The sequence below is a fragment of the Nitrosomonas nitrosa genome, from assembly GCF_003051105.1.
GTDB lineage: Bacteria > Pseudomonadota > Gammaproteobacteria > Burkholderiales > Nitrosomonadaceae > Nitrosomonas > Nitrosomonas nitrosa.
The window spans coordinates 173,015-217,833 of the sequence record NZ_QAOO01000001.1 but is presented as its reverse complement, the minus strand read 5'-3'; the positions used below and the strand labels follow the sequence as shown (position 1 = coordinate 217,833).

The window sequence follows — 44,819 nt, the reverse complement described above, 5'->3', positions numbered from 1 at the left end:
GTCTGTAAAGTGGCTTTAAATATGGGCTTTTGGTACGTAGGTAGATGTAGGTAGACAAGGGTAGAAAGTGGGTTAGGCGGACGCCTTCTCCGCCACACAAGCGTTTCTATCAGTCCGTAATAGTCCGCAAACCCTCATAAAATAAGGCTTTAAGCCCTTCTAGTTATCCGCAGCAGTCCACAGAAATAGTTATAAATCCTGTAAAAAAAATGGGGGAACATTTGGGGGTACATCCAATAGGCATACAATGGCATTTCTAGTAACCATGCAGGTTTAATGTACATCATGTGGCGAATACCAGTGCCAAGTATGCGTTTTTATCAGCCCGTAATAGGTCATCGGCCCGCATAAAATAAGGCTTATAGCTATTTTTACTGCCCGCAGCAGTCCATAGAAATATTTATAAATCTGTTGCCTTATTTTCACCCCCTAAATTTTAGGTATAGAAAGTTGGAAAAAAGAGATTTAGCATATAAATATATGATGATAATATTAATTGTTGTTCAAGACTCACCCTATTTTGCTCAAAAACAAATCAAAAGTTTCTGACTTTTATGGGGCACAAGAGTTTAGGTGGCAAAAAACTTGGATTTTTATGAAATTTTCGGATTAACTTACCATTCGCTCAACGAATTTCCCACATTTTTCATTTCTTGGTATACTGTAAATTAGTACATTATGTAAGCATAAATTAAAACCATGTCGTTTAAGAACATTGTCATTTTATGTATTTACGGATGTTTAGTCGCAGGTTGCGGGTCGGTTGTAAAGAAAGAAGAGCAATTTAAACAACAACCTAGCAAGCAGAGCAGAGTAAATCCCAATATTGCAAAAGAGACACTTTATGAGAAGTACAGAAAATGGCAAGGTGTCCGCTACCAATTGGGAGGCTCCAGCAGGAATGGTATAGATTGTTCAGCATTTGTTCAAATCGTTTACAAATCGGGATTTGGTATCAGCCTGCCTCGAACCAGCTACCAACAAGCCAAAATAGGTAAAACGATACACAAAAATGATCTAAAACCAGGTGATTTAGTATTCTTTAGAACGGGCAGGTCATCCAGGCATGTTGGTATTTATCTAGAGAATCGAAAATTCCTCCATGCTTCAACCACTAAAGGCGTTACGATATCCCGTTTAGATAACAATTATTGGAGAACTCGATACTGGAAATCCGTGAGGATTTAGGTTTGATTGAGCGAAGAATTCGATTTGAATATCCAAATAGTTAAAATTTTTCGCAGATTGTTATCCGCTTATTGTTGTAGTAAGAAGCACGTTTTAAATCGCGCTTCTTACTCGTTGCCTGTAAATTGACATAATGGCCTAATTTTTATGATCTTCATCCTGGCTTTCCAATTTTTGTAATACACGCTGCGAGATGTTATTTGCAAGCTCTTGATCTGCCAAAAACACCGTACCAGCATTTTCTCTCTGCAATCGAACAGCATCTTCAACATCATAAGTGCTTGCCAGCACTTCCACTTGTGGATTCAGTATTTGAGTCGTCTCCGCCATTTGCCGTATCCGCAGTGCATCACAAGCAGTGACGATTAATATACTTGCCCGGGAAATATGTGCTTGAATCAATACAGCAGGATCACTGGCATCGCCTGCAACTGCATGTATTCCTTGCTTGCGTAATTGCTCGACCACCTCGCGATTATGATCAGCCACAACAAAATGGATATCTTTCTGAGCCAGTATCTCTCCAATACGCTTACCTACGGAGCCATAGCCGACAATAACCACATGGTTGGTCACATAATCGGAAGCAACTGCGGTCGGTAGCTCAGCAAGCGGATCGATTGAACGCTCAAGTTTACGAGCAAGTCTGGAACGAGCACGAATCCAATTCTGGATGGGCTCGGATGATCTAAATACTAGGGGATTGAGCGTAATTGAAATAAATGCTCCGGCTAATACTAAGCTGTATCCTTCAAGGGGAAGTAGCCCTAATGACAAACCCAAAGAAGCTAAAATAAAGGAAAGTTCGCCAATCTGCGAAAGACTGACCGAAACTGTAAGCGCCGTATTGAGTGGGTAACGAAAAGCCAGTACCAAAATAAACGCTACCAGCGATTTTCCAAAAATAATGATTGCTACCACGATGAGTACATGCAGTGGCTCTTCAATTAAGATATTTGGATCGAAGAGCATGCCAACAGAAACAAAGAACAATACCGAGAAAGCATCTCTGAGCGGTAAGGACTCTTGCGCAGCGCGGTGGCTCAAGCTTGATTCCCGCATTACCATACCCGAGAAAAACGCACCTAATGCGAAAGAGACATCAAATAAAACCGCAGCACCATACGCAATCCCAACCGCAACGGCAATAACGCAAAGCGTAAAAAGCTCTTTCGATTTAGCACTTGCAACATGCCACAATAGCCAAGGAAAAAGTCTTTTTCCTACAATCAGCATGAATGCAATAAATACCGACACCTTCGCTAAAGTAATCACGAGGCTGATCAATAACTGCATGCTGGAAACTTCCTCAGTCCCGCCAGCAAAACCAGCAGAAAAGGGTGGTAATAATACCAGCACCAATACGACCACCAAATCTTCAACGATCAACCAACCAACTGCAATCCTACCGTTGATAGATTTAAGTAACCCCCGCTGCTCCAAGGCTCGCAAAAGTACAACTGTACTTGCAACCGAAAGCGCCAAGCCAAATACGATCCCGGCTCCTATGCTCCAGCCCCAAGTAACTGCAACCGCCGTCCCCATTGCAGTTGCCACTACAATCTGCGCTATCGCCCCCGGCAAGGCAATACGTCTCACTGCCAGCAGATCATTCAATGAAAAGTGTAAACCTACACCAAACATCAGCAGAATGACCCCAATTTCCGCAAGCTGATTTGACAACTCGATATCTGCAACAAACCCAGGCGTAAACGGCCCTATGATCATACCTGCTATCAAATAGCCTACTAATACTGGTAGCTTTAATCGTTGGGCTATCAACCCAAAAATAAGCGCAAGACCGAGACTAACAGCGATCGTTGCAATCAAAATCGTGCTATGCGGCATTTTCTTGTAAACCTAACTGATATTTATGGATATCATTTCGTAGTGGATTGCCGCATTAAAGCACCTCGTAACTTGGCTAACTTCTCCAACGCACACCAGATGCCGTCAGTCTTTGACAATCGCTGACGAACAATATGGAGTTAAGGCTAAATAAATCACGCTACTTCCAGAGGTTTCTGCCACTTCACCCTCATTAATTTCTCTAGAAAATGAGGACAAGGAGGCATCAGCCAAAAATTAGAAATAGCTGGAGTTCAATATTTATTGATGTTACCCAAATACCAGGGGTAAAAAACGGGCAATCAGCCCTTATAAATATAATTTATATAGGTCGAAACCATTAATATAATAAAAAGGATAATCGACAACGCGATCCGCACCGTTAATGATTTGACCATGCGGGTACTGTTCCCCTGATCTTTCAGCATGTAATAAAGCGCGGAGCCAAGACTGTATAGTATTATTAACAATAGTAAGATGGCGAAAATCTTCAATTTTTCTTCCTATTAAATGTTGGAAACCTGCCTACAGCGATTTTCGAGCCGCCTGCAATGCCGACTATCTTTACTCTCATAGTTTAGCTTTTGCTTAGGCTCTGCTCATGTATTGTAACTGATAACCAATCACTTATCTGTATAGTGAATAAGCACATTCAAGAAAAATACCCGCCTGCCATACTCCTGATGGGGCCAACAGCAAGTGGGAAATCCAATATTGCCATTGAAATAGCACGGCATTTTCCTGTTGAAATCATCAGCGTCGATTCGGCCCAAGTCTATCGAGAAATGGATATAGGCAGCGCTAAGCCTGACAAAGAAACACAAGCCGCTATACCTCACCATCTTATCGACTTAATCGATCCAGACCAGCATTATTCAGCAGCACGATTTCGCGAAGATGCGCTCATAAAAATGAATGACATCACAACCAGAGGGAAAATTCCGTTATTAGTTGGCGGTACTATGCTTTATTTCAAAGCTTTGAAAGAAGGGCTCTCCGAACTTCCCTCTGCAAATGAGCATGTACGTAAAAACATCGAGATGGAGGCTGATGAAAAGGGTTGGCCAAGCCTGCATGAAACTTTGCAAAAAGTTGATCCCCTCAGCGCGGCTCGTATTGAGCCGAATGATAGCCAGCGCATCCAGCGCGCATTGGAAGTCTATTATTTGACAGGTAAACCACTGTCCGCGATCATTTTAGAACCCAAAGCATTACATCTGCCCTATCGGTTGACCAGCATGGCGCTATTACCCAGTGACCGTAAAGTGCTACATGAACGCATTCACCTTCGTTTTGAAAAAATGATCGCAATGGGATTAATCGAGGAAGTACGCTCGCTACGAAATCGATATGACATCCATGCCAATACGCCTTCCATGCGTTGCGTCGGTTACCGGCAGGTTTATAGCTATCTGGATAACCAAATCAGTTTCACACAAATGCAGGACATGGGTATCGCAGCAACACGGCAACTAGCCAAACGGCAGCTAACCTGGTTACGCAGCATGACAGACTATCGAGTCTTCGATTGCCTCGATCAAAACTTATCTCACCAAATCATCGCTTATTTAAGAACCACGAATTGAGCGACATATCGTCTCATTGACATTTAAGCGACGCCTCCCCACTATAATATTGAAACAACTTGTAAGGAGAAATCATATGAAGTTTCAAAACAAGGTACGAACGGCAATCTGTCTTTGTGTAAGTATTTTCAGTCTAATTGCCATAACCGGTTGCGGTGACTCGGAACGCGTCCATGAGTCCTGGGTTACACCTGCCGAAGGACCGCATTACGACGACAATTCGATTCTTAACAATCTCAAATCAAGATTATCTGCAGACCCCAATCTGAAAGATCTGGTACTCAACATCGATGTAAAGAATGGTGAGATCACGATCATTGGTATGGTCGACAACCCCACTCTAGTCGATCAAGTTGTTATGCAAGCTTGGCTCGTTGACGGTGTCAAGAAAGTGGACAATCAAATTCGCACCAAGGGTGATCTATAAGCCGATAATCTGTAGGCAAAACACCAGCACTCTTCAATAATGAGTTTTATAGCTTAATAGCAACTCAACAGTTTCATTCTAATATCATGCCAATAGCATCGCTCAATCTGTCCAAGGTTGAGCGATGTCTAATTTCCAGCTACACAACCCTCCATATTTTTGTTTGAAAAGACTGCTCAACTACTCTCAGACCGGATACTCTGGATATATCGGTACCTGCATATCCTAATACTATTGGCAAGCTTGCCAAAATTGCTTCCATCGACTAGTTCAATTAACTTAGCAAACCACAAATAACACACTAAATAAGCCTTTTTAAACCATATATTCACTCAATGAAAGGCAAAATCTAATTATTAAAATAAAAGATACTTTTTTGTAACAAAAATAATCAAGAACAAAACACATGAACTTACTCGATGCCACAACCCGTGTTGCACTAAGCGCTTATTTACACGATTTAGGCAAACTTGCCGAACGTGCCAATATCGATCATGAAGGACGGCTTGATGCACATAAAACTCTCTACTGTCCTTGGCAGGATAATGGTGGCTATCATAGTCATATCCATGCGGCCTACACCGGTATCGCCTGGGATGCAATCGAAGCGACTGGTCACTTCCCCGAACTCAGGGGAAACTGCCCGCCATTTGTATCGATTGAAACTGACGCCAATTTGCCTGATTCGGTAGTTAATGCTGCAGCGGCACACCACAAACCAGACACCTTTCTGCAATGGGTTGTGGCGACTGCTGACCGAGTCGCTTCCGGTTTCGAACGCGATGAATTCGATAAGCAATATAACAGCGTTCGGGAACGTGATAATCATTACCGCGCACGCCTGCTGACCCTGTTCGAACAGATCGACAAAGGTGAAATTGAAGAGGGAATGCTCGCATGGCGTTATCCGCTGGAACTGCTCTCACCCCAATCTCTGTTTCCTCAATCCGATTGCACGCCGGACGACGATGCCACCGCCCGCGCGCAATACCATCGGCTATGGGATGCATTGCTGAATGGCTTGAAACAAATTCCACCTTCACACTGCGCCAATTTGCCCCTTTGGCTCGATCACTTCGATGCGTTGTGGCTGACCGTTTGCCATGCCATACCCGCTGCTACTGCCTTTGGTGTCAAACCAGAAGTCTCACTGTACGATCATTCCAAAGCAACTGCGGCGCTCGCTGCTGCGCTCTGGCGTTGGCATCACGAGCAAGGAAAGGAAACCGTTGCCGATCTAAAAAATGGCTGGGATGAAGAAAAATTCTTGCTCATTCAAGGCGATTTCTTTGGCATTCAGAACTTCATCTTCGCTGAAGGTGGCGAAACCAACAAACATGCGCACAAGCTATTGCGCGGCCGCTCGTTTCAAGTGAGCCTGCTGACCGAATGCGCCGCACTTACGCTGCTGGATAAATTGTCACTGCCGCCTACCAGCCAAATCATCAACGCCGCTGGTAAATTTTTGATTGTTGCGCCTAATACTGCTCAAGCACATGAAGCTGTTGAAAATGCCCGACGCACATTCAATGACTGGTGTCTTCGACATACCTATGGTGAAATCGGCATCGGGTTAGCGGTCACACCCGCCAGTTGCAACGATTTCGCACAGAAGCGCTTCAAAGAACTCACCACACGTCTGTTCGAAGCGCTGGATATAACCAAACTCCGGCGCTTCGATCTTTGCAATGCCAAAAGCCCAGTCATATTCAGCGATTTTCTGCACCGATTCAATAGCGAACTTGGAGTTTGTAAAATCAATGGGCGTTATCCTGCTGAAGGTCGTTATCCTGCTGAATCAGGTTCCCCTGGTTATGCTGTTAGCCATCTCGCCCGGGATCAAATTGAAATCGGTAAAGCGCTCACCCAGCGCGCCAGAGTATTGATCAGCCGTGATGCTGATTCACTAAAACACAAATCGCTGGGATTGGATTACTTTGACTGGCGCATTACCTTTGTGGATGATGCGGATGCATCCGGCCATTACGGTCAATTGGCGAAAGCGCACAAACTGATCCGCTGCTGGGATTTCAGCCCATCCGATGAAGACGGCAAAGTATTTGATGGCTTCGCCAAACGATTCGTCAACACCTATGTGCCATATTTCGATCAAGCTGACAAAGCCACTTCAGACAAATACGGACGTTGGCAGGATGAGGTGGATTTCGATCAGAAATATCCAATCAAAACCTTGCATCACCTAGCCTGCGAGGACCGTCAACTTAAAGAAAATGGGCAGTGGCGTGGAGAAATCGCGCTGGTAACGCTCAAGGGCGATATTGACAATCTCGGCATGCTTTTCCAAAAGGGATTGGAAAGACCTACTTTCGCGAAATGGGCGTCACTTTCACGTCAAGTCAACCTGTTTTTTGCCATGTGGTTACCCTGGTTCTGTGAGCACGGTAAGGACAGCAAAGATGTCGACCGCTACTGCAACACCTATACTGTATTTGCCGGTGGGGATGACTTCTTCTTGATCGGCCCGTGGCATTCGACCATCACACTGGCTGGAGAAATGCAAAAGCACTTCGAGCACTACGTCGTCAATCCAGGCATCACCTTTTCTGCAGGTTTAAGCATGACCCAGCCTAAAGTTCCTGCACGGCATCTGGCACGATCGGCAGAAGCAGCTCTGGAACAATCCAAGGCATATCAGAACAAAGCAGGCAAATCCAAGAATGCCGTCACTCTTTGGAGCCAAACCGTAAGCTGGCAGGACTGGCATGCGCTGCTGACCGAGTGCACCAATCAACTCCAGGATTTGCTTGCGCAAGCCGAAGAGCATGGAGCCAAACTCTCTACCGGCTATCTCTACGACCTGCTGCAACTTGCAGACAAAGCCGAACGCGCTAGACTTGGAAGAAAGCCTGAAGACAGTTTGTGGCGCTCACAGCTTGTTTATCGGACTGCCCGATTCATCGGTGATCGGATCAAATCAAACGGCGACGCAAATACCAACAATCGGCGCAAACAGTTGCAGGAAGCAATCAATCAGGAATTTGCCAATGCGCTCGACGACCATCAAGGTGCTTATCGATTGCCGTTATCCATTCTGCTTTATAGCAATCGGGAGTAATGGCAAGCTTGCCAGTCAAGACAGTTCCAAAGAAATCGATAAAATAACATCAAAATAAAGCTAAGGAGATCGAATATGTCCTATTCAAATCGGGGAAAAGCTTCCGTTGAAAAAAATAACACTCAGAAATTGAGCGACTCAAGAATCAATGATATTTCCTCAAAATTTGTAACTGCTTTTCAAACTGTACCGGGCGAGCTTTTCGATACCTGGGCAGAAGAAGTGGCAACCGAATTAGCAGAAGAAGGCAAAGTGGGTAGCTGCAACAAATCCACTCAAATCCGCCACTTTTATGATGAATTGGTCAGTTGGCAACAACGTATCAAAGATAAGGAAGCATTCAAAAAGTTTGAACCTTTTCTTCGCATGATGAATGCAAAAGTTGCTTATGCAAAAGGACGCAAACCCAAACTTGTAGGGGATAAGTTTGAACACTGGTTCAAGGAGGGCATCAAGGCCTCCACCGACGCTCAGGCGCTCAATCATTTCAAACTGCATTTCGAAGCAATGCTCGGTTTTCTTAAAGGCCTGCGCGGCTAAACATCATTTAAAAAGGACAGAAAAAGTGCAATTGACCCGTATCCTGCAAATCAAAGGCATAATCGAACTCAAATCCGGCCTCCATATCGGTGGCGGCGATAGCGAAATGCGCATCGGCGGCATCGATAATACCGTGATCAAAGACCCGGTCTCCGGCTTGCCTTATATTCCTGGTTCATCGCTTAAAGGCAAGATGCGCAGCTTACTTGAATGGCGGTTTGGTCTGGTTGATCCAATCATAACTGGTGGCAAGCCGTTCTCATTCCAACATTTAAAAGATATTGACACGCCACAAGCACGCGACCTGCTTAAGCTGTTCGGCGGCGCACCGGGGAGTAATACAGACGCAATTGCAAACAAAATTGGCCCAACCCGCCTAGCATTCTGGGATTGCCTATTAAATGAAAAATGGAAAAAAGAGGATTTGGGTGAGCATACTTCTGCAACCGAGGCCAAAACAGAAAATAGCATCGACCGTATCAAAGGCGTTGCGGCAAATGGTGCAATCCGCCAGACCGAGCGCGTAGTGGCAGGCGCACAATTCGACTTCCGGCTGAGCCTCAAAGTACATGATGATGAAGACCTGTTGAATATCGTGCTGGATGGTCTCAAACTGCTGGAACACGACAGCCTTGGCGGTTCCGGTTCGCGCGGTTATGGCAAGATCAGATTCCTTGATTTAAAAATGGATGACGAGCCGCTGCAAGCACGCCTTGACCAGATTCAGCCCTTTGCCAGCATGGTCGGGGTTGCCTGATATGGCTCACACCCTCTATCGCACCCGGTTGTGCTTGCATACCGCTTTGGGTACACCATTAGCAGGCGACACCCTGTTTGGTCAATGCTGTTGGGCAGTGCGTGAGCAATTGGGTGAAGCTGAATTACAACGACTGCTCACCGGTTACACCACTGGCAATCCATGGCTGGTTGTCTCAGATGGCTTTCCGCAAGGTTTCCTGCCAAAACCTACTTTGCCCCAATTGTTCGACGGCGCTCCAAATGCAGGAGACCGCAAAGCGCTCAAGCATAAACGCTGGATTCCTCTCGATGCTGTTGGCAAACCACTCAAATCTATGCTAGCGGAAGCCAAATCAGACGAGGAAGCTTACGCAAAAAAACCTGTGGAAAGCGTCCAAGCCCATAACACGCTCAATCGAATCACAGGCACCACTGGTACTGGTGAATTTGCACCTTATACTCAGCGGCAAATATTTTTTGCACAAAATCAATTGATTGATCTTTATTTGGTGTTGGATGAATCCCGCCTACCAATCGAAATGCTAAGAAGCTTGCTACAGATGATTGGCATACATGGTTATGGCCGTGACGCCAGTATCGGGTTGGGTAAATTCAGTATCGACGCGATCGAGCCTTACCGTTTTGCTAGTACAGTGTCACCCGGCAAAGCTAACGCTTTCTGGACGCTCGCACCGTGTGCGCCACAAGGACTGGGATTCGACGCCGATAATAGCTTCTGGCGCGTGATTACCCGTTTTGGTCGGCATGGCAGCCATCACGCGCTCGCATCCAATCCTTTCAAGAACCCTGTCCTACTAGCGGCTACCGGGGCCATTTTTACAGCAGCTAAACCTACGGATACGCTATTTATCGGCCAAGGTCTGGGTGGTAACGGCGAACTTTCCCTTAGCGAGCCCGCTACCGTGCAACAAGGTTATGCGCCCGTAGTCAATTTAAAATGGAATCTGTATGATTAACGACAACGATAATAAAGTCGACCACCGGCACATTACCCTAACACCCTTATCGCCGATCCATATCGGCTGCGATGAGGATTATATTCCGACCAATTTCGTGATCAAGGATAACTTGTTGCACTATCTCGATATGGCTGTTTTGGCCGATGTGCTGGATGACAAGCGTCGTGACGAACTCGGAAAATGTTATACACTCGACACTATCCAGCGGTTTTTCAAATCGAACCGGCAAGACTTCGCTTCACTCGCCAGCCATATTGTTGGCGTGGCAAATGAAATTGCACAAACCTATGAACAAATGGCCGGCCAGAGCGACAATAAAAATCAATTTCAAATCGCGCGCACCGCCTACCGGCCTATCGATTTTTCTCCTTACTTACCCGGTAGTTCGCTCAAGGGCAGCATCCGGACTGCCTGGCTCGATAGAATCAATTGCAGAAAACCATTGCAACGACTTGAGAAAATCGATGAACGTTATCCCCCCCGTAAACTCGAACAAAAATTACTGGAATTTGAATCATTTCAAGAAGACCCATTCCGCTATTTGCATATCGCGGATGCTCACCCTAGCGATGAGCATGCACCGACTCATATCCTCTATGCGATCAGTAAGAAAAAAAAGCTAAGTCAATTAAAAGAAGCCGAACTTGGCGTTTTTCTCGAAACTATTCCCGGCTTGCTAGCCGATGCCTTCATTAGCGAGATCCGTATCCATAGAGATGATAAAAGTCAGCTAAATTGGCAAACGCTTTGCGATGCCTGCAATGCCTTCTACTGGCCACAACTCGAGGCCGAGCTTGTACATACGCACCTTGCCAGCATGCTCGATACGGAGTGGCAACACACAGTGAGTGACTTGCTTGTTAATGAATTTGGTGAGCTGCGCGCAAACTGCCAGGGTTTTCTATTGCGCGTTGGTAAGCATTCCGGTGCGGAATCAGTAACATTGAATAATATACGCCATATCAAAATCCAAGGCAAAAAAGGCGCACCGCCCTCTTACCGCAGCGAAACCACCGAGAAACGCTTTGCTAGCGAACGCAAACAAGCGATAAGCGGACTACTGCCTTTCGGCTGGTTATGGGTCGAATCCTGCCAGGATGAATACCAGTATCTTTCCATCGCCGCACGCAACAAAGTCCGGCCTTACACAGACACATTGCGCGAGAAGCAGATGGAGCGGCTTGAGCAAGTAGAACAAGCACGCCAACAGCAGCAAGCTATTAAAATGTTGTCAGAGCAAAAACGTCAGCAAGCCGCAGAGGCTGCCCGCATCAAAGAAGAAGCAGCGCAAGCCAAAGAGGCTGAACTGGCCAGCATGACTGAAAACATGCGACAAATTGCACAACTGCGTGACGAAATCGACAAACGTCTGTTAACAGGTCGTAAAATAGATAAGGGCAATCATTTTTATAATAGCCGAATTAAGAAACTTGCCCTGCATGCGTTGGAAAACCCCGATTGGAGCGAAGAAGAAAAAAAAGCATTGGCCGCCATGCTCGAAGACCGGGCTGCTCAGCTCATGAATATAGATAGCAAAGACCTGCGTAAACAGCTCAAATTGGCTGCCTTGCGCGGACAAGTATAGGAATTTTTCACAATATGATCACTTCCTACCCCCTCGCCCGTTATCGCTTCGATTTCGAAATCACACGCCTATTACGTTTACCAGACTATGCTGGCTCCACCTTACGCGGTGTTTTTGGGCGCGCATTGCGGCAGCTGGCCTGCGTTACCCACGCAAAAAACTGCCAGGGTTGCCCGCTTCGACGCACGTGCCCCTACCCTGCCATCTTTGAGCCTCTCAAACCAGAAACAACTTCATTGAGAAATATCTCTACCGTTCCCGTTCCCTATGTGATTGAACCGCCTACCTGGGGAACACGTGATTATGCACCAGGCGAAATGCTTTCTTTTGGTTTCACGTTGATTGGGTACGTACAGCAACATTTACCACTCTGTATCATGGCTTGGCAGCGGGCCTTTGCGCGCGGTGTCGGTACGGGTGATGGCACGGCAGAGCTGCTGGGCGTGAACAGCGTAGAGGAAGAGAACGACGGACAGGAAATCTTGCGCTCGATTTATCTGCCAGGCCAGCATCTGCTTGATCATCCACAGCATACACAGCTACCCACTGGCACGCCCTCAGAGCGGATCACACTACAATTCGATACCCCACTCAGACTACAACAGGATGGACACGCCTTGCCGCCTTCCAAGCTCACTGCGCGCACCCTGCTGATGGCGTTGGTTCGGCGAGCCAGCTTGCTCGCTGAAATTCATGGCGGCAAACGACTCTATAGTACAGAAGAATTTTCTGAATTGGCTGAGCATGCCCAACAAATTACAAGCCATCATCATCTTACTTGGCGCGACTGGACACGACATTCATCTCGCCAGCGACGTACCATGCAATTGGGCGGATGTATCGGCAAATGGCAGTTGAGTGGCAATCTAACTCCATTCCAGTCATTGCTACGGCTAGGATCATGGCTGCATGTCGGCAAAGAAGCCAGTTTCGGTCTTGGTAAATATCGCATTATCGAGGAATAAAAACCCTATGTTTGTACATACCCTCAAAACTCGCGAACTCACTCGGCAACCAATTGAATGTGATATAAAAAATGGGAATGGTGAGTAGACATACAGCCCTGATTTAAAAGGGATTGAGACCGAGACAATCCTTCTTGACGTACCGTATCGCAGGTGTAGACATACAGCCCTGATTTAAAAGGGATTGAGACCTGACTTTGGTAATGGTGTTTACTAGATTTTTCATGGTAGACATACAGCCCTGATTTAAAAGGGATTGAGACAAGTTCTTCAAGTTTTTCTATCCGTTCAATAATGGTAGACATACAGCCCTGATTTAAAAGGGATTGAGACACATATCGTTATCGCTTCGCTGCTAACGAAGGGTAGACATACAGCCCTGATTTAAAAGGGATTGAGACCTGCTGCTAGTGTGTCATCTTCAAAATGCGTTGTAGACATACAGCCCTGATTTAAAAGGGATTGAGACGATATAAAGTTGTTTAATTGTCCAAGCTGGTAATGTAGACATACAGCCCTGATTTAAAAGGGATTGAGACATTGTCGACTTCCTCAATATAAGCATCGTCGTCGGGTAGACATACAGCCCTGATTTAAAAGGGATTGAGACTTTACTAGTTAGTTCTTTTGGTTTCTAGGACAAGTAGACATACAGCCCTGATTTAAAAGGGATTGAGACACTACAACCACGTCACCAACTACATACTTTGTCTGTAGACATACAGCCCTGATTTAAAAGGGATTGAGACTTTCCAATACTACTAAGTTCTTGCCTTGCCAACGTAGACATACAGCCCTGATTTAAAAGGGATTGAGACCTCTATATGAGTTTATTGTTACTGATCCGTTTTGTAGACATACAGCCCTGATTTAAAAGGGATTGAGACTTTTTTTCGATAGAGTGATTGCTTCAAAAATGTTGTAGACATACAGCCCTGATTTAAAAGGGATTGAGACCTTGGTTGATTGACGGGCTTGTGACTTTGGTAATGGTAGACATACAGCCCTGATTTAAAAGGGATTGAGACACTTACTCTGAGAGTTCGTTATCCGAATCCTTCCTGCTGTAGACATACAGCCCTGATTTAAAAGGGATTGAGACAGTCCGGTGAGCGCGTAATTAAACTCAAGTCTTCGTAGACATACAGCCCTGATTTAAAAGGGATTGAGACTCAGATGCGGGTGTTGATTTTTTGATCACCGGTGGTAGACATACAGCCCTGATTTAAAAGGGATTGAGACAGCTAATATTCTCGCCTTTACTATCATTTTTTCGTAGACATACAGCCCTGATTTAAAAGGGATTGAGACAGAGTACGGAGTTATCTCTTTTGCAGATATTAAGGTAGACATACAGCCCTGATTTAAAAGGGATTGAGACTTACGGCCATGCTGTTGTTTTTCAGCTGATCGAGTAGACATACAGCCCTGATTTAAAAGGGATTGAGACGAAATATTTCTGCGCAATGGCTTCACTATCAAGGGTAGACATACAGCCCTGATTTAAAAGGGATTGAGACCAAGATAAATAACCCTATCAAAACAAGCGATGTGGTAGACATACAGCCCTGATTTAAAAGGGATTGAGACGTAATAAATTCCTTCGCATTCTTGTCCAGCCACTGTAGACATACAGCCCTGATTTAAAAGGGATTGAGTAATTTATCAGAGTTAGCACTACTGATATTTGGCAAGCTTGCCAGCCAAGTTGGCTCTCTTGCTTTCACTTATACTCTTGATCATTCCAAAACAGAAGGTAGTCAAACGCTTCTTGTAAAACCGATTCGATATCAGGTTGAATGAACAGAGAACAATGCCCATGAATTCACGTTCAATTTATTTAATTTGCTATGACGTATGTTGCCCACGGCGGCTAAGACAAGTTCATCAGTTTTTGTTGGGCTATAAAACGGGGGGGCAAAAGTCTTTTTTTGAATGTTGGTTAACCCCACGGGAGCTGCGTGACGTCAGAATGCGTCTGATTGAACTGATCGATCCTGTCGAAGATCGTGTGCATATCTTCCAGCTCGATCCGCGCATGACACCGGTTTGCTATGGTGTTGCCGTTACCCGAGCAATCAATACACCATTTATCGTTACTTAGGAGGTAATTTTGACGAGTCTTTACGTTGATAGACGAGGTGTCGAATTGGAAGTGGACGGGGAAGCACTGGTTTTTCGCGAGAATGGCCTCCGAACTGGAACGGTACCGATGGCACCCCTTTCCAGGGTATTTCTACGAGGGGATATCCGCCTGCAAACCAGTGTTCTGGGCAAGTTGGGTGAACGAGGCATCGGTGTGATCGTTCTATCAGGCCGCAAGGCAGAGCCGACCATGTTGCTAGCCAGACCACATAATGATGCAGCCAGACGAGTCGCTCAATATCAATTATCTCGCGATACTGCTTTCTGCTTGGCATTTTCTCGCAACTTGGTATTCGAGAAAATCAGTAGTCAGCGTGATTATGCATTGACGCTTCGGGAGCAGGTACTCGAGCATCGCTATGAACTGACATTGGTCTTGCGTACACTCGATCAAATACTTTTGCGCATCATGCAAATACCTACCATCGCTGCATTACGGGGTGCTGAAGGTGCCGCGTCGGCGGCACATTTCAGAGGTATTGCTGCAATCGCAGTCCCTCGGCTGAATTTTAGTCAGCGTAACCGCAGGCCACCGCGCGATCCGCTCAATGCCGTACTTTCACTTAGCTATACTTTATTGCATACCGAGGCCGTGCTGGCGCTGTATGGCGCTGGACTTGATCCATTCATTGGTTTTTATCATCAACTCGATTTTGGCCGAGAATCATTGGCATGCGACCTAGTTGAACCTCTCAGAGTCGAAGTAGATAGCTTTGCATTGCAGCTTTTTCGCAAGGAAATAATTAGGCCGGAAGCTTTCTCGACATCGGAGAATGGCTGTTTCATGAACAAGAATGCACGTGCTGCCTTTTATGGAGAATGGGAAAAGCTGGCAGAACGTCTACGCAAAATGCTGGCAGATCAAATCACGAAATTGATGGATCAGCTAACGATCAGCCCTTCCACTTTCAAAGACAAACATGAAACTGACTGAAGATGCTGCACTGGGTCATTGGCTATGATATCACCGATGCACGGCGCTTGCAGCGGGTCTATCGGGCAGTGCTTCGATATGCAATCCCATTGGAATTGAGCGTTTTTCTCCTGACTGGGCATGAACGTGACATGCAACGCTGCCTGGAAGAGATCAGTAGCCTGATCGACCCCAAGTCGGATGATTTGCGCTGCTACCCTCTACCTAACCGCGGTCTGCAGGAACGTATCGGCAAGGCTACTCTCCCAGCAGGTATACATTGGAGTGGCTTGCCCATTGAGAAAAACTAGCGCCCACTAATGCAATAGGGTAATGGCATCTCGACTAACAGTGATGGTTTGTAAGGTTTATTCTAACTAAGCATTTTTTATCAATATGGCAAGCTTGCCGATTATCACAATACTTTGCCCTTACAGTTATTATTGTTACTGATTGCTATAAAAATTTTTCTAGAGGAATTGGATGAGATTCGATAGCCACCTTTGCTTAGTATCCGCCCAGGCGACACCTAACCTCGTGCCTGCGATTAACCCGGATTTCCAACCTGCTACGGTGACTTTAGCTATCAGCGAGGATATGCAGGATAAAGCACGCTGGCTCGAAAAGGTTTTGAAAGAGCAAGGCTTAAAAGTGGAGAAATTGATGATCTCCAATCCTTACGACTACAACCAGTGCTGGGAATGTTTTGCCGAGTGGCTTGGTAAACAAACCAATGGTGTTGCGTTGAATGCAACTGGCGGCACAAAAATCATGGCAATGGCGGCATTGGATGTTTTCCGAGAGGAGAGGAAACCGGTGTTTTATATCAATATCGAGAGTGATGAGATCATTCGCCTCGACACACGGCAAGCTTCGCTTATGCTACCTACCAAAATCAAACTTAAACAGTTTCTTGAAGCACATGGCTATTCCGTGCTGAAGAAGCCAAACAAGCCTGATATCAACCGAGATATCCGTGATTTTGTCCAACGCCTCGCTTATGAAAGCGAGCGTCTGGGTAAGGCACTGGGTAAACTTAACTGGTTGGCAAACCAGGCTGTGGAAGCCAAGGGAACAGGTGAACTCGTGTCGCCGACACTAGATAAGCGCGATCTCGACAGCAAAGCATTTGATGATTTGATAACGATGTTCAAGAACGAAAAAATGATGGTTTTCACGGATAACACGCTGGTATTTCCTGACGAAACGGCACGAAAATTCGTCAATGGAGGATGGTTAGAATACCTGGTTCTCCAAGCACTATCCACCTTAGCACCGGAATTAGGCCTCACGGACTGGGCTATGGGTATCGAAGTGCTTGCGCCGGATGGTAAAACTCGGAACGAACTGGATGTTGCCTGTCTATTAAAAAACACCCTGCATATCATCGAGTGCAAATCTGCCAATCTCGCATTGGATGGCAAAATGGGTAAAACCAGCGGTACCGATGCACTCTACAAACTCGATACCTTGCGCAGAATGGGTGGACTACGCACCAAGGCCATGTTGGTCGATTTTCGAGGCAGTTTAAGCGATACCGATAAAAGCCGGGCGGTACAGATGAATTTGAAGGTCGTGTCCGGTGCTCAATTACGTGATCTTCCTGGAGCATTGAAAGCATGGTTGAGATGACCCCGGCGCAATATTCGCGTCGTATCCTTCTGTTAGTTACCGGCCTGACACCGCAAGTAGTGACAGAGACATTGTATGCGCTTGCCGTACAAGCAGAGGAAAAATTTATTCCTACGGAAATTCATGTTATTTCTACTGAGGAAGGAGCAGAACGTGCCAGACTCTCCTTACTAGATCCCTCGAGCGGACAATTTCATGCACTATGTAATGATTATGGGTTGCACGACATTTTTTTCACACCACAATACATCCATATCATCGAAGATTGTTCAGGTAAGCCTCTGACTGATATCCGTACACCGGAAGATAACCTGCGTGCTGCCGATTACATTATGCATTTTGTCCGCAATTTCTGCAGCGATGAGTCTTCCGTTTTGCATGTATCCATTGCAGGTGGACGTAAAAGCATGGGTTTTTTTGCAGGATACGCATTGTCTTTATTCGGCAGAACCCAGGATCGCTTATCGCATGTGCTGGTAAACGATCCTTTTGAATCCTTACAGGATTTTTATTTCCCGCCAGCACAAGGGAGAGTATTGAACACCCGGAATAATCGGCCAGTTCACACTTCCGACGCGCGGATTATGCTTGCCGATATTCCATTCGTCAGGCTGCGCGGGGGCATGCCACAAGACCTGCAAGACAAGCGGGTATCTTTCCATGAAGCTATTGAGGGTGTGCAATCTGGCCTCCATTTTGTCTCACTTGCTTTCGATTTACCAAATAAATCGGTTCGATGTGGAGGAAAATCAGTCAACCTACCTCCTCAATTACTGGCTTTTTATCTTTGGTTAGCGCGCAGACACGTTATGACAGCCGGAAAAGGTGCAATCCGTTGGCAGGAAGCCGATCATCACGATTTTTTGAAAGTGTATGCAGAAATAGCCGGGATGATGTCAGCTAATTTTGAGAAAACTAAACAAGCGCTCAGTAAAGGATTCGAAAGGCAATTCTTCGAAGAGAAAAAGGCCAAGATCAACAGTATATTTGAGAAGCAACTTCCCCTTGAAGCGAGTTTCTATCAAATAGAGACATTTGGCGAGCGACCATACAAAAAATATGGACTGAAACTCGCGCCTGAACAGATAGTGCTCTGAATGCATCTTTGATAGTTAGAAGGAATACTGCCCTTACTATTACCACTAAAATCAATATGGGAATTTTTATTTGGTTCAAACTACAGTGAACGTGCCCGTCGTGACAGCAAAAAGATTTCGACAATTTTCAAAAATACCATTAGTTTCCACAGCTATGGAACCTGCTTTAGTTGCGATGGAACAGGGGAAAGGGAATTTGAATGTTATTCTTGTGATGGGACGGGCACATTCGAAAGTAATTGTCGCCAGTGCCAAGGGACTGGTGTTTATACAGTTGCTGCCAAGCTATGCTTTAAATGCAATGGCACTGGTCTTTTGGGCATACAAATATGCAAAAAATGCCGGGGAACCGGCAAATTCAAACCAGAGATAAAATTGGCATGTAATCGATGTGCAGGAACAGGAACCTACTCAGCAGAATGCCGCAAGTGCGAAGGAGAGGGTACTGTCTCCCTCGAATGTAAAAAATGTGACGGATCAGGTTGGTACCGATATTAACCCAATTTTTTGTGCACCCTGGTACAGTACACAAAAATTTAGATTAAACAGCTGATCTCAAATCAAACACCAGTACCTCGGCATTCTGGCCATGGTTCAGGGAAAGCTGAGATTCATTGAGTATCTTTGCACCATCGCCCGCTTTCAGACGATATCCGTTTACCTCCAGCGCACCCCGCGCCACATGCACATAGGCAGCACGGTTTTCAGGCAATGGCAAGGTGAATTGTTCATCGCCGTCAAATAACCCCGCATATACTCGCGCATCCTGATAGACCGAGAGTGATCCGCTTTCACCGTTGGGCGAAATGATCAAACGCAAGCTTCCGCGTTTTTCAGCCTTATCGATATGCTGTTGCTGGTAGCGCGGCTGTACGCCTAGTTGATTTGGCATGATCCAGATTTGCAAAAAATGCACATCTTCATGTGTGGAAGGATTGAGCTCACTATGCGTAACACCGGTTCCCGCGCTCATCATCTGTACATCTCCTGGACGAATAACCGAGCTATTACCCATTGAGTCCCGGTGTTCGAGTGCGCCTTCCAGTACATAAGAAAATATCTCCATATCGCGGTGAGAATGCGTAGCGAAGCCACGTGCAGGCTGCACGCGGTCTTCGTTGATCACTCGCAAATCCGAGAAACCCATGTGAGCTGGATCGACATAATTGCCAAACGAAAAAGTATGTTGTGAATGCAGCCACTCAAGGTGCGTCACACCGCGTGAATTGGCCAGCCTAAGCGCTAACATGTTTCTCTCCTATTCACTTGGAAATCAGACGCCATCGCGGTAAAGCGTACGATCCACCGATAACCGCCCGGCACCTGTCAATGACAGAATCAATAATCCCCCTGCAATGCTGATATTTTTCAAAAGTAAGATTTTTTGCATGGGATCATCGATAGCGCTGTGGAAAATATAACCTGTTGTCAATGAAAATACAGCCAGCAACACGGCTGTAGCCCGCGTCTGCCAACCGGCCATGAGCGCCAGACCCCCACCGATTTCAAGTGCAATGACGAGTGGCAATAAATACCCAGGCACGCCCATGCTCGCCATATACTGAACGGTGCCATCGTAGCCATCACCCAGTTTGTTAAAACCTGCCATTACAAATACCAATGCGAGCGATATGCGCGCCAATGGAAATAACAGGCTAGCAATCGTAGGTTGCGTCAATAAACGAGTCGTTACGTTATGAATAGCTTGAAACATGATTTTCTCCCGAAATGAATAATCGAGGTTCTACTTTACCCTTGTTCTTCCATAAGGTTAAGTCGGCAAAAATAAGAATGACTGTTGTCGATTATGGAACAATCCTTGCGTGATTAAAAATCGACTGAGTAGCTTTAATATCATTCTGTTCGCTGCGCTATATCGATATCGCTCGGCAAAAGCGGTACGATCAAACAAGCCACTATTTCTCAATGTGGCCAGCTTTTAGTCAGATTGGCCACATTGATCATTTTTGTGACGGTTATTTCAGAGCTTGTTCGATCGCCGCGACGATAGACGGATCCAAAGGCTTGGTTTGAGGGCTAAATTGTTTGATCAGCTTCCCATCACGGCCTATCAGGTATTTATGGAAATTCCAGGTGGGATAGGTACCCGAGACGGCTGCAAGCTGTGCATAAAAGGGATGAGCATCGGTAGGCTTAACCGTTATTTTCTCGAACATTGGGAATTGAACGCCGTAAGTTAAGCGACAGAAATCCTGAATTTCCTCTTCCGTACCGGGCTCTTGACCCATGAAATCATTGGAAGGAAACCCTAAAACGGTAAACCCCTGCTTTTCATATTTTGCATGCAGTTTTTCCAAACTATCGTATTGGGGCGTATACCCACATTTACTTGCTGTATTGACGACAAGCAACACCTTTCCTGAATAGGTATCGCATAGATTAACTGTCTCTGAGCTGGCAAGTTTCCTGAAATTTTGATCCAATAAAGCGCTATCACAGGCCAAAACAGGCGGGGCAAGCAACAGCATGAATATCAGTGCAATGCGCATCTTTTCTCCTCCATTTAAAATCAATCAGTTTGAACAACCAAATTGTTGACTCAAGCATGACTTGTAGCCCTGGTCAGCACCGCTATCTTTCACTGACGCCGAATCGTCTACGTTCCGTCTTTGGATGCTGCGAATGCTGACAAGCCAGACGATAAGCGCGTAAAGCTCTTTGCGCGTAACCCAAAACACTGTCTTGCGGATAATGAATGATTTCATTCAAGCTCGTATCCGTTGTAATTCCGGCAGGATAACCAGTCAACAATTCGATCCCGTCACCCATATGCTCCGCTGTATAGATATGAAACAACCCTTGAGTAACCGCTTCGATCACTTCATGTGACAACATCAAATGTCTTCGGTTGCGGCGAGGCATCAGCACACCGTGTGATCCATTCAAACCAGCGGTTTTGCAGATATTGAAATAACCCTCGATTTTCTCGTTGATTCCCCCTACCGGCAGAACCTCACCATGTTGGTTGATTGCACCCGTCACCGCAATACCCTGCCTCAACGGAATACCAGATAACGCGGAAAGTAAGGCATACAATTCTGCACAGGATGCGGAATCCCCCTCTATACCACTGTATTCTTGCTCAAAAACGATGGAAGCATTCAGGGCAAGGGGCGCGATATGTGCAAACAGCGCTGCCAAATAGCTTTGTAAAATAAACATTCCCTTATCATGAATCGGACCGGACAGCCCCACTTCACGCTCAATATTCAATACCCCATTCTCGCCGGCAAAAGTGTGCGCCGTAATACGTACCGGCGCACCAAAGCAGTGATCACCCAGATCGATTTGCGTCAATCCATTGATCTGGCCGATTTTCTCCCCATCGATCGTAATCATGATGTCACCATCCGCGATCGATTCCTGCAAGCATTCATCGGGGTAATTATGACGCTGAATGCGCGCGCGCAGCGCACTTTCGACATCGCCCACATCCACCAAACAACCAGTATGGGCCTTGCATTGCGCAGCGCTCTCGAGCACCAGCGTTTCAGTACGACTGAAAATAGCACTCTGCCGCGATTGATCATTGCTCTCCCGATGACATTCTTCCAATAAACGCGCAACCGCTGCTGCCGTAAAATGAGGCAAGCGCGATTCCTGGCAAGCATGTGCCACAAACACGGCGGATGCGCGGCGGCTTTGCGGATTGGATAGGAAGCTATCGGCAAAATCGACCTTTACACGAAACCGCCGTGCCAACTCCGGGTTTTCTTCCTGCAATATATAAAATTGCTCGCGCGAACCAATCAAGACAATTTTGACACGAACTCTCACTGCTTCAGGCTCAAGAGACGCTGCCATCATTTGACTCGAAGTGATGCCAGGCTCTTCAAGTTGCAATAAACTGCTCCGGAGAAAGCGGCACAGCTTTTCCCAAACCAAACTATCTACGAGTAAATCATCAAGATGTAGCATCAGAAACCCGCCATGTGCCTTGAGCAAACTACCCGCCCGAATACGCGTAAAATCAGTGACAAGCACCCCTTCCACCGACTGATATTCGATACTCCCAAATAGCGACCGCAAGGATGGGCTTTCTTCAATGACGACCGGTGCACCCTGCAACTCATGGTTATCGACCACGAGATTGATCTGATAGCGGGTAAGCAGCAATTTCAATTCATCTTTACGCTTGTCATCTTCGGAGTCAGCAGCCTTGAAAAGCGATAGATTATCGAGAATATCCATCTCTAATGATTCAAGGTAATGATTGAATGTATCGCTATCTTCCGCCGATAGTTCCAGCGCACTCCGGATTGTCTGCAGTTCCTTTTCCAATACGACTTTTACCCTATCACGCTGCAATTGGGCTAACGTATCCTCTTTTTCCCGCTCCAGGGGACGGACTGTCTCGAAATAGCGTGCAATTTCTGCCTGCAATGCTTGTTCGGCTTGCTCGATTTCTAACCGGCGCTCCTTGGGCAATGCAAGCGCCTCCGTTTCGGTGAGGACTTTTCCCGATGGGTCTAGCAGTGTGAATACCATACGATCCGCTTCACGCTGGATGGCAAAATGGTGTTGCTCGGCAAACGCATCGAGCAGCGCAAAAGCTTTGGTTTCCTGCTGTTTGAATTTCTTCTCGATACGTTCGCACTCCGATCTGAAATCCAGGCTATCAAGATAGCGGGGAATTTCCGTTTGCAAATATTTCGATAATTGCGCTAGCTTTTGGCGTAGCAAGCGCCCTTGCCCCGCGGGCAATCGCATAGCCAATGGTCGTTCAGGTTGGTCAAAATGATGGAGGTAGCATAAATCGGCTGGCACTGGTTTGTTCGCGGCGACTTTAACCATCGCTTCCCGGAGTAACGAAGACCGGCCACTGCCTACCTCGCCCAATACGAATAAGTTATAGTCAGGTTGTTCCATAGCGAGGCCAAAATAAGCAGCTTTCTCGGCACGTTCCTGACCTATCCAGGAAAGTGACTGACCGATCAATTCAGAAGTATCTGAAAATCCAAGTGAATCCGGATCTATCGTCAAACGAAGCGCTTGCGGGTTCAATTCAGCAATGGGCATTTAAAGACTTTTTATTGTGATTAGAAACCCAGAATTGTACTCGTTTAATAGCGATTCCAGACAGTAACGCGACTTGCTACCATGATGATATCGACGCTGCCCCTGTTTTGCAGGTCAAGCAATTTTTATCGACGCCTGTAGAAGCATCACCGAGAATTGCACAATCTCATTCATATTGAATAACGATGACTCAACCTGTTCGCCCTTTTATCATCACCCACCGCAGCATTTTTAGTCTGTCTGTTCCGATGACACTTGCTTACTTGACGACACCACTGCTCGGATTGGTCGATACGGCCGTGGTGGGAAGATTGGGTGAAGCTTCTTTGATAGGCGGATTGGCTGTAGGCGCCATACTCATCGATATCATATTTACTACATTTAATTTCCTGCGTTCAGGCACGACGGGACTGACCGCTCAAGCTTTAGGCCAAGGAGACAAGGTAGAAATCCAAGCAATATTTATACGCGCACTGATCATTGCGATTATTGGCGGTCTCGTTTTGGCTATGTTTTCACCACTATTACTCGCTTTTGGCCTTTACCTGATGGCACCAGGCGACGAGGTCACACTAGCAGCCCAATACTATGTGCTGATTCGTATAGTTGGCGCACCACTCGCTTTAGCAAATTACGCAATACTCGGCTGGCTCGTCGGTCTCGGTAAGGCGCGAACTGGTTTATTGCTTCAGCTCACCCTCAATGGTAGCAATATCGCGCTTTCCATCTCGTTGGGACTTTATCTAGAATTCGGTATTCAAGGTGTCGCGATTGCGACAGTTATTAGCGAATTATGCGCGTTATTGCTTGGGTTATACATTTGCTACCGCTTGCTGGATCGCAACACTCGCCCTTCCCGGACGCAGTTACTCGATCGTGATGCCCTATGGCGTTTTGCCAATCTCAATGTTGACATCATGCTACGCTCCTTTGCCTTGTTATTCGCATTCGCATTTTTTACCACTAAAAGTGCTCATTTCGGTGAGCTGACACTCGCTGCGAATGCCGTTCTGATGAATTTTTTTATGATCGCGAGCTATTTCCTGGACGGACTCGCCATAGCAGCCGAGCAGATTGTCGGCCGTGCCATCGGTGCCAATTATCGTGCAGGCTTCATGCGAGGTTTAGGACTAACATTTGCCTGGAACACCTTCATGGCAATGCTGCTGTCGATCGTCTTTTGGCTATTTGGTATAGACCTGATCAGACTCATCACAACACTTGAACCCGTCCAAGCAGAAGCAACGCAATACTTACTGCTGGCCGCAATACTACCACTCAGCGGCGTCCTTGCATTCCAAATGGATGGCGTATTTATCGGCGCCACTTGGTCGCGAGATATGAGCCTGATGATGCTTGTATCATTAGGTGCTTATCTTATTGCATACTGGTTGCTGCAAGATATGGCCAACACTGGCCTATGGCTCGCCTTACACATTTTCCTACTCATGCGCGGCGTTACTTTATTGGCACGTCTGCCCGGCAGAGTGCGGCGTACCTTTGGTTAGCTAGCGCTAGCCCGAGAACTTCATATCACTAAGGGACCACTGGTTTTGGTAATGGCTATTCAGTTAAGCAGTGTGAAGATTGATCAGATCACCAATTTGATACTGTATATTCAAATGAACACCGCCCTTCGATACTTCCAGAACGACTGCTGATAACTGCTTTTATTCTTCCAGGTATTGCCCAGGTATTGCCCAGGTATTGCTTATGATCCACTCTGAATAATGAATGCAACTAGCTTTCCGATGGTTTGTTGAACTACGCTTAAGCAAAACAGTATCAAATCGGGTTTCAAGCTTTAACTAGCCAGGCTATAGAACTTATTTGTAACTGACGTGTAACTGATCTGTAACTTCCAAATTAATAAGCTTAATTTAAATTATTTGCGAGGCGATCTTGGATGAAACAAACAAGGCTTTATAAGATTTTAAAAGCTTAAAGTCAATAGCCGGATTATGCTAACCAAAAAAGCTGTTTGATATACGCTAAAAGTAAAAAGGAGGTTGCAAATGCCAACTGCAATGAGTTACCCGGGTGTTTATATCAAAGAAATTCCCAGTGGAATTCGAACTATAACCCGTGTCAAGACGTCGATTGCTGCATTTATTGGGCCAACACAAAGAGGGCCACTTGATACGGAGGGGCCTATACGCATTCAGAGTTTTTCGGAGTTTGAGCGAGACTTTGGTGGTCTCTGGCGTCAAAGTCCAATGACCTATGCGGTCAATCAATTTTTTCAGAATGGTGGATCAGCTGCATTGATCATAAGGGTCGTTAATAATGGGGCAGCTGCAACTGGCATAGCCGATACGCTCAATCTGATTGCATCATCACCGGGTAAATGGGGAGAGCAGCTCAGATTACGAATTGACCACAATACGCGTCCTGAAATTGGCGTGGAAGAATTATTTAATCTAACGATTCGCGATACTATCACCGGTGTGACCGAGCGCTTTCTCAATGTCTCCGTATTACCTCTGCACACCCGTTATGTAGGAAAAGTGCTTGAACAAGAATCAAAGCTTGTTCGATTAGTGGCTCCCGCACCCACTACACGCCCTGCTGCAACACCTGACGCAATACCAGGTATCGATCCAATGACGGCAACACCAGGATCTTTTGCATTCAACCCGGATGGGGATGATGGCGTAACCATTACTGATGAGCAGGTATCTGCCCCTGGACTCGAAGTTAATAAACAGGGTATCTGGGCACTAGAGAAGGCTGAGCTGTTCAATTTATTGTGTATTCCTCCTTTTTCATTTGATGCTACTGGTAATGTTGGTACTCAGACACGGACGGTAGCCACCAATTATTGCCGTGCACGTTATGCATTCTATATCGTTGATCCGTTTACTGTCTGGAATGACCTGTCCGATCTAACTGCTAGAGTTAATAGTCTTGATAGTGTAGCCTGGGAGTTGAATAACAATGAGAATATAGCTACTTAATTTCCAAGCTTACGCTGCGCGGATCCCTCGCAGGAAAGGTATTTGTTGGAATTGACGCCTGCAGAGTAACTGTTTATGCACTTTTCCTGTGCTTGAACGTGTATGTGGAGTGCTTTGCCCATACTTTGTGCGACACAGATTCACAGGCGCCCGAGTGGAAATATACGCCGTTGAATCCGACAGATTCGTTACCATAAACCCAGTAGATGAGTGGGTACCATACAACCAGAATATATTTTAGAATCTCAAATCCATCTGAAAACCAATAATATTGATTTGTGCAGAATATTGCCCCACGAGAAAATCGTTAACAGGGCCTCTTCTATTGATAAGGGAGTCTTGCAGGAATAAGTGCGCATAAGCGCCGTGGATATGGATATTTTTTTGGAGCTTATGGGTGAAACCTGCTGTTAGCCAAAAACGATCACTATCCGGTATACGTGGCAATCTGTGCTGTGAATCGGGAACGGGTGTTTGATCGTATGCAAATCCCGATCTTAGAACCCACTTATTGCTTTCCGAAAAATAGTTGATACCAAAAGCATATCGCCAAGTATCCTTCCATTTTAGATGCTGGATATCATCAGGTTGTGCCGACGAGAAATTTGTTCTGAGCTCCTGAATAAGACTCCAGTTTGTCCATAAAGCGTCCGCGGAAATCATCCAGCGGGGGTTAAAATGATGTGAGAAGCCGATCAAAACATTATCAGGCAAGGTGACTGCTGTACGAGCGTTGGAATCGATGAAAGCTTTGCCTTGGACCAGCGCAACAGCACTATCGGGCAAGGAGAAATCTGCTCTGCCTCGAACATCGTGAGCGATCCTTGATCGGTAACTGACGCCGAAATGGGTATCTTGATTCATAGCGTAGAAAGCACCGAAATTATATCCAATCCCTATGCTATCACCTTTGAGCGACGTATAACCGTCTGCAGTTTGTGGAGACAGTCCCTGATTGGCGCACGGCGTGGTTCCCACAACTTGGAAACAAATCGCCCCAAAGTCGATCGCATTGGTTAATTTGGCATGCAGGTACTGAGCATTGAAGCCCGCGCCAAATGAAAGTTTTTTCAGTTAACTGTAGCGATAACGATGGATTGATATTCAATGTCATAATTTCTGAGTCGATAGCTTGATATCGTCCTTTCCAATCCGGATGATAGCTATTGCGCATCCCAAAGGGCACATTGGCTCCGAAACCAAATGCCAGTCTCTCCGTCAGTTCATGTACATAATAAAAATTTGGAATGAAAACCGGGTCGGTTAAATCACCTCCATTGTTTCCAAGAATAGGCATTCCCCCAAGCGATGGACTTAAATGCGAAGAACTATCTTGAAAGGCGACAGAGGGTGCAATGACGTATCCTGCGACGGAAATCAATTTACCGCGGACCTGGTTCATCGCACCCGGATTGAAAAAAACCATGCTCCCATCATCTATATTGACTGGAGCACCTGAAAAAGCTTGTCCCAACTCCTTGACACTTTGCTCCATTACGGCAATACCTGCGCTCAATGCCGGAGCTGAAAGCCAAAACAAGTACTGACTTAGATAACACGCGTATGATCGATAAAGATAAGATGCTTTTCGAAAAGGTATGGTGAATAGGCTCATTGCAGATATCAGAATTGAGCAGACCAGGTTTGTCTGAAGCTTGGTAGTTTGGGTCGTATTGTGAATCCGCCTATTTAACGTATTTATTGATAATACACTTCTACGGAATAGCTGACGGGATGTTATCAACTGGTTTTAGCAATAGGCGATACTGAGTCGATTGACCATAGATCGATGATTGACGCTCTTTTCATTCCGTGAGCAGATATCAGTGGACATATGTCTTTTGGCCTATTCCACCAGATCGTTCAACCATGACAAAGTTATCATCATTCCCAAAATTTCAGTATACGAACCAATAGAAGCGCAATGCCCATTCTTTCTTTTTCTATCCTTCCCTAAGTTCAATTCAGGCAGATATCTGCCACAAGTTATAGTTCCAATTGCATATTTTTGAATGAATGCAGTTGATGCACACTGTTCCCCACTATTCGTTGAATCTACCATTAAACGAATATTTAACAGATACGTTTTTATTTTATCTGACAAATAACTGCAATGGTTGAAGGAGGAATCATGATTACCGATACACTGATCAATACCTATATGACCAATTACCAAGGAGGCCCATCGACTGCTGCGCTTACCGATGGTGGATTTGTTGTTTGCTGGCAATCCTATAACCAAAATGGGGATGGCTTCTTTGATGTATACGCGCAGCGCTACGATGCCAGTGGCGTGGCGCGGGGCGATGAATTTCGCATCAATACTAAAGCTAATCATACTGACAGCCAACGGATTCCATCGATTGCGGCGCTTGCCGACGGCGGATTCGTGGTGAGTTGGGAGTCTTATAACCAGGATGGCGATGGTCTTGGCGTATACGCGCGGCACTATGCTGCCAACGGCGAAGCGCAAGGCGGTGAATTTCTTATCAATACTGTTATAGCCGATAATCAATCGAATCCGTCGGTTGCTGCGCTTGCCGACGGCGGATTCGTGGTGACCTGGAATTCTTATAACCAGGATGGCAACGAATTTGGAATATACGCACAGCGCTACACTGCCAGCGGTGCAGAGTTGGGTAGAGAATTTCTTGTCAATACAACGACGACTAGCAGTCAAATTAACCCTTCAATCACGGCACTCTCTGATGGCGGATTCGTGGTAAGTTGGGCATCTCATGGCCAGGATGGCGATAGCTATGGCATATTCGCACAGCGCTATGATTCCGTGGGCGAGGTGCAGGGTGCTGAATTTCTTGTCAATACCACTACGGCCAGTCACCAGATGGCTCCATCAATTACGGCACTCATCGATGGTGGGTTCGTGGTGACCTGGAATTCTTATAACCAGGATGGCAGTGGTTATGGCGTTTACGCACAACGCTACGATGCCAACGGTGCAGAATTGGGGAGAGAGTTCCGCATCAATACTGCAACAGCCAGTGATCAAGTGGGCCGATCGACTACGGCACTCACTGATGGGGGATTTGTGGTGACCTGGCAGTCTTTTGGCCAGGATGGCGATGGGTTTGGTGTATACGCACAACGCTATGATGCCAATGGTGAGATACAGGGTGGCGAATTCCGCGTCAATACTACGTCAACCGGCCACCAATCCAACTCATCGGTTGCAGCGCTTGCTGACGGTGGATTCGTAGTGAGTTGGGATTCTTATGGCCAGGATGGCAGCGACTATGGCGTATACGCGAAGCGCTATGACGCCGATGGTAATGAAATTGAATGGATGATTCCTCCAGATCTCACCTCACTGCCAACCGCTGACCGGCTATACAATTGGGCGGAAAGTATCTATTCCGATCTCTTTCCCAATCATCCAACCTCTCAGGATGTTTTCGGTTATTACGCCCGGGTGTATGAGAATGGTAATGCGCTAGGTGAGCAAGATGATCACATTTATTTTTATGACGGCAATTCTATTACGCTGGTTGGTACCGTAGACGACTTTTTGCCGGATGCAATGGCCGCCGGATTCTAAGCACATTGCGATGTAATAGAGCATCTTGAATTCGTGTAGACGGAATCGGTTACAAGGTTCCGTCGAACGTAAAGTAGAAGCAGTGATTAACAGATCAGATGAAGCAGGGTAAATGTTGATGCCAGCATTTCTTCAGTAGGAAGCTTATCAAGCTTCTATTGGAGATAGGCAATATGGAGGAACTGCTGGAGATTATTTACCTACAACTACGACTTGTATGTATAAATCATGATAAATAAGATTAATGAATATCAATATCTCCTGATTGAGGCCCATTCCTGGTTGAAGGAAGGTAACATGGAGAAAGCGCTTATTCCATTGCGGGCAGGCTTACGGATCGGTCATGAAAATAATTTTATTCTACCCGATTACCAGTGGGATCCATCGGTGCTGTCACATCTACTCGCACTTGCACTGCAATCTGGTATCGAAGTGATCTACGTACAAAGCCTGATCCGCCGTCATCATATCAAAGCCGAATCACACGAACTCGAGTCCTGGCCCTGGCCGATCAGAGTTTTTACGCTTGGCCGTTTTGAGGTTTTACTTGATAGAGTGCCACTTCATTTTGCTCGAAAGACTCAGCACAAGCCTCTTGAGCTGCTCAAATGTTTGTGTGCTTATGGTGGACAAGCCAGCCAGAGTCGTCTGATCGACGATCTGTGGCCAGATTCGAATGGAGATGCCGCAGAACAGGCGCTCAGAACCACGCTGCATCGTTTGCGTAAATTGCTGAATCATGAACAATCTATAAGAATGAAAGATCGCTATCTATCTTTCGATCCAGGTTTTGTCTGGGTGGATAGCTTAGTGTTTAATAGGGTGGCACATCTACCGGATGCCACCCCGATTTCGATTCAGCAAGCCCTCGACTGGTATCGCGGTTGCTTTCTGGAAGGTGAATCCGCATGTTGGGTATTGAATTTCCGTGACCGGTTGCGCGCTCATTATGTGGACATGGCGGAACGATTCGGCACTTTACTCGAGCAAAACGGTAAATGGCAGGATGCAGCGGCCTGTTATCTCAAAGCAATCGAAGCTGAACCTGTGGCGGAACTTTTCTATCACCGTCTTATGATTTGTTATGCTCGGCTCAGTCGGCGTACTGAAGCGCTATTTACTTACCAGCGGTTGCGTCATGCGCTTCGTTCTCATCTGGGCATTGGCCCTAGCCAGGAAACCTCGCTCCTCTATCAAAAGTTAATAGCTGCATAAGCATTCGGTTTTCCACTAATTTGCCATTGATCGAACGGTTAGGTGAGATATACCAAGCGACATTTATTTTTCAGAGCATTCTCATAAATCTATAAATCGGTAGAATATAAACGAAACTTCAATCCTGGCTTTTAACCAGTATTGGAATTTATTTGGGAATCGATAGCTATCAGCCATATATTTATATCATGAGCACTTGCCATGAAAACCCCTGAAAACGTAGCGCAGAAGTTTCAAGTCGAGATTGAAGTTGAACGTATACGGACAGCAACGGAACAGGGAATTTTCATGTTCCTAGCGGTACTGGTGTTTACCATCGTTCTTGTTTTGGTGCTTTGGAATAACGTTTCCCGATACACTCTCCTTACCTGGTTCATTGCACTCAATGCCATCAATTTTACTAGATGGGCTTACCTTCAATTTTATAGAAGCCGTATTAATCCCCAAAATCCTTCAGATATCAAAAAGATCAAATTCTTTTTACTCGTCGGGGCGGCAACCTCGGGGTCATGCTGGGGCATTGCCAACCTACTGTTTATAGATGAGGCACAACCTTACACCTTGTTGGTGATGTCGATCACTACTTACTTCGTGTCGATGGGTGCAATCTTGTCGTGGTTCAATTACATGCCGGCAGTTATCGTTTTTTTTATTCCAACTATCGGCTCACTCGTTATTCCCCTGTTTGTACAAGGAACCGATGAGAGTTTTAGTTTTGGCTTCATTCTGACTGTTTCTGCCTTATGCGGGCTTTTCGGCAGCTTTAAAATTGGACGAATTTATGATTCTGCGCTGCGCCTGAATTTCGAAAATGTTGCGCTGCGCCTTGAGAGCGAAGAAAAATCCTTGCTTTTGGAAACCGCTCTGGAAAACATGAACCAAGGAATCAGCATGTCCGATCGGGAGGGTAAGCTTCGTATGTGGAATCGACAATTTGTCGATTTGTTGGGTCCAGCAGGAAACAATATCACGGTCGATACCGATATCGAATCCATTTTGAGTGAACTTCCACTGAAAATGCAATCAATACAAAGCGCTGAGCTTCGCTTGAATGATGGACGAATTTTTCAAATAAGACAAACTGAATTGCAGCATGGGGGACGAGTACTGACTTACACGGATATCAGCGATTTGATCAAGCGTGAACGCGCCCTTGAAAAAGCACGTAAAACGGCAGAACTGGCCAATGCGGCCAAAACCCGCTTTCTGGCTGCAGCCAGCCATGACTTGCGTCAACCTATCCATGCGCTCAGTTTGTTTTTTGCAGAGCTTTCCGATCGTGTGCGCGAACCTGAGAACAATATATTGATTACCCAGATAGACGAGTCTATCGGTGCTATCAACTCAATGCTCAACGCTTTGTTGGATGTATCAAAATTAGACGCAGGGGTAGTCAAGCCTAAAATAGCCAACTTTAAGCTTGCAACCCTTTTTACTAAGCTAGAGTCGGAATTTATGCCGATTGCGTTGGAAAACCGCAATAGATTGAAAATTCGCCACACATCCATCTCTGTTCGCAGCGACCCCACTATGTTAGAGCGTATACTGCGTAATCTGATCGGTAATGCACTGCGATATACCGAGAATGGGCGTGTTCTGGTCGCAGCACGGTCACGCGGCGACAATGTTCAAATCCAGGTTTTTGATAATGGCCGCGGTATTCCTGAAAATCAACTCGATGAAATTTTCATTGAATTTCACCAAGTGAGTAATCCGGCGCGGGATCGACGGCAAGGGCTTGGGTTAGGGCTTGCTATTGTCAAGCGGCTAGCCAATCTTCTAAAACATGAAATTAAAGTAGTCTCAAATCTTGGCCGTGGTTCCTGTTTCTCGATAACCTTGCCACAGGCTAGAGTTGTTCATGAAATACATGATGTAAAATTGACGAACCGCCCAGTTGTACCTTCTCTTACCAAATACTCGATCCTTCTATTGGATGATGACATGTCGGTATTAGAGGGAATGCGTCGATTACTGACACATTGGGGATGTCGGCAGGTGATCACTGCCCTTTCTTCAGATGAAGCTTTCAAGCAGATTGATCGCTATCAAGTAAAGCCAGATCTACTCATCATCGACTATCGGCTTGCTGAGAGTGAGTCTGGTATTGAAGTGGGAAAAAAAATTCAGAGCTGCTTTTTATACCCTTTACCAGTGATATTGCTAACCGGGGATACCGCTCCAGAAAGACTCAAGGAAGCTATTGCGAGCGGCTTCCGATTGTTGCATAAACCAGTAGAACTGCCATTGCTCCGTTCAACTATTCAAGAGCTATTAGATAGCGATAGAGAAAATGAGAAAAAAAGCTAATCTAATGGAGGAATAATTCGGAGTTCAATTGCTTTCAGTACGGCACACATCCTATTGGTCGCATTCAGTTTCAGTAAGATTTTGCCAATATGATTTTTTGTGGTGCCAATAGTGATTCCTAATTTGAATGCAATAACTTTGTCTTGATCTCCCCTAGCAATCAATTGTAGAACTTCTTTTTCCCGCAAAGTTAAGGATTCATGAGATAGGTTATCTGTGTCGGGTGGTGCCTGTTCGGAAGTGGTATCTATGATAAATTTCAGACGATTTACCAATTCGTTTCTGTTGCAATTTTTATGAATGCAGTCTGTTGCACCTCTTTCCTTAGCTTTTCTGAGGATGTCAGAATCATCCGATCCGGTTAGCACCACTATCGGTGTCAATGCCCCCAATTCTTTACGTAAGTCCGGTAATGCAGTTAAACCATCTACTCCTGGTAACGCTATATCGAGCAAAACCATATCAAGCGATTTCATATTGGGAATTAATTGCAAAGCTTCAGGAATACTTGAAGTTTCAATTACAAATATATCTTCATACAATTTTTTTAGTACATAGACTATCGACTCTCTAACCAGTACATGATCCTCGATGAAAAGTATATTCATAACTTATCTGTGACTTCTAAATAAAAAAGCGCAACTTTACCTTTAAGAGAAAAGAAATATACGTAGAATTAAATATTTAGTCAAAATTCTATTTTTTCTACTATGAATCTATAAGTACATACTTATCGCTCATCACTATGATTACTCTGCCTCGTCGAATTGCTCATCTCGATATGGATGCTTTCTACGCATCAGTAGAACTACTACGATATCCCCAATTACGTGGCCTGCCGGTCGTCATTGGCGGGCGTTCCGATCATAAGCCGGTCATGCAAGCAGACGGGAGTTTACGATTTTCAAGGCTGCGTGATTATGTTGGCAGAGGGGTGGTGACGACATCCACCTATGAAGCACGTGCATTGGGTGTCTTCTCGGCAATGGGGATGATGAAAGCAGCGCAACTCGCTCCCGATGCAATTTTGCTTCCTGCTGATTTTGAGGCATATCGCCATTATTCTCATTTGTTCAAAGCCGCAGTGGCCTCAATTACGCCTCAGATCGAAGATACTGGCATCGATGAAATCTATATCGATCTCAGTTTATTGCCTGAAGATAGTCTGACGCTTGCAAAACGCATCAAACAAGCTGTATTTGTCGCAACCGGCCTCACTTGCTCGATCGGCATCACGCCAAACAAGCTATTGTCAAAAATCTGTTCTGATCTTGAAAAGCCGGATGGCATCACACTTCTGGAGATGGCCGATATTCCAAGGCGTATTTGGCCGCTACCTGTGCGCAAAATCAGCGGTATCGGTCCTAAAACTGAAAAAAAGTTGATCTCGCTGGGTATCGAAACAATCGCTGAGCTGGCACAAGCTAAGTTGGGTTTCCTGCAAACGCACTTTGGTCGCAGCTATTCGATTTGGTTACATGAGGCCTCCCGCGGTATTGACCAACGGCCTGTCATTACCTGCTCGGAACCCAAATCGATCAGCCGGGAAACGACTTTTGAGCGTAATCTTCACCCCTGCATTGACCGCGCTGCTTTATCTGAAGCGTTGACTCATCTGTGCAAAAAAATTGCTCAGGATTTACAACGCAAAGGTTATGTAGGGCGAACCATTGGTATCAAACTACGCTTCGAGGATTTCCGGACTGTTACGCGCGACACCACATTGGCTACTTATATCGCTGACGATATTTCGATACGACGTGCAGCGAGAGAATGTTTACGGCGCGTACCGATCGAGAAAAAGTTACGGCTGCTCGGCATACGGGTCAGCACATTGTCTTCCCCTCACTCACTACCACAGATTTCAGATTCAACACAGGGAGAACTGCCTTTTGAGCTGCATGAACAGAATTAAGCTCCATTCACACGATCAGGTTTGAATGACGCCCTCTCAGGGCGTGTTAAAACGTAACAAGACGGACACGCGCCCCTCCAAAAACGTTGAGTGGTGGGCCTGGCTCGAAATATCGGCCAAACGCGGCATTGATACGTGTATTTGCGTTATACCGCTCGTCAAACAGATTATTGATACCGAAAAATATAGAGCCCTCGAACGAGCCATACTTCTTTTCCCAACCCAGCAACAACTGTCCCAGTGTGTAGGCATCATTAGTGGCAGTATTGGTATCATTCACAAAAAACTCCCCGACTCTATGAACATGCAATTGCCCAAATACACCGGTAGGATGTGTGTAACGCACTCGCCCTTCCCATCGATGCCTTGGTAAACCAGGAAAAGCGTTCCCTCTCAGATCGATATCATCGACAATGTAGCGCTCGAATTCGAAATCTGAAAAGGTATAGGCAATTTCGCCTCTGAATCCATTCCATATTGGTGTGGCCAGCCGAGTTTCAACACCGAGCCTGCGCGACTTTCCCGCATTGCGAAAAAATGCCCGGCCAGGCGCATCCAGCAGCTCGAAAGGTGTAATCTCATTACGGGTATGAATATGAAAGAATGTCGCCTCATATTCAAAACCGCCTGGCTTTCCGCGTAATCCGATCTCTTTGCTCAAGGATGTCTGCGCTTTGAGGTTGCGGTTGAACCCTCCTATTCCTGCTGGATTGTTGATCAGTTCCGTCGTTGTAGGCGCTTCAAATACCGATGCAATATGGGTAAAAATTTGATGGTTGTCATGCAGGCGATATACCAACCCCGTTGTACCGCTCACTTGAGAAAGCGTCTGCTTCCCCGATTGATCGTTGTCGACAAGATAGGCATCTTTTACCCGATAATGCAGCCAATCCCAGCGTCCCCCCACTACCCAATCCAGGCTATTGGTTACGCGCCATTCGTTGCGAAAAAAGGGCCCAACATTCTGTACGCGTTCGACCTGATCGAGATTCGTCGCACCTCGCACGCCAAAATGGTTATTAAAACGCTGCCGGTCATCATTCTGGATAGCGTAATCGACCCCCACCAGTAAGCGATTAGCACGTTCAAACAACGTGTGATCGCTTGTAAACTGGGTCGTCAGCCCCCCTGTCCATCGATCGAATTCCACTTGACCACCATTGGTAAAGGGTAGCAAATTCTGAAAATCTCGATGCAAAGTGTGTGCAACAAGCGTTAAAGTTTGATTGGCAGTCAGGCTTTTGCGGTAGCGTATCGCAAATTGTTCCTGGCTGATGGCTTCGCTGGCGTTATATAGCCGGTTATTCGCCGACGCTTGCCGAGGGTTGTCTTTCACCTCGGCAAGCGTCAATGCACCAGGATCTTTCGAATCGGGTGAATAAAATTTATGAAACATTACCATCCAATCTGAATCGGGTGACGTCTGGAAATTTAGCTTGACCTGTGAGAACCAGTTTTCCATGCTGCTATGAGTGCGCCAACCGTTCTGCTGCAGATATGAGCCAAATAATCCATAGTCAAAGTAGTCCATCCGCCCTCCTGCATATAATTCCGATTTCAGAAAACCGTATTGGCCAAAAACGAGACGTGGTGACAGTTCAAATTTCTCACGTGGTGAGCGTGTAGTGATACTGATCATGCCACCCGATGCATTGCCGAACAATGATGCCGACGGGCCCCGCACGATCTCCATTCGTTCAATCAATGCTGGATCAACTGCGTCTAATTGCGTCTGACCGTCCGGCAGCGTTTGGGGAATATCGTCCACACGCAATTGGATACCCCGCACACCAAATGGTGAACGTGCACCAAAACCACGAATGGCTATCCGTAAATCCTGTGTAAAATTATATTGATTCTGAAAAAAAACACCGGGTGTACCCTGCGCGAACTCGTCTAGCGTCGCTCCCGGCTGATGATCGGTAAATTCACTTCGCTTAATAGGGGTAATCGCATTGGGTATTTGTTCCGGCAGTTTTTCTGTGCGTGTTGCAGTCACAGTGATTGGATCGAAAACAACCGCTCCGGAGGGTTTGGCTTGCTGCGCCTCAGCTAAGGTTGCTGCCAAGAAAAATCCAATTATTGAAGCTAGGCTGCCTAATGAATTGCTGCCAAAGCGGTTCTGGTAAACGTGCATCGATAATGAATATGGCTGGAGATTGTTTTCGCTATGCCTTTTTAACTCAATTTTACAATATGCATTGAATTTCACTGCCTGTTTAGTGAATTGAATTGTACTGATTAACGGTATGTTATGCAGAATTCAAAAAAACACCCCTAAAAGAACAAAATTTGATAAGAGAAACTAAGCCATGACCCCGATCAAGACCTTATTAAGCATTTTAATCTGCAGTATCGTCACATTCTACTCATCCTCACTCTTGGCAAGTGTCAGGCTGATTGCTGAAATTGGACAGCCTGCAGCCGATTTCCCTGCGAATTATGTTTATTGGAATGTTGATAATCCAACTATCGGTGCATCAGGCCATATCGCATTTGCTGGCGCTGCTGATACAAGCGTTCGTGCTACTGCAAATAATACGAGTGCAGTCTGGGCAGGATTTCCGGGGAATCTCAAAGCGATTATTAAAGAAAACGATTCTCCCTCCGGCTTTCCTGAAGGGATCAGCTTTGATTCCGTTATTGGTTTGAATATGGTAGTGACACATTCTGGCCATGTTGCATTTAATGCGCAATTCAAGGGGAATGTAAGTAGTGTTAACGATAAAGGATTACTCGCATTTGTGAATCGGCAAGCTCACTTAGTGCTCCGAACCGGCGATCAAGCACCTGGCTTCCCTGAAGGTGTGGTCATACGAAATATCCAGGATTTTGTGTTTACGGATGCAGGAATGCTCATTCAAGCTGAAGTTGCTGGCATTAATTCACTTGGCTGGGGTATCTGGTTTTGGGATTTATCATCACTCACCCCGATCCAATCACCTATCAATGGCTGTAACTTCACTGGAATAAACAATTTAAGCATCAATCAGAGCGGAGAAGGTGTATTCAGCGCGTTATTACTAAATAGCTCAGGCTCTTTTTGCAATCCCGCTCGAAGTCTCTTCAAATGGCATAACGGCACAACCAAAGTCATTCTGTCAGAAGGTGCAGCTGTTCCAGGCATGGCTAACACGATCTTCACGCTTGGCTTATATCCTTTGAAAGCTACCATTACAGACCAGAGTGAGATAATCTTCACTGCTGTCCTTAAGGATACAGTGAGTTCCAAGACACAAAGCAGTGTATGGGTAGCCCAAAATGACGGGAAACTTGATTTGTTGGTATTGGACGGCGAAATACTTGCAGATGATCCTACTGAAAGACTCGAAAACCCAAAAATTTATCCTTATCTAGAATCTACCAATCGCGGTTTATCCATCTTGGTTGCCTCAAGAGAGACGGAGCGGCGAACGGCCCTACTATTGGGAGAACCGAGATCTACACAACCCTATACAAGTCTCGAGGAAGCCGGTCTTTCACAGCTTTCTACACTTGCGCTATTGGGGGACCCACCCCCGGGTTTAGGTGATTCCTGGTTCTTTGCCATTCTTACCAACCAAGTCGCAATCAACAAAACAGGACAATTTGCTTTCAGCAGCTTAATTGCAGATTCCTCGAATCTTGTTGAAAGCCAACAAATTAGTATATGGCGTGGCAAGAATTCCTTGGATATGGAGTTGGTCGCCAATACGGGAATGACACTGTTCGCTAATGAGCAAATCAGGACACTTAAAGAAATCGGCAATATCAATCGCGCAAGCAATGCGTATAAAAACGGTGGATCAACTGTCGGCGGCAGTATAACGCAGTTCAGCGATCGCGGAGAAATTATCTTCACGGGCGTACTCTCTGAAGGATCCAGAGGTATTTTTCTGATTACGGATGGGGAACAAGAAAAAAGAATTTTCACGCTAGCTGAGCAACTTTTTCCAGAATTATTCTCACCTGCAAACCCACGCAATCAGAATGCCGAAGGCTATCTGTATCGGTATTATGCCGACACCAATTCCTATATTGGTATCCGTGGAGGAGAAGTATTTGTTCTTGGAGAACAGTTTGGTCCAGGTATTCAACGCATCAACACGATTGAGAATACAATCAAATTTCTCGAAGACTGGGCGAGCACAGCAGGACAGTGATTGCGACTGCTAAAACTAACAAACATTACATCTGGCTGAAGCCACAAAATCTCAACTGGCAGTCAGGTTACAATTTTTTTCGGCTGCGCTGCGATAGCCGTTGATGCTATAACCATCTAATAATTAGTTAATAGACTTTTGCAGCAAGATGCAAAACTAGAATAAAATCATTCAGCGCCCATCTACTTGGTCGGTGGGCGTTTAATTGGCAGTGGATGTCGGTTTATGCTTGCGGTGTGAACCCTCATCCTTGTCTTGTTCCAACAAGCTCCTGATGGCTAACAACTCCTTGCGGCGCGCATTGCTAGTGGGTGGATAACATAATTTTAAGCTAGAGAGTGTATCGACAATGATTTGTGAGATGATCAAACGCGCATTCTTCTTGTCATCGGCAGGCACGATATACCAAGGTGCTTCGGCAGTACTGGTTGCAGTCAAACAAGCTTCATAGGCTGCCATGTATTGATCCCAGGCTTGGCGCTGTTCCATATCCGCATCAGAGAATTTCCAATTCTTGTTGGGATTATCAATTCTCGCCAAAAATCGTTGCCGCTGTTCATCTTTGGAAAGGTGCAGAAAAAATTTGATAATACGCGTTCCATTCCGGTACAAATGTGCCTCAGATTCAACGATCGATCGATAGCGCTGTCCCCAGAAATCATTTTCATTCAAGGAAGTATCAGGCAGATTCTGTGCTTTCAATACCTCTGGTTTTACCCGCACAATCAAAACTTCCTCATAGTAAGAACGGTTGAAAATACCGATTTGTCCACGCTCAGGCAACGCCCGATGGGTCCGCCATAAAAAGTCATGGTCGAGCTCTGTTTCACTAGGATGTTTGAAACTATACACTTGACAACCCTGCGGATTGACACCGGACATCACGTGTCGAATCGCGCCATCTTTGCCCGCAGCATCCATAGCTTGAAAAATTATCAATAAAGAATAGCGATCATGTGCATAGAGTAAACGCTGGATTTTTTTCAGTCGTTTGATATCGGTTTTCAATTTTTCTTTGTATGATTGCTTCGACTCATAGTAGGGCTTGACCCGAGTCTGCCACTGGCTGAGGTCGACCTGACTCCCAGGTTTAACGCAATAATCGGAAATAGTTATTTCTTTGATGTTCCCCATGGTATTGCTCCTTTTTGAAAAACCTCGAACCAAATGAATCAGCTGGCAAATTTTTGAGGTAAAACATGTCAGATGAAATCAATATCAAATTATCATTTCAGCTTAATAGCCCAGATAACGCCAGAATTTGTACATATTGCTATATACACAAATACTTATCTAAATATTATTTCTTTACCTGTTTTCTCTATTGGCTCACCTACCGCGCCTTTACTGATACCCTGCCAACGAAAATCACTGCCGACCTGCACTTCGCCTGTCGTTGGATCCCAAATCACTAATTGCATATTTCCCCATGTACGATCGTACACCTTGACGGTATGACCTTTTGCTTCCAAAGCGGCAATGGTTTCAGTATCGAATGCATTGGATTCGGCTGAAATCTCATCGGGCAGATACTGATGATGATAGCGTGGTAAATTAGCGACCGCCTGCGCATCATCCCCGTCGATCAATGCCAAGATACCCAGCAGCACCGTCGTAATAATACGGCTGCCTCCTGGTGATCCCAAGGCAGCTACGCGATTACTACCGATCAGAATACTGGGTGTCATTGAAGACAATGGCCGACGCCCAGGCGCAATCGCATTGGCGTCTTCTCCAATCAACCCATAAGCATTAGGCACACCAGCCTTAATTGAAAAATCATCCATCTCATTATTGAGCAAAAAGCCTGTTCCTGGGACGACGAAGCCACTGCCGTAGGGTAAATTCACGGTTTGCGTGACCGATGCCATATTGCCCTCCTGATCGACTATGGAGAAATGTGAAGTGCCAGGGCGTTCGGCATATTGGCTTACACTCGGCAATAATCGACTCGGCATAGCCTGATCCGGGTGGATACTGGCACGCAAGCCTGCCGCATAAGCCGGGTGCAACAAAATATCCAACGGTATAACGACATGATCTGGATCGCCTAGATAAATTGCGCGATCACGATAAGCGCGCCGCATTGCTTCGATAAAGAGATGAGCGCGGGTAGCATCGTCCATCGATACATAATCGTAGCCATCGAGGATATTGAATATCTGCGACAACGCAACTCCCCCCGATGAAGGGGGCGGTGCAGTAATAATCTCGAAATGACGATGCCGCAATCGAATCGGTTCACGCTCGACGACGGTGTAGCTGCTAAGATCCTCTATCGTCCAGATACCGCCCGCTTTGCGGACTTCCTCGACCATGTGACGAGCGAAAGCGCCGTGGTAAAACCCTGCTACCCCTTCGCGCACCAGCCGCTCGAGTACCTGCGCATAATCCGGATTATATAGCCGGCTACCGATTTCCGGTATCTTGCCATCAGGCTGAAACAGCGCTGCTGCAGCCGCATTGCGGGCAATGACATCTGCCTTGAAAGCAAACATTGTCCGGTTTTTCTCACCAAATTTCCAACCTACACGCGCCAAACGAATAGCGGGCTTTAGAGATTCCGACAGGGGTAAGCGTCCGTACCGTTCAGCGATATGTACAATCCCTGCGGGTAAGCCGGGAATAGCCGCAGATAAGGGACCGCTGATCGCCTGACTGCGCTTGACCTGCCCTTTTGTATCCAGATACATATCACGGCTCGCTGCGGCAGGCGCTCGTTCGCGTGCGTCAACGAATACCACATGGCCATCGTGCTTGCGCAACAGAAAAAAACCGCCCCCGCCTAATCCTGAACTTTCCGGTTCAACGAGCCCGAGCGTGGCACTGATTGCCACCGCAGCATCGAATGCATTGCCTCCTGCTGCCAAAACCTCCAATCCAGCATCGGTTGCGTAAGCGTTAGCACTTGCCACAGCAGGCTGCTTAGGCTTGACCGTATCCGGCTGTGCCCACGCCAACCCTGGCAGAATAATAAAGATGTAAAGGAAAAGCGTTCGACTTCGCATGATTGCAAAGTAACAAAGTTTCGAAGCAGGGTCAAAAATGAGATACGATCATACAACCAACAAGCAAACATGAATAATGGAGTCCTAGACATCGATGCGCTATGGCAGTGAAGGTTCTTTCGATTCCACACGAATACGCAGCGTCGTCAAATAATACTGGGTCAGACCCTCAAACGCTGAATCTGTCCCTGCAAACACCCATAAAGTGCCGTTCTCATCAGTTTGTGCAAAAATTTTCTGTCCTTCCGTACTCACCCGCTTGAGCTCCCATAATACATTTGCACCGGCGTCACATTGTTGGCTGTTAGCAAGATTGCCAACGACCCGTGCATGCGCTCCGGATTCAGATTGATTGCCATAATCGATATTGAGTCGGAGCCAGTTATCGCTACTGTCGATTACAGCATTGGGCTCTATACCGACAGCGCCCAGTTTCACATAAACGCCTTCTCCCGGGGAGCCTCCCACCCCAATACACCCTTGCGGTACATTACTGGCAATCTCCGCATCGATTTCCACCCGATAGACTGTTGAGGGTTGAAGACCTCGAATAGGGCTTTTGATCAACATAGCCAAATCATCCGATCGATTATGACCGGTCAAGCGTAATCCTGAGTACCCCCACAGCGGAGCGGGCAACTGTTCATGCCGAAAATCCAATTCATAGCTATTGGGGTCGTAGTCGGCTGGAAGGTCGGCAAAAACAGGGGTAAAACCAACGGCGCCACGCTCAAAACTATAGATGAATTGTTGGCTAAACTGTTCTTCTGCAAAACAATTTGTCCCCTGAAGAAACGTGATTGAGTAAATATTCTAATTAATTCAATCACTTAAAACTTCAAGAATAGTCGATATACAAAAAACTATACTAGGAGACAAGTTCATGAAAGTTTTTGCAGCGGCAGTTCTTTTCCTTACCCTTTCCTTTAATGCCTCAGCATGGAAAGGGGTACAGATAACGGATTCATCTCAATTAGATGAAGTTGCTAGTTTTTCAACTGCCTTTGGGTACGTGCCCGACAGCCTAGAAAATTTAAAAAATGTATTGGATGTAAACCAAGGCAGGATGCTACCTATAATTGAGATTTCCAGATATTTTTGGGATTATGACACGGGAACTTTTATATTTAAAGACCCAACTGAATTGTTAAATGCGCTTGGTAATCATAAAATAATGATTATGCTTGATGAACCTTTTTGGTGGGTTAGACAAGCCTGTCATGCAGGAAAACAAACTGCATGTAATGAAATAGCCGCAGATTACATTAACACTAGACAGCTTTTTAAAAATTTAAAACTCGCTTTAGGATATCAAATGCTTCATGTGGAAGCATTTTTAGAACTCAATATTCAGAAAGCCGAAAGACCAAACGAAAACGTATTAACTGTGGAGGCGGCTGATCATATAGCCTTTGACTGTTACGGGGCGTTTGATGATTGTGGCGGTAGATCACAATTTGAATATGCGGCTTGGCTGTATGATTCTATGTTGTCTCATCAAAAAATATTCTTGATTGCTGGAGCTTTCAATTTTGCAGATGAAGCCGTTGTTATCGATCAACTAGAAAAATACAGTGACCTATATAATGAGTATAGATATTTAATTTCAGGGATAGGAATTTTCACATGGGGTAATTTTGATGGAATAAATGGAGCTAGGAATATTCCAAATTTGAAAGCTCAAGTCGAGTATGTATTGCAAACCATTGATTAAGGAAAGGAAAAAAATGAACGAAAATATCATGAATGCATATCGACTGAGCAAAGACCAATACGATTTCTTGATGAATGAGTGCAAAAAATTCCTACTAAAAAAGGAAATTAACAAGTATAAAACGGAATATTATTTCATTGGGACAAGGGAAGAGATTAAGGATATGCTGATAAAATTGCAATACATGGATTTTGATAAATTTATCAGAACGTTTTTTTGAAAGTAAAGGGGTGGTTTTAGCC

At 45.7% G+C, this 44,819-nt stretch carries 35 protein-coding genes, 1 pseudogene and 1 CRISPR repeat array; of the genes and pseudogenes, 23 read left to right on the top strand and 13 right to left on the bottom strand.

Annotated features, from left to right (window positions below; genetic code table 11):
• Positions 1–699: 699 nt before the first annotated feature.
• On the top strand, positions 700–1,188 hold the full coding sequence (locus C8R30_RS01020; protein ID WP_090666106.1) for a C40 family peptidase: 489 nt from the start codon (positions 700–702) through the stop codon (positions 1,186–1,188).
• Positions 1,189–1,326: 138 nt separating this feature from the next.
• On the opposite strand, the gene C8R30_RS01015 is transcribed toward C8R30_RS01020, so the two are convergent.
• Positions 1,327–3,036 (bottom strand): cation:proton antiporter domain-containing protein, encoded by a 1,710-nt coding sequence (locus tag C8R30_RS01015; RefSeq protein WP_107783676.1) that lies wholly within the window; start codon positions 3,034–3,036, stop codon positions 1,327–1,329.
• A 302-nt stretch (positions 3,037–3,338) separates the two neighbouring features.
• Positions 3,339–3,530 (bottom strand): twin transmembrane helix small protein, encoded by a 192-nt coding sequence (locus C8R30_RS01010; RefSeq protein WP_090666102.1) that lies wholly within the window; start codon positions 3,528–3,530, stop codon positions 3,339–3,341.
• A gap of 189 nt (positions 3,531–3,719) precedes the next feature.
• On the opposite strand from C8R30_RS01010, the gene miaA reads away from it, so the two are divergent.
• The 14 genes from miaA to C8R30_RS00940 all read left to right on the top strand — a co-directional run bounded on the left by miaA (position 3,720) and on the right by C8R30_RS00940 (position 19,093).
• Entirely contained in the window at positions 3,720–4,622 is a 903-nt protein-coding gene (gene miaA, locus C8R30_RS01005) for a tRNA (adenosine(37)-N6)-dimethylallyltransferase MiaA (RefSeq protein ID WP_204799254.1), read from the top strand.
• 76 nt (positions 4,623–4,698) lie between these two features.
• Complete coding sequence (locus tag C8R30_RS01000) at positions 4,699–5,049, top strand: BON domain-containing protein (protein ID WP_107789319.1); 351 nt, start codon at positions 4,699–4,701, stop codon at positions 5,047–5,049.
• A 406-nt stretch (positions 5,050–5,455) separates the two neighbouring features.
• Complete coding sequence (gene cas10, locus C8R30_RS00995) at positions 5,456–8,125, top strand: type III-A CRISPR-associated protein Cas10/Csm1 (protein WP_107789318.1); 2,670 nt, start codon at positions 5,456–5,458, stop codon at positions 8,123–8,125.
• A gap of 75 nt (positions 8,126–8,200) precedes the next feature.
• Positions 8,201–8,665 carry a type III-A CRISPR-associated protein Csm2 gene (gene csm2, locus C8R30_RS00990; protein WP_107789317.1) on the top strand — a complete coding sequence of 155 codons (465 nt, stop codon included), beginning with the start codon at positions 8,201–8,203 and terminating at the stop codon, positions 8,663–8,665.
• Between the two features lie 25 nt (positions 8,666–8,690).
• The gene (gene csm3 / locus C8R30_RS00985) at positions 8,691–9,422 is read left to right on the top strand and encodes a type III-A CRISPR-associated RAMP protein Csm3 (protein ID WP_107789316.1); all 732 of its coding nucleotides are present in this window, start codon (positions 8,691–8,693) and stop codon (positions 9,420–9,422) included.
• Positions 9,379–10,380 carry a type III-A CRISPR-associated RAMP protein Csm4 gene (gene csm4, locus C8R30_RS00980; protein ID WP_239654053.1) on the top strand — a complete coding sequence of 334 codons (1,002 nt, stop codon included), beginning with the start codon at positions 9,379–9,381 and terminating at the stop codon, positions 10,378–10,380. Before csm3 ends, csm4 begins: the two co-directional genes overlap by 44 nt.
• Positions 10,373–11,968, top strand: a complete 1,596-nt coding sequence (csm5, locus tag C8R30_RS00975; RefSeq protein WP_107789314.1) for a type III-A CRISPR-associated RAMP protein Csm5 — start codon at positions 10,373–10,375, stop codon at positions 11,966–11,968. Before csm4 ends, csm5 begins: the two co-directional genes overlap by 8 nt.
• 14 nt (positions 11,969–11,982) lie before the next feature.
• Positions 11,983–12,933, top strand: coding sequence for a CRISPR system precrRNA processing endoribonuclease RAMP protein Cas6 (gene cas6, locus C8R30_RS00970; protein ID WP_107789313.1), 951 nt, complete (start codon positions 11,983–11,985; stop codon positions 12,931–12,933).
• Between the two features lie 84 nt (positions 12,934–13,017).
• Positions 13,018–14,593: direct repeats of the CRISPR family, unit length 36 nt; unit sequence GTAGACATACAGCCCTGATTTAAAAGGGATTGAGAC.
• A gap of 159 nt (positions 14,594–14,752) precedes the next feature.
• Positions 14,753–15,037 (top strand): CRISPR-associated endonuclease Cas2, encoded by a 285-nt coding sequence (gene cas2, locus C8R30_RS00965; protein WP_239654054.1) that lies wholly within the window; start codon positions 14,753–14,755, stop codon positions 15,035–15,037.
• 9 nt (positions 15,038–15,046) lie between these two features.
• Entirely contained in the window at positions 15,047–16,012 is a 966-nt protein-coding gene (gene cas1 / locus C8R30_RS00960; RefSeq protein WP_090666085.1) for a CRISPR-associated endonuclease Cas1, read from the top strand.
• 2 nt (positions 16,013–16,014) lie between these two features.
• Entirely contained in the window at positions 16,015–16,302 is a 288-nt protein-coding gene (locus tag C8R30_RS00955; protein ID WP_090666083.1) for a CRISPR-associated endonuclease Cas2, read from the top strand.
• Positions 16,303–16,474: 172 nt separating this feature from the next.
• Positions 16,475–17,623: a Card1-like endonuclease domain-containing protein gene (locus C8R30_RS00950; RefSeq protein WP_090666081.1), complete on the top strand. Its 1,149-nt coding sequence runs from the start codon at positions 16,475–16,477 to the stop codon at positions 17,621–17,623.
• On the top strand, positions 17,611–18,720 hold the full coding sequence (csm6, locus tag C8R30_RS00945) for a CRISPR-associated ring nuclease Csm6 (RefSeq protein ID WP_090666080.1): 1,110 nt from the start codon (positions 17,611–17,613) through the stop codon (positions 18,718–18,720). The genes C8R30_RS00950 and csm6 overlap by 13 nt, the downstream gene beginning before the upstream one ends.
• Before the next feature lie 70 nt (positions 18,721–18,790).
• Complete coding sequence (locus C8R30_RS00940; protein WP_143068196.1) at positions 18,791–19,093, top strand: hypothetical protein; 303 nt, start codon at positions 18,791–18,793, stop codon at positions 19,091–19,093.
• A gap of 168 nt (positions 19,094–19,261) precedes the next feature.
• On the opposite strand, the gene C8R30_RS00935 is transcribed toward C8R30_RS00940, so the two are convergent.
• The 4 genes from C8R30_RS00935 to C8R30_RS00920 form a co-directional block, all read right to left on the bottom strand.
• The gene (locus C8R30_RS00935) at positions 19,262–19,969 is read right to left on the bottom strand and encodes a pirin family protein (RefSeq protein ID WP_107789311.1); all 708 of its coding nucleotides are present in this window, start codon (positions 19,967–19,969) and stop codon (positions 19,262–19,264) included.
• 24 nt (positions 19,970–19,993) lie between these two features.
• Positions 19,994–20,434 carry a DoxX family protein gene (locus C8R30_RS00930; RefSeq protein WP_090666074.1) on the bottom strand — a complete coding sequence of 147 codons (441 nt, stop codon included), beginning with the start codon at positions 20,432–20,434 and terminating at the stop codon, positions 19,994–19,996.
• A 262-nt stretch (positions 20,435–20,696) separates the two neighbouring features.
• Complete coding sequence (locus C8R30_RS00925) at positions 20,697–21,230, bottom strand: glutathione peroxidase (protein WP_090666072.1); 534 nt, start codon at positions 21,228–21,230, stop codon at positions 20,697–20,699.
• A gap of 82 nt (positions 21,231–21,312) precedes the next feature.
• Positions 21,313–23,760 carry a Lon protease family protein gene (locus C8R30_RS00920; protein ID WP_090666070.1) on the bottom strand — a complete coding sequence of 816 codons (2,448 nt, stop codon included), beginning with the start codon at positions 23,758–23,760 and terminating at the stop codon, positions 21,313–21,315.
• A 185-nt stretch (positions 23,761–23,945) separates the two neighbouring features.
• Between C8R30_RS00920 and C8R30_RS00915 the strand changes: the two genes are divergently transcribed.
• Together C8R30_RS00915 and C8R30_RS00910 are read left to right on the top strand one after the other, a co-directional pair.
• The gene (locus tag C8R30_RS00915) at positions 23,946–25,268 is read left to right on the top strand and encodes an MATE family efflux transporter (protein WP_107789310.1); all 1,323 of its coding nucleotides are present in this window, start codon (positions 23,946–23,948) and stop codon (positions 25,266–25,268) included.
• A gap of 507 nt (positions 25,269–25,775) precedes the next feature.
• Positions 25,776–26,717: a hypothetical protein gene (locus C8R30_RS00910; RefSeq protein ID WP_090666066.1), complete on the top strand. Its 942-nt coding sequence runs from the start codon at positions 25,776–25,778 to the stop codon at positions 26,715–26,717.
• 237 nt (positions 26,718–26,954) lie between these two features.
• Here the strand turns inward: C8R30_RS00910 and C8R30_RS16330 are convergent, their stop codons facing one another.
• Both C8R30_RS16330 and C8R30_RS16325 read right to left on the bottom strand, forming a co-directional pair.
• The gene (locus tag C8R30_RS16330) at positions 26,955–27,749 is read right to left on the bottom strand and encodes an OmpP1/FadL family transporter (protein WP_258191899.1); all 795 of its coding nucleotides are present in this window, start codon (positions 27,747–27,749) and stop codon (positions 26,955–26,957) included.
• A gap of 100 nt (positions 27,750–27,849) precedes the next feature.
• Positions 27,850–28,212, bottom strand: a pseudogene (locus C8R30_RS16325) (OmpP1/FadL family transporter); the annotation flags it as partial.
• A gap of 636 nt (positions 28,213–28,848) precedes the next feature.
• Here C8R30_RS16325 and C8R30_RS00900 point away from each other — a divergent pair.
• The 3 genes from C8R30_RS00900 to C8R30_RS00890 all read left to right on the top strand — a co-directional run bounded on the left by C8R30_RS00900 (position 28,849) and on the right by C8R30_RS00890 (position 33,798).
• Positions 28,849–30,273, top strand: a complete 1,425-nt coding sequence (locus C8R30_RS00900) for a hypothetical protein (RefSeq protein ID WP_107789309.1) — start codon at positions 28,849–28,851, stop codon at positions 30,271–30,273.
• Positions 30,274–30,501: 228 nt separating this feature from the next.
• Positions 30,502–31,488 (top strand): AfsR/SARP family transcriptional regulator, encoded by a 987-nt coding sequence (locus tag C8R30_RS00895; RefSeq protein WP_107789308.1) that lies wholly within the window; start codon positions 30,502–30,504, stop codon positions 31,486–31,488.
• A gap of 201 nt (positions 31,489–31,689) precedes the next feature.
• The gene (locus tag C8R30_RS00890; RefSeq protein WP_258191897.1) at positions 31,690–33,798 is read left to right on the top strand and encodes a hybrid sensor histidine kinase/response regulator; all 2,109 of its coding nucleotides are present in this window, start codon (positions 31,690–31,692) and stop codon (positions 33,796–33,798) included.
• On the opposite strand, the gene C8R30_RS00885 is transcribed toward C8R30_RS00890, so the two are convergent.
• A complete protein-coding gene (locus C8R30_RS00885; RefSeq protein WP_107789307.1) occupies positions 33,795–34,406 on the bottom strand; it encodes a response regulator in 612 nt (203 codons plus the stop codon). The two genes, C8R30_RS00890 and C8R30_RS00885, sit on opposite strands and share 4 nt — an antisense overlap.
• 137 nt (positions 34,407–34,543) lie before the next feature.
• Between C8R30_RS00885 and C8R30_RS00880 the strand changes: the two genes are divergently transcribed.
• Positions 34,544–35,713 carry a DNA polymerase Y family protein gene (locus C8R30_RS00880; protein ID WP_107789306.1) on the top strand — a complete coding sequence of 390 codons (1,170 nt, stop codon included), beginning with the start codon at positions 34,544–34,546 and terminating at the stop codon, positions 35,711–35,713.
• 46 nt (positions 35,714–35,759) lie between these two features.
• Here C8R30_RS00880 and C8R30_RS00875 read toward each other — a convergent pair whose 3' ends face one another.
• Positions 35,760–37,781, bottom strand: a complete 2,022-nt coding sequence (locus C8R30_RS00875; protein ID WP_244887957.1) for a TonB-dependent receptor family protein — start codon at positions 37,779–37,781, stop codon at positions 35,760–35,762.
• A 244-nt stretch (positions 37,782–38,025) separates the two neighbouring features.
• Between C8R30_RS00875 and C8R30_RS00870 the strand changes: the two genes are divergently transcribed.
• Positions 38,026–39,855: a DUF7453 family protein gene (locus C8R30_RS00870; protein WP_090666053.1), complete on the top strand. Its 1,830-nt coding sequence runs from the start codon at positions 38,026–38,028 to the stop codon at positions 39,853–39,855.
• 201 nt (positions 39,856–40,056) lie between these two features.
• Here C8R30_RS00870 and C8R30_RS00865 read toward each other — a convergent pair whose 3' ends face one another.
• The 3 genes from C8R30_RS00865 to C8R30_RS00855 all read right to left on the bottom strand — a co-directional run bounded on the left by C8R30_RS00865 (position 40,057) and on the right by C8R30_RS00855 (position 43,523).
• Entirely contained in the window at positions 40,057–40,989 is a 933-nt protein-coding gene (locus tag C8R30_RS00865) for an ADP-polyphosphate phosphotransferase (RefSeq protein ID WP_090666051.1), read from the bottom strand.
• 155 nt (positions 40,990–41,144) lie between these two features.
• Positions 41,145–42,863, bottom strand: coding sequence for a gamma-glutamyltransferase (gene ggt, locus C8R30_RS00860; RefSeq protein ID WP_090666049.1), 1,719 nt, complete (start codon positions 42,861–42,863; stop codon positions 41,145–41,147).
• A gap of 99 nt (positions 42,864–42,962) precedes the next feature.
• Positions 42,963–43,523, bottom strand: coding sequence for a hypothetical protein (locus C8R30_RS00855; protein WP_146162664.1), 561 nt, complete (start codon positions 43,521–43,523; stop codon positions 42,963–42,965).
• Between the two features lie 223 nt (positions 43,524–43,746).
• Between C8R30_RS00855 and C8R30_RS00850 the strand changes: the two genes are divergently transcribed.
• The gene (locus tag C8R30_RS00850) at positions 43,747–44,577 is read left to right on the top strand and encodes a hypothetical protein (RefSeq protein WP_107789304.1); all 831 of its coding nucleotides are present in this window, start codon (positions 43,747–43,749) and stop codon (positions 44,575–44,577) included.
• Positions 44,578–44,819 lie beyond the last annotated feature (242 nt).

Coding starts and splice junctions, on each gene's coding strand:
- csm2 (WP_107789317.1), top strand. CDS start 8,201: ATGTCCTATTCAAATCGGGGAAAAGCTTCCGTTGAAAAAAATAACACT.
- C8R30_RS00870 (WP_090666053.1), top strand. CDS start 38,026: ATGACCCCGATCAAGACCTTATTAAGCATTTTAATCTGCAGTATCGTC.
- C8R30_RS00890 (WP_258191897.1), top strand. CDS start 31,690: ATGAAAACCCCTGAAAACGTAGCGCAGAAGTTTCAAGTCGAGATTGAA.
- cas6 (WP_107789313.1), top strand. CDS start 11,983: ATGATCACTTCCTACCCCCTCGCCCGTTATCGCTTCGATTTCGAAATC.
- miaA (WP_204799254.1), top strand. CDS start 3,720: ATGGGGCCAACAGCAAGTGGGAAATCCAATATTGCCATTGAAATAGCA.
- C8R30_RS00950 (WP_090666081.1), top strand. CDS start 16,475: ATGAGATTCGATAGCCACCTTTGCTTAGTATCCGCCCAGGCGACACCT.
- C8R30_RS00955 (WP_090666083.1), top strand. CDS start 16,015: ATGCTGCACTGGGTCATTGGCTATGATATCACCGATGCACGGCGCTTG.
- csm6 (WP_090666080.1), top strand. CDS start 17,611: ATGGTTGAGATGACCCCGGCGCAATATTCGCGTCGTATCCTTCTGTTA.
- C8R30_RS00935 (WP_107789311.1), bottom strand. CDS start 19,969: ATGTTAGCGCTTAGGCTGGCCAATTCACGCGGTGTGACGCACCTTGAG.
- C8R30_RS01000 (WP_107789319.1), top strand. CDS start 4,699: ATGAAGTTTCAAAACAAGGTACGAACGGCAATCTGTCTTTGTGTAAGT.
- cas10 (WP_107789318.1), top strand. CDS start 5,456: ATGAACTTACTCGATGCCACAACCCGTGTTGCACTAAGCGCTTATTTA.
- C8R30_RS00880 (WP_107789306.1), top strand. CDS start 34,544: ATGATTACTCTGCCTCGTCGAATTGCTCATCTCGATATGGATGCTTTC.
- C8R30_RS00925 (WP_090666072.1), bottom strand. CDS start 21,230: ATGCGCATTGCACTGATATTCATGCTGTTGCTTGCCCCGCCTGTTTTG.
- cas2 (WP_239654054.1), top strand. CDS start 14,753: ATGAATTCACGTTCAATTTATTTAATTTGCTATGACGTATGTTGCCCA.
- C8R30_RS00865 (WP_090666051.1), bottom strand. CDS start 40,989: ATGGGGAACATCAAAGAAATAACTATTTCCGATTATTGCGTTAAACCT.
- C8R30_RS00915 (WP_107789310.1), top strand. CDS start 23,946: ATGACTCAACCTGTTCGCCCTTTTATCATCACCCACCGCAGCATTTTT.
- C8R30_RS00850 (WP_107789304.1), top strand. CDS start 43,747: ATGAAAGTTTTTGCAGCGGCAGTTCTTTTCCTTACCCTTTCCTTTAAT.
- C8R30_RS00885 (WP_107789307.1), bottom strand. CDS start 34,406: ATGAATATACTTTTCATCGAGGATCATGTACTGGTTAGAGAGTCGATA.
- ggt (WP_090666049.1), bottom strand. CDS start 42,863: ATGCGAAGTCGAACGCTTTTCCTTTACATCTTTATTATTCTGCCAGGG.
- C8R30_RS01020 (WP_090666106.1), top strand. CDS start 700: ATGTCGTTTAAGAACATTGTCATTTTATGTATTTACGGATGTTTAGTC.
- C8R30_RS00920 (WP_090666070.1), bottom strand. CDS start 23,760: ATGCCCATTGCTGAATTGAACCCGCAAGCGCTTCGTTTGACGATAGAT.
- csm5 (WP_107789314.1), top strand. CDS start 10,373: ATGATTAACGACAACGATAATAAAGTCGACCACCGGCACATTACCCTA.
- C8R30_RS00895 (WP_107789308.1), top strand. CDS start 30,502: ATGATAAATAAGATTAATGAATATCAATATCTCCTGATTGAGGCCCAT.
- C8R30_RS00910 (WP_090666066.1), top strand. CDS start 25,776: ATGCCAACTGCAATGAGTTACCCGGGTGTTTATATCAAAGAAATTCCC.
- C8R30_RS00930 (WP_090666074.1), bottom strand. CDS start 20,434: ATGTTTCAAGCTATTCATAACGTAACGACTCGTTTATTGACGCAACCT.
- C8R30_RS01015 (WP_107783676.1), bottom strand. CDS start 3,036: ATGCCGCATAGCACGATTTTGATTGCAACGATCGCTGTTAGTCTCGGT.
- C8R30_RS00900 (WP_107789309.1), top strand. CDS start 28,849: ATGATTACCGATACACTGATCAATACCTATATGACCAATTACCAAGGA.